Annotated in this window: 48 protein-coding genes and 5 tRNA genes (2 of these 53 cut by a window edge); 17 read left to right on the plus strand and 36 right to left on the minus strand. The window is 43.8% G+C overall.

Annotated features, from left to right (window positions below):
* Window positions 1–489, plus strand: partial view of a GspH/FimT family pseudopilin gene (locus tag Q4561_RS03935; protein WP_303457742.1) — the 3' portion only. It extends 87 nt beyond the left edge of the window; only the last 489 of its 576 coding nucleotides appear in the window; the start codon falls outside the window, past its left edge; it ends in the stop codon at window positions 487–489.
* A gap of 201 nt (window positions 490–690) precedes the next feature.
* On the opposite strand, the gene Q4561_RS03940 is transcribed toward Q4561_RS03935, so the two are convergent.
* Window positions 691–1077, minus strand: a complete 387-nt coding sequence (locus tag Q4561_RS03940; protein WP_303457744.1) for a type IV pilin protein — start codon at window positions 1075–1077, stop codon at window positions 691–693.
* A gap of 79 nt (window positions 1078–1156) precedes the next feature.
* Between Q4561_RS03940 and Q4561_RS03945 the strand changes: the two genes are divergently transcribed.
* Genes Q4561_RS03945 through Q4561_RS03960 form a run of 4 tightly spaced genes read left to right on the plus strand, consistent with a single transcriptional unit; the run spans window position 1157 to window position 3686 of the window.
* Window positions 1157–1672 (plus strand): Tfp pilus assembly protein FimT/FimU, encoded by a 516-nt coding sequence (locus tag Q4561_RS03945; protein ID WP_303457746.1) that lies wholly within the window; start codon window positions 1157–1159, stop codon window positions 1670–1672.
* Window positions 1666–2265 (plus strand): hypothetical protein, encoded by a 600-nt coding sequence (locus tag Q4561_RS03950; protein WP_303457747.1) that lies wholly within the window; start codon window positions 1666–1668, stop codon window positions 2263–2265. Before Q4561_RS03945 ends, Q4561_RS03950 begins: the two co-directional genes overlap by 7 nt.
* The gene (locus Q4561_RS03955; RefSeq protein WP_303457748.1) at window positions 2255–3139 is read left to right on the plus strand and encodes a hypothetical protein; all 885 of its coding nucleotides are present in this window, start codon (window positions 2255–2257) and stop codon (window positions 3137–3139) included. Before Q4561_RS03950 ends, Q4561_RS03955 begins: the two co-directional genes overlap by 11 nt.
* Window positions 3126–3686, plus strand: a complete 561-nt coding sequence (locus Q4561_RS03960) for a type II secretion system protein J (protein WP_303457750.1) — start codon at window positions 3126–3128, stop codon at window positions 3684–3686. The genes Q4561_RS03955 and Q4561_RS03960 overlap by 14 nt, the downstream gene beginning before the upstream one ends.
* A 174-nt stretch (window positions 3687–3860) precedes the next feature.
* Here the strand turns inward: Q4561_RS03960 and Q4561_RS03965 are convergent, their stop codons facing one another.
* From Q4561_RS03965 to murJ, 11 genes are all read right to left on the minus strand, one after another.
* A complete protein-coding gene (locus tag Q4561_RS03965) occupies window positions 3861–4322 on the minus strand; it encodes a type IV pilin protein (protein ID WP_303458118.1) in 462 nt (153 codons plus the stop codon).
* A 2-nt stretch (window positions 4323–4324) separates the two neighbouring features.
* Window positions 4325–8404, minus strand: coding sequence for a PilC/PilY family type IV pilus protein (locus Q4561_RS03970; protein ID WP_303457752.1), 4080 nt, complete (start codon window positions 8402–8404; stop codon window positions 4325–4327).
* Window positions 8405–8421: 17 nt separating this feature from the next.
* A complete protein-coding gene (locus Q4561_RS03975) occupies window positions 8422–8985 on the minus strand; it encodes a PilX N-terminal domain-containing pilus assembly protein (protein ID WP_303457753.1) in 564 nt (187 codons plus the stop codon).
* Window positions 8982–9827, minus strand: a complete 846-nt coding sequence (locus Q4561_RS03980; RefSeq protein WP_303457754.1) for a PilW family protein — start codon at window positions 9825–9827, stop codon at window positions 8982–8984. The genes Q4561_RS03975 and Q4561_RS03980 overlap by 4 nt, the downstream gene beginning before the upstream one ends.
* Window positions 9824–10456, minus strand: a complete 633-nt coding sequence (pilV, locus tag Q4561_RS03985) for a type IV pilus modification protein PilV (protein ID WP_303457756.1) — start codon at window positions 10454–10456, stop codon at window positions 9824–9826. The genes Q4561_RS03980 and pilV overlap by 4 nt, the downstream gene beginning before the upstream one ends.
* A gap of 206 nt (window positions 10457–10662) precedes the next feature.
* A complete protein-coding gene (gene ispH / locus Q4561_RS03990; protein ID WP_303457758.1) occupies window positions 10663–11607 on the minus strand; it encodes a 4-hydroxy-3-methylbut-2-enyl diphosphate reductase in 945 nt (314 codons plus the stop codon).
* Window positions 11608–11609: 2 nt separating this feature from the next.
* Window positions 11610–12083 carry an FKBP-type peptidyl-prolyl cis-trans isomerase gene (gene fkpB, locus Q4561_RS03995; RefSeq protein WP_303457759.1) on the minus strand — a complete coding sequence of 158 codons (474 nt, stop codon included), beginning with the start codon at window positions 12081–12083 and terminating at the stop codon, window positions 11610–11612.
* A gap of 11 nt (window positions 12084–12094) precedes the next feature.
* Entirely contained in the window at window positions 12095–12640 is a 546-nt protein-coding gene (gene lspA / locus Q4561_RS04000) for a signal peptidase II (protein ID WP_303457761.1), read from the minus strand.
* The gene (gene ileS / locus Q4561_RS04005; protein ID WP_303457762.1) at window positions 12633–15452 is read right to left on the minus strand and encodes an isoleucine--tRNA ligase; all 2820 of its coding nucleotides are present in this window, start codon (window positions 15450–15452) and stop codon (window positions 12633–12635) included. The genes lspA and ileS overlap by 8 nt, the downstream gene beginning before the upstream one ends.
* Window positions 15453–15561: 109 nt before the next feature.
* Complete coding sequence (ribF, locus tag Q4561_RS04010) at window positions 15562–16482, minus strand: bifunctional riboflavin kinase/FAD synthetase (protein WP_303457763.1); 921 nt, start codon at window positions 16480–16482, stop codon at window positions 15562–15564.
* Window positions 16483–16558: 76 nt separating this feature from the next.
* The gene (murJ, locus tag Q4561_RS04015; RefSeq protein WP_303458119.1) at window positions 16559–18115 is read right to left on the minus strand and encodes a murein biosynthesis integral membrane protein MurJ; all 1557 of its coding nucleotides are present in this window, start codon (window positions 18113–18115) and stop codon (window positions 16559–16561) included.
* A gap of 362 nt (window positions 18116–18477) precedes the next feature.
* Here murJ and rpsT point away from each other — a divergent pair, with 362 nt between their 5' ends.
* Window positions 18478–18741: a 30S ribosomal protein S20 gene (gene rpsT / locus Q4561_RS04020; protein ID WP_013783316.1), complete on the plus strand. Its 264-nt coding sequence runs from the start codon at window positions 18478–18480 to the stop codon at window positions 18739–18741.
* 131 nt (window positions 18742–18872) lie between these two features.
* On the opposite strand, the gene Q4561_RS04025 is transcribed toward rpsT, so the two are convergent.
* From Q4561_RS04025 to Q4561_RS04040, 4 genes are read right to left on the minus strand one after another with little or no spacing between them, the layout of a single operon-like run.
* Window positions 18873–19625 (minus strand): SDR family oxidoreductase, encoded by a 753-nt coding sequence (locus tag Q4561_RS04025; RefSeq protein ID WP_303457764.1) that lies wholly within the window; start codon window positions 19623–19625, stop codon window positions 18873–18875.
* Complete coding sequence (locus Q4561_RS04030) at window positions 19622–20698, minus strand: phosphotransferase family protein (protein WP_303457765.1); 1077 nt, start codon at window positions 20696–20698, stop codon at window positions 19622–19624. Before Q4561_RS04030 ends, Q4561_RS04025 begins: the two co-directional genes overlap by 4 nt.
* A 3-nt stretch (window positions 20699–20701) precedes the next feature.
* Entirely contained in the window at window positions 20702–21571 is an 870-nt protein-coding gene (locus Q4561_RS04035; protein WP_303457766.1) for an SDR family oxidoreductase, read from the minus strand.
* 29 nt (window positions 21572–21600) lie between these two features.
* Window positions 21601–22518 carry a bile acid:sodium symporter family protein gene (locus Q4561_RS04040; RefSeq protein ID WP_303457767.1) on the minus strand — a complete coding sequence of 306 codons (918 nt, stop codon included), beginning with the start codon at window positions 22516–22518 and terminating at the stop codon, window positions 21601–21603.
* Window positions 22519–22746: 228 nt separating this feature from the next.
* Between Q4561_RS04040 and Q4561_RS04045 the strand changes: the two genes are divergently transcribed.
* The 3 genes from Q4561_RS04045 to Q4561_RS04055 all read left to right on the plus strand — a co-directional run bounded on the left by Q4561_RS04045 (window position 22747) and on the right by Q4561_RS04055 (window position 26430).
* A complete protein-coding gene (locus Q4561_RS04045; protein ID WP_303457769.1) occupies window positions 22747–23649 on the plus strand; it encodes a LysR family transcriptional regulator in 903 nt (300 codons plus the stop codon).
* A gap of 115 nt (window positions 23650–23764) precedes the next feature.
* Window positions 23765–24565 carry a UDP-2,3-diacylglucosamine diphosphatase gene (locus Q4561_RS04050; protein ID WP_211070579.1) on the plus strand — a complete coding sequence of 267 codons (801 nt, stop codon included), beginning with the start codon at window positions 23765–23767 and terminating at the stop codon, window positions 24563–24565.
* A gap of 128 nt (window positions 24566–24693) precedes the next feature.
* A complete protein-coding gene (locus Q4561_RS04055) occupies window positions 24694–26430 on the plus strand; it encodes a lysophospholipid acyltransferase family protein (protein WP_303457771.1) in 1737 nt (578 codons plus the stop codon).
* Window positions 26431–27177: 747 nt separating this feature from the next.
* Here Q4561_RS04055 and Q4561_RS04060 read toward each other — a convergent pair.
* The 11 genes from Q4561_RS04060 to Q4561_RS04110 all read right to left on the minus strand — a co-directional run bounded on the left by Q4561_RS04060 (window position 27178) and on the right by Q4561_RS04110 (window position 36977).
* Window positions 27178–29070, minus strand: coding sequence for a SurA N-terminal domain-containing protein (locus tag Q4561_RS04060; RefSeq protein WP_303457772.1), 1893 nt, complete (start codon window positions 29068–29070; stop codon window positions 27178–27180).
* Window positions 29071–29357: 287 nt separating this feature from the next.
* Complete coding sequence (gene hupB, locus Q4561_RS04065) at window positions 29358–29630, minus strand: nucleoid-associated protein HU-beta (RefSeq protein ID WP_012518978.1); 273 nt, start codon at window positions 29628–29630, stop codon at window positions 29358–29360.
* A 303-nt stretch (window positions 29631–29933) separates the two neighbouring features.
* Window positions 29934–32288: an endopeptidase La gene (gene lon / locus Q4561_RS04070; protein WP_303457773.1), complete on the minus strand. Its 2355-nt coding sequence runs from the start codon at window positions 32286–32288 to the stop codon at window positions 29934–29936.
* Between the two features lie 398 nt (window positions 32289–32686).
* Window positions 32687–33964: an ATP-dependent protease ATP-binding subunit ClpX gene (clpX, locus tag Q4561_RS04075; RefSeq protein ID WP_303457774.1), complete on the minus strand. Its 1278-nt coding sequence runs from the start codon at window positions 33962–33964 to the stop codon at window positions 32687–32689.
* A 78-nt stretch (window positions 33965–34042) separates the two neighbouring features.
* Window positions 34043–34672, minus strand: a complete 630-nt coding sequence (gene clpP, locus Q4561_RS04080) for an ATP-dependent Clp endopeptidase proteolytic subunit ClpP (RefSeq protein WP_013783304.1) — start codon at window positions 34670–34672, stop codon at window positions 34043–34045.
* 98 nt (window positions 34673–34770) lie between these two features.
* Complete coding sequence (tig, locus tag Q4561_RS04085) at window positions 34771–36075, minus strand: trigger factor (RefSeq protein WP_013783303.1); 1305 nt, start codon at window positions 36073–36075, stop codon at window positions 34771–34773.
* Window positions 36076–36386: 311 nt separating this feature from the next.
* Window positions 36387–36463: transfer RNA gene (locus tag Q4561_RS04090), tRNA-Pro, on the minus strand.
* A 69-nt stretch (window positions 36464–36532) separates the two neighbouring features.
* A tRNA-Leu gene (locus Q4561_RS04095) sits at window positions 36533–36617 on the minus strand.
* Between the two features lie 7 nt (window positions 36618–36624).
* Window positions 36625–36700, minus strand: a tRNA-His gene (locus Q4561_RS04100).
* Window positions 36701–36798: 98 nt separating this feature from the next.
* Window positions 36799–36875 (minus strand) — tRNA-Arg (locus Q4561_RS04105).
* A 25-nt stretch (window positions 36876–36900) separates the two neighbouring features.
* Window positions 36901–36977 (minus strand) — tRNA-Pro (locus tag Q4561_RS04110).
* A 431-nt stretch (window positions 36978–37408) separates the two neighbouring features.
* Here Q4561_RS04110 and folD point away from each other — a divergent pair.
* From folD to Q4561_RS04140, 6 genes are all read left to right on the plus strand, one after another.
* Complete coding sequence (gene folD, locus Q4561_RS04115; protein ID WP_303457776.1) at window positions 37409–38263, plus strand: bifunctional methylenetetrahydrofolate dehydrogenase/methenyltetrahydrofolate cyclohydrolase FolD; 855 nt, start codon at window positions 37409–37411, stop codon at window positions 38261–38263.
* Between the two features lie 9 nt (window positions 38264–38272).
* A complete protein-coding gene (locus tag Q4561_RS04120; protein WP_303457777.1) occupies window positions 38273–38821 on the plus strand; it encodes a DUF1415 domain-containing protein in 549 nt (182 codons plus the stop codon).
* A 191-nt stretch (window positions 38822–39012) separates the two neighbouring features.
* On the plus strand, window positions 39013–39735 hold the full coding sequence (gene tsaA / locus Q4561_RS04125) for a tRNA (N6-threonylcarbamoyladenosine(37)-N6)-methyltransferase TrmO (RefSeq protein WP_303457778.1): 723 nt from the start codon (window positions 39013–39015) through the stop codon (window positions 39733–39735).
* Between the two features lie 85 nt (window positions 39736–39820).
* Window positions 39821–41485: a proline--tRNA ligase gene (locus Q4561_RS04130; protein WP_303457779.1), complete on the plus strand. Its 1665-nt coding sequence runs from the start codon at window positions 39821–39823 to the stop codon at window positions 41483–41485.
* A 91-nt stretch (window positions 41486–41576) separates the two neighbouring features.
* Window positions 41577–42422: an MBL fold metallo-hydrolase gene (locus Q4561_RS04135; protein WP_303457781.1), complete on the plus strand. Its 846-nt coding sequence runs from the start codon at window positions 41577–41579 to the stop codon at window positions 42420–42422.
* Window positions 42423–42465: 43 nt separating this feature from the next.
* Window positions 42466–43530, plus strand: a complete 1065-nt coding sequence (locus Q4561_RS04140; protein ID WP_303457783.1) for a phospholipase A — start codon at window positions 42466–42468, stop codon at window positions 43528–43530.
* Window positions 43531–43619: 89 nt separating this feature from the next.
* Here Q4561_RS04140 and Q4561_RS04145 read toward each other — a convergent pair whose 3' ends face one another.
* From Q4561_RS04145 to guaB, 4 genes are all read right to left on the minus strand, one after another.
* Entirely contained in the window at window positions 43620–44516 is an 897-nt protein-coding gene (locus Q4561_RS04145; RefSeq protein ID WP_303457784.1) for a histone deacetylase, read from the minus strand.
* Between the two features lie 111 nt (window positions 44517–44627).
* Window positions 44628–46250, minus strand: a complete 1623-nt coding sequence (locus tag Q4561_RS04150; RefSeq protein WP_303457785.1) for a methyl-accepting chemotaxis protein — start codon at window positions 46248–46250, stop codon at window positions 44628–44630.
* 165 nt (window positions 46251–46415) lie between these two features.
* The gene (gene guaA / locus Q4561_RS04155) at window positions 46416–47993 is read right to left on the minus strand and encodes a glutamine-hydrolyzing GMP synthase (protein ID WP_303457787.1); all 1578 of its coding nucleotides are present in this window, start codon (window positions 47991–47993) and stop codon (window positions 46416–46418) included.
* 95 nt (window positions 47994–48088) lie between these two features.
* Window positions 48089–49558, minus strand: a complete 1470-nt coding sequence (guaB, locus tag Q4561_RS04160; RefSeq protein WP_303457789.1) for an IMP dehydrogenase — start codon at window positions 49556–49558, stop codon at window positions 48089–48091.
* Window positions 49559–49658: 100 nt separating this feature from the next.
* Between guaB and xseA the strand changes: the two genes are divergently transcribed.
* Window positions 49659–51008 carry an exodeoxyribonuclease VII large subunit gene (xseA, locus tag Q4561_RS04165; protein ID WP_303457791.1) on the plus strand — a complete coding sequence of 450 codons (1350 nt, stop codon included), beginning with the start codon at window positions 49659–49661 and terminating at the stop codon, window positions 51006–51008.
* A 16-nt stretch (window positions 51009–51024) separates the two neighbouring features.
* On the plus strand, window positions 51025–52236 hold the full coding sequence (locus Q4561_RS04170) for a hypothetical protein (RefSeq protein ID WP_303457792.1): 1212 nt from the start codon (window positions 51025–51027) through the stop codon (window positions 52234–52236).
* Between the two features lie 119 nt (window positions 52237–52355).
* Here the strand turns inward: Q4561_RS04170 and der are convergent, their stop codons facing one another.
* From der to ispG, 5 genes are all read right to left on the minus strand, one after another.
* A complete protein-coding gene (gene der / locus Q4561_RS04175; protein WP_303457793.1) occupies window positions 52356–53801 on the minus strand; it encodes a ribosome biogenesis GTPase Der in 1446 nt (481 codons plus the stop codon).
* A gap of 185 nt (window positions 53802–53986) precedes the next feature.
* Window positions 53987–55243, minus strand: coding sequence for an outer membrane protein assembly factor BamB (bamB, locus tag Q4561_RS04180; RefSeq protein ID WP_303457794.1), 1257 nt, complete (start codon window positions 55241–55243; stop codon window positions 53987–53989).
* Between the two features lie 31 nt (window positions 55244–55274).
* Window positions 55275–55895: a tetratricopeptide repeat protein gene (locus Q4561_RS04185; RefSeq protein ID WP_303457796.1), complete on the minus strand. Its 621-nt coding sequence runs from the start codon at window positions 55893–55895 to the stop codon at window positions 55275–55277.
* Window positions 55896–55907: 12 nt separating this feature from the next.
* Window positions 55908–57188, minus strand: coding sequence for a histidine--tRNA ligase (hisS, locus tag Q4561_RS04190; protein ID WP_303457797.1), 1281 nt, complete (start codon window positions 57186–57188; stop codon window positions 55908–55910).
* 77 nt (window positions 57189–57265) lie between these two features.
* Window positions 57266–57671, minus strand: the final stretch of a protein-coding gene (gene ispG, locus Q4561_RS04195; protein ID WP_013783286.1) for a flavodoxin-dependent (E)-4-hydroxy-3-methylbut-2-enyl-diphosphate synthase. The gene runs 713 nt beyond the window's last position; the window shows 406 of its 1119 coding nt (coding positions 714–1119); the start codon falls outside the window, past its right edge; its stop codon occupies window positions 57266–57268.

Raw genomic sequence — 57671 nt, forward strand, 5'->3', positions numbered from 1 at the left:
GCGATATTAATTGGTATTGTAGCTCCGTCTATAAATTCTATTTTAGTCAAAAATAGAGTGACGGGAGATATAAACACGTTGAGCGCAATTGCACAGCAAGCGCGTTTTACTGCTGTTGACGAACAATTTAATGTACTGCTGTGCCCTACCACTGATTACGGCAGCTGCGTTAACGATTGGGCAAATGCAAAGATGGTATTTATTGATGAAAACGGTAATGGCAGTAGAGATACCAACGAAGAGCTTATTGCCAGTAGCGACCCGCTAAATTCGGGCAATACCATCAGTGGCATTACTGGCACGGTCACCTTTACCGAGCAAGGCAGTATTAGTACCGCTGCAACCATTACAATTTGCCCGAATAGCGCAGATGTATCTTATGCTTCAGCCCTACTATTTTCTCTTTTCGGCCGAATCTCTGTCGCCATCGATAGCGACGATGATGGTGTTAAAGAAAATTTATCGGGTACAGCACTTACTTGTCCTTAATTTTTTCTTAATAATAAAGGGCATGCTATCGGTGTGCCCTTAGCTTTTTGCTTGGATTTTTGCTTAGTTTTGCTAACATAAATTGCCTGGCTTTCCTTGGCATGGCTTTCCTTGGCATGGCTTTCCTTGGCATGGGTTGTCTGTCATACGTTGCTTTTATACCCAACCACCGTCCCCGAAGAGATTCTATGTAAACTCGAGCTACCTTCCCCAACATTCTTGAGGGGTGTTCTCGGTAGGGGTAATTGTTAGTAAACGACAAGGGTTCGATTTATCTAAAAAGCCTAGTGAGGCGGTAATACTGTAATTGCCATTCTTCAATTTCGAATAGGACAAGATTACTTCGTCGATGTTTGGTGCGGGTAATCCGTTGAGATCCGTATACTCCCCTTTACTCAGCCAATGGCGCTCTTGTTTTATTTGCAACGACAGCAAATAGCTGATGGTTTCGTGCTTTTGGGTAAGTGCAATAGTCGAAGAGTAGCTAGGGATCGCAATCATAGAGACGATACCGATAATTGCTACTGCCACCAACAATTCTATTAACGTAAAGCCCCTCGTTTTCAATATATTTATTTTCCGTTCCATAGTACAGCATCCCTCATTTAGTTGATTAGTTATGCTTTAAACCTAGCAATAAACGCATAACAATTAACCGGACTAAGGCATGGTTTTAAACAAAGTTAAGGGCTTTTCTTTACTCGAAGTTTTGGTGATTCTTTCAATCATCGGCATTTTGGCAACGGTGGCAGCCCCCTCGTTTATTGAGTGGCGGTTGGCAAATGCAATGACCAGCGTATTAAAACACACCGCCGATATAGCCAAGTACGGGCGAGCCTTGTCTATTACTCAACGCACGGCAATTACCTTGGTGTTAGATCCCTCTAGTAACCACTGCATCAGCTTAACCTCGGACGATGATTGCGATTGCAGTGTCGAAAATAGCTGCCGCGTGTTAACGCAAAAGAAACGACTTTTAGTGAATAGCTATGATGCCGATTTCAGCCTACCGAAAAATCAAAAAACGGGGCTTATTTTTGATGGTACCCATGGAATGAGCTTTGGAAGCGCTTTAACCATCACGTTTAGCAACGCCTTGTATACAGGCAAAGTTATTATCAACAACGTAGGCAGAGTTCGTTACTGCGTAACCAGTGAACTAGAGGATATTCCACAATGCTAAAATTCTCTGGCTTCACACTAGTTGAACTTACAATTGCGATGGCGTTAAGCACCACTCTCATTCTTTTTTCTACTATTGGCGCAGCCAATATAGCGAGAGATTTAACCTACTTTCAGCAACAACTAGCCTTGCATAGTGAATTACGCCTACTTAGCCACTCTATTGCCTTACAACTTAAACGTGCAGGTTACGTGGCGCGTACTTTTGAAGAGATTTTAGCGGATAGCACACTACTTCCTCCTACTATCACTATCAGCGAACACCCGTCAGAAGTTAATAGGTCCTGTATTCTATTTTCCTATGACAAGAATGCTAATGGTGAGATTAGTAAGAAAAACCCCGCTGAATTGCTTGGTTTCAGACTCCGCAATGATGCACTGGAATATCGTATAGCAACGAAGAACTGCGATCAAGGAGGATGGCACGACCTCACCGATACTAAAGAAATAAAAGTAACCGCATTTTCTATAACACTTCACGCCAAAGTCAATAACGCCCCTGTGTATAAAGTACACCTTGCACTTCAAAGTAAAGCATCAAGCAACCTTACTGCCGAGCAATACATACTCGTAAGGGTACCTAATGAAATATAAATTACGCTCCCAATTAACATCATTACCAACCAATAAGCGCGCCCGTGGGGCAGTGGTATTGAGCGTGGTGGTGTTACTTTTAAGTCTCATAACCCTTGCTTTGTGGGCAACAAGCTCTCTACTAGCAACTGAATATCAAGCGAACAAAAGCAGTAATAGCTACCGTAAGACCATGAATCAATTGCAAAGCGACTTAACGCTAATTACTGGGAAACTTCGCATCAGCGACAACTGGCAAAAAGCCGCCGCTGAAAATCCGTTGGCAACAGTAGCAGCATCTGAGTATTTGGGCAGTGAAGGACAAAAACTCACCCTGTTTGAGGTTTCATTGTTTCACCCTGCTTCTTCGATAACCGTTAGCCAAACATTCTTGCGCTACCCTGCACTTGTGCGTATTCCAGCAGGCAATATTATTACTGGCGCTAATAATCCAATTCTATCTCACCTCTTTGATCGAGAAGCCAACAGCTTAACGCCTTTGTACTTTCCAGAATCGATAATAGACAAAGATTGTGATGACCTTGCTGTACATCCGATACTTTGGATCCGAGGGCATTGTAATATTCCATCAAGTTCAGTCATCGGGGAACCAGACCGCCCTCTATTACTGGTAGTAGAAGGAGGTAACTTCACCCTGAATGCGCATGCACAGTTTTATGGGCTAGTTGTATTACTGACAAACACTAACGTCGAACCAACTGCGACTATAGGACTTTCTGCTGCGCTTACCGGCGCTATGGTAAGTAACGAGGAGGTATCTACCATCTTATATGGCAACATCGACTTTGATCCTATCGTGTTGCATACCCTTCAACAAATTAATGCATTACAGAAAATGCAGTCTGTACCAGGGAGTTGGCATGACTTTAACTAAAAACACGCAGGGGTTTTCACTTATTGAAGTGGTTATCGCATCGGCGCTATTTGCTCTGGCTTTTACCGCCGGACTTAAGTTGTATCAACAAATTCATGGTCAATGGCAACAACTTGTTGTAATTCAGCAAGCACAACATCAACTTGATTCCGCACAAACCGATATACAAAAAAATCTTGATACCGAGGAATACCTTTACCCCTTGCTCTCACCCACCGCCTTCCCAGTGACATCGAGCAGTAAAACCTTACTGTCGAGCCTTAATACAGTGAATACCACTAATAGTAAAACTTCGATAGAAGTTGCTTACCTTGAAAAGGATAATAAGAAAACCGGAGTAGAAGTAACCCGCTTAGCAAGCGCGTTGAAGGCAATTACATTAACGCAGGACATTGAAGTTATTGCGAAGTTAGGTAAAGAAAATGATAGTGCTAAAACGGGGGACTTTGCTGAGCAATTGACATTTACTACCGCTCCTCCCTATCAATCGCACTGGCAAGATATTCAGCATTTTGGGAACTTAACAACTATTACGCCGATGCCCTAGCCGTTTGTAATGTCTGTTTTACTTAAGTTAAGGTACATATTTACAGTAGCTAGTTAATGACCGCTCTTTATTGGATAACTTGTGTTTGCTTAACTTGTGTCCCCTTTGAATAGCAGCGCTGGTGTCGTAGCACCAGCGACACGCTTTTCTAGGGTGTTTTTTGACACCGCAATGCTAGCAAGACCAGCAGTACTCGCCAGCAGCTAACGAGCCATTGTTATTTACGTCCCAACCTTTGCGCCCATCACTAAAGTAAAATATGGCGCCGTCTGTAGCTTGAGGACTACCACTAACAGGAGTAGCTTTCAGTTGATAGCTGGTTGCATCAGCAGACACTATGGTGAGGTCGTAACGTTTGTTCGCTGCAGATTCAGCAGCAGGCGAGTAACTGGCAAAAATAGTAGGAGCGCCTGTATCTCCGCCGCTTGGGCCTGCCCCTTTATAACTAAACGAGCCACTATGATGACGTTCCATTGCGGCAGCAAATGCCAGCATGTCTGCTTGCGCCGAACCTCGATAACCGTCAGTCATGAAAGATTGGTAAGACGGGTAGGCAATCGCGGCAAGAATGCCAACAATAGCCACCACAATCATTAACTCAATGAGGGAGAACCCATTACTTTTCTTACTATTTATAATCACGGTGATGTGTCCTCTCGCTCCGTTTCAGAATGCCAACTACCTTTTTGTATACGTTCAAACTTACCGTAAATATTCTCAGCTAAACATTCAAACGCTGAACCACAGGCTTCTTCGTTACCATCTTCATCTACGCTGATAACAGTTGAAGCACACTCAGTACCTAGGCAAACCACAGGGCTGGTAATGTCTTCAATAAGAATTTTGGTTTCTGGGGCTATCCCCGTTTGCTGTAACTCAACCGACCTATCAGTACTGTCGAGTTCACCGTTGTTATTCAAATCTGACACGGCATTAGCGTTGAAAAGATTCACCAAATAAGCACGGCTATTCCCTGTCGGAGGTGCACACAGACTGGTACTACTCACCGCTGGTACATAAGTAGTAAAGAAAATTTTGTAATCTATTATCAATGGCGACGCCAATACCTTTTCGCCTTCGGTTGTAAGTTCTATGTACCAGCCCGCTTTATTAGCAAAGCTTGAGGCCGCAACAGACTGCTCGGTCTCATCACTACTGGTGAGTAAATGATTAGTCGCATTGTATAAGTCAGATTCAGAAATGGTACTCATGAAGGTAAATTCATTATTAACATCACGAGTAAACACGCCATCGTCTTTTATCATATAGAAATTGTCTTCTACGGTTACGTCTAGAGGTGATGCTCGCCATCCACTCCCCATCGCAACGGCATAATACAATTCATCACCAAGAGCCACTTCAGATACATCTGGACCATAGTAAAAACGTCGATTAGTTTCGGCTGTATTGCCACCGAAATCTGCCAATCGAGCCCCTTTAACTAGGTCGCTACCAGAGTTGCCGTTATAGATATCCATCCTAAATAACTGGCCGCCCATATCACCCACGTACATATGATCTGCTAAACCATCGTTGTCTCTATCAATAACGGATATGCGACCTGGAATACTGTAGTTCATACTAGCCAAGTTTAAATCTGCATCAGCGTTACTGGCATGCCATAACAAAGCACCAGTGTCTGCATCAAACATGAAAACAGCGTTTCCGACGCTATCAGCATCCCTAACTATTTTGTCGTCTTGGGTTTCATCATAGCCACCACCAACAATCATTACATTCTTTTCTTGGGTGCCTATACGAACTTTAGTGAAGGTAGGCCGCGACCAGGTTTGGCCTAATTTCTCCAGGCCTGTGCTGCCACCTTCAAGAATGAAACGAACTGTGGGAGAGGTTTTCTGAGTAACATCGAAAACATAATAGTTTCTACCACCACGACGCATGCCTAGGTACAAATAGGTTGATGAGCCGACAGTACGCACCACCATTTCGCCATCAAGACCATAGACATGATTGAAGGTCGACGTATTTTCATAAAAAGTCTGTAAGTTTTCCAACAAGGGAAGTGGCATTACCGCAAAATTTTCTTCCCCAGTTTCAGAATCAAAAGAGTGCAACATCCCTTGGTTAGTAGCGATAAATACGGCTGTGTCAGTTCCATAATTTACGACCACAGGTTGTGAATGTATAGGATCGCCCATCTGCAATCTGAAATCCGTTGTGTCGCCATCGCCATCGCTATCTTTAACATCTACGCCTCTGGCCCACTGCAGCAGTACTTCTCTTAATTGAGTAGCGTTAGGTTCGGCATCTATAGCCAAATGTGTCGTAGTTATATCATTGTTATTTTCATGCAATTCGTTGCTTGATTGAATAATTGAGCCTGCACCGTCAAAAACGTACAAGTTGCGATTCACGGACATTTTGCTTGCGGTACCGCCTTCTCCGACATCGCTTCCATCAACCAAAGTAGACCAATAGCTATGAGAGTTTTCTTTGAAATAGCCGGTATCACTGTCTACAGCAATCAGAGAGTTTTGATCGACAATATCTTCTCCCGAAAGCCTATAACGCTTAAGGTTTCCTGGCCAAATAGCCCCTTCACTCGGTTTAAATAACGCGAAGTATAACTCGTCGTTATGAGTCAAACGATTAAGCTCATTAACTGCTATGCCTGGAGAAACAAACGAAGAGTTCACATCTTTAACAGTGAGTAGGATAGTATTAAAAGCATCTAACAAGTCTTCACTATTGTCGGCGGGGTAGAATCCACCGCCACTTTGCACGGCTAACTGATTTAAAAAGTTATTAGCAGTGCTATTCGCTTCAAACCCGATGGTATGGGTTATTACGCGCCTGCCAATAGCCGACGTTTCTGCATTACTCACATTTGTGACTAAGTCTAAGCCACACTCCTCGCCACCGCTGCCCGTACAGCTTTGGCCAATTAACGCCGGAATAAGGGCTTGGCTGTGATTGTAGTTAGCTACACCATCAGATAACAAAACAATGTGGTTATTGGTTTGGCATTGTAAGTCAGTTACTGGTGATATATAGGTAGCCCCTTCCGGTATGTATTCTCCAATACAATCTTGATCAGATAGATTGTCTTCAGAACAACCGTTCGGAAGCACTGAGTCGCTGCCAAGATAAGAACTACGGTGGCTAACTCGGGTATTTCTTCTCACCGTATTCGAAACACCTGTCACCCCCCTCGTCAATCCATAATCAACTTCACGACCACCATAGTAATTAATTGCTTCATAGAGTGTATCGACGATTGGAGTAAATCCACTGGCACTAAGCTCGTCAATCTTGCTAATAAGGTGCTCCCGTACGGTGGACGTTTGCCCAGGCGTGGCAAGACCATTAAATTTAACAACGAGTTTGGGAGCTGATGATTGAGAGCCGCTATATGAGTCCACGGCTCGCTCTCTATAGAAGTTGCTGAATACAAAACCCATGGAATTACCTGCCTCCCACCCGGCTCTATTAACAACTTCTTCTACCAGACTTGTAATATCTGGTGATGAATACTCATTATTATTATAAAAGCTTGGCATGGACCACGTTATTGATGATGTTTTAGCGATATTACTTAGGCGGTTTGATACTCCAGAGGAGAAATTAGCGACATCATCTTCCGCTATTGCACTAACCGACATGCTCGCGTTATTACTCGTCTGAGTGCTTGAAGCCGTAAGTTCAATATAAGCTTCTGTAATTTCAGCACCTTGAGGAATATTCACATTTTGAAAACGTATTCCAACATAGTTATTAGAATTATCGGTTAAGTTAAGTACGTTACCTGTAGAAGCATTACCGCTAGTATTTTCTTCTAAATTATCGTTTTGGCTAGATACTTGGTAAATACTTTCTCCGCTATAGCAACCTGTAGCAGTAGCATCGTCGTAACTTACCACTAATTGTGGAGAGCCCGTCTGACCTGAATCATATGCTCTTGCTTGACGACTACTGGCACTATCAGCACTGTTCGCTTCAATCAAAATATTTAACGCATCGCCACCACACCAGTCGGCAATATCTACAATTTCTTGTATGACAGATGAAAGGTCTGGCGTCACTACGATATCTTCAGCTACAGGAAAATCATTGTCAGCGACCCATTCCACATTTGCTGCCGTATTGGTTCTCGAAGTTAGATCGTTTGTCGCCGAGGTAAATTCAGAACTCGACGCAGATGCTTCCCCACTTATTGAAAATGTTGTCCCTGCGATATTAAACTGCTCTGATGTAAACCTTATTTGTGCACTCAGGATGGTAGCACCTTGGGGGATATTGAGGTCGCTAAATCGTAATCCTGAAGTTACCGTATTCGTTCCAGAACTTAGTACTAGATTATTAGAGGTTAAGTCCACCGAGCCGTTGATTTCTGACGCATCATGATTACTATCACTTGTAGAGGTGATTAATTCAGGTTGAATAGGGTCATCAATACCACTAATAGGATAAAGAATTGGGCCGCCGTGATCGGAAAAACGCATCAGGCCTGCATCTATATTAGTGGCAGAATTCAACGCTAGTTTTAGCGCGTTTTGAACCCTCAACATCCTAGATTGTCCCGTACCATCTTGTCCCGTCATACTTCCCGAGGTATCCATAATAAACAATACATTAGGATTGTAAGTGGCGGAACTATCCGACGTGCCTAGATAAATATCTAAATCATCGCCCATGGCAGAAAAGCCTATGCAAGAAAACATCACTACCGAGGCTAAAAAGCTACTCATGCGTTTCATAATTATTTCTCTTTTTTTTATTGTGATGCAGGGCCAAAAACTGACGCAGCGAGCGAATTTGCGACCACCGTGGCTTTGCTGCCTACTTTACCGCACCCTCTTATAACAAAAACGTGGCAGTTTACGTTACTACCACCAATAACATTACTTGAGCCTCGACAAGCCTGCTCTCTAACAAATGCAGTGCGAGACCAACTCTTAGTATTTGCCATAGTTTGGTAAGTACCATCTGTAGTATGTTCGTTCCCCCATGAAAGACCGCCTTCGGTCATATACCGATCAGTCCATTCATTTTCGTCGAAACAACTCATTACTTCAGTATCGGGATCGTAGGCATCAAGTTGACGGGCCGCTGAAAGAGGATCTACTTTAGTGGTATCTGCTAACAAAGTTTCATCTTCAGACTCAAAAAACACCCCAGCAATAGCGGCTTCCGCAGCGTCGAATGCTAGCCCAGTTTGCTGCATCGACATGGCCATTTTAGATTGTGACAGACTGCTTGTTACCGCACTTACGCCCAATATTGTGAGGGATAGCAACACTAACAATGCAAACACCATTACTAATCCACGCTGTTTCATTGAATGCTCCTAACAAAATTTTTCATATTTCGAAGTGATACGGTTTTAGTAAAAACCTGGTAATAATGGGCTGTGTCCAAAGTGACTTGGCTTTCATTTAGCAATGCAAACGTAGGCGCAGAAGTTTGTTGAACTTGATTTTGATAACTTTGAAGTAAAACTGCCCATCGAAGGGCAACCACTTGCTGATTTTGTGCGCGCAACGCGGCCAGGCTGTCTGCAGTAACATAGGTTATTGCTTGACCATTAGAGCTTTCGGCAACATCGCTCACACCATATTGCAATTGGAAATTACTGACATTATCCAACAATGTAACAGTATTAGGCGAAACAGATTGTGCCTTGAGACCGCGTAATACTCGTCCGTCGTAACCTGTGCATCTAAATTCATTACCGCTAACAAAGTATCGGTTTACTACATGAAATTCATCATCTGCGGCGTAACCATGCTTGCTGCCCGTACAATCGGCAAGGGCGAGCAAACTCACCACTAACTCATCGTTAGCACCACTGGATGCTTGCGTACTTCCAAGCGTGGCGTTAGTGGCAAAGTCCCCGGCCAATGCAATTGGCTTATTCTCAACAAACGCAGCCTCTGCCACCGTATCAACTGAATCATCAATAGAAGCTGCAACAGTGTCGTAGCGACCAATTTCATAAAATTCACCACTGAGCCGGCTTGTTATATAACGTCCCGACTCCTGAACCTGTGCCACCGCTTGATTAAGCTTATTCGTTACACTACTGCTCACTAAAACCTGAATGATAGCGCCAGAAATAACAAGCCCTAATACAAGGGAAATCATTAATTCTACTAAAGAAAAACCCTGTGAACGCCTCATAAGGTTAAGTCCTTAACTACGCACGCATTGCTATCTGACGAATTAGGGTTACATATTGAGTTTAGCGTATAGTTTTGGTTACCTGCCGACGTTACCGGCCAAGATAAGATAACTTGTAAGCGTGAACCTGCACTGCAACTATAAATATCTCCCGCATCGTTGTCTGAGCAGGTTAACGACAAGGTAGTTTGGGGGTTGGTTTGTACGGCCGCGCAAGATAATGCCCAGCCGTCGTATTTGGCCATGTCCAGCTCACCGCAGTTGCCCGTTTCACAATCTGGCACCCCAGCGGGTCGACTTAAACAGTAACACTTATAAGGATGAGTAGAGCCTGAACAACTCAGACCATCAAAGTTATAGTTGCTTGAATCGAAATACTGATTATTCACCACTATTCCATCACCAACCGTGGATACACGTGCCGCTGCACGCAAACGCTCAGCAACCTGTGAGGCAACAAATTCGCTTTGAGTACGACTAATAGCGTCTTTATTGGCAAATGAGCCCGTGAATTGAAGTGCTGCTACACCCAATAAGCCAATTGCAAGAATGACCAAGGTGACGAGCACCTCTATTAGGCCAACGCCTTGCTGTTTGTTTAATCCATTAATCTTTATTATTAGTTTCATATCTTCTGCGTGGCCACTTAGGCATTTGCTATAAAATTTAGACACAACCTCATATCTGGCATTCTATGCTAAAAAAATCCTGCTCAAGGTATAAGCAATCATAAAACGTATAAATTTAAATTACCATTAGACAATAGCGTAAAAAAAAAGCACCGCATATCAATGCGGTGCTTTTAATAATACTTTACCATTTATACCTAAATGGACTAGCTCACTTGTTTGACCCGAAGTTCTTTTGGAACCGCGAATTCCACGTTTTCTTCTCGGCCTGCACGTTCAGAGGCAGATACCGCACCCCATGCTTTCAACTTATCAACTACGCCTTGTACTAGTACTTCTGGTGCTGATGCGCCGGCAGTCACACCAATGTGCTCCACACCGTCAAGCCAACTTTGCTGAATACAATTCGCATCGGCAATTAAGTGCGCTTTTGCACCAATTTTTTCGGCTAGTTCACGTAAACGATTCGAGTTTGAGCTATTTTGCGCACCCACAACTAACAATACTTGGCAGTCTTGAGACAAATCCCGCACTGCATCTTGTCGGTTTTGTGTGGCATAGCAAATATCGTCTTTACGTGGCCCTTGAATATCAGGGAAGCGTTCACGTAATGCATCAATAACGTCCGCTGTATCATCTACCGACAACGTAGTTTGGCTACAATAATAGAGGTTTTTAGCGTCTTTCACTTCAAGAGTAGCTACATCGGCTTCAGATTCGACAAGGTAAATACCGCCTTCGTCATTACTGTATTGCCCCATAGTACCTTCAACTTCTGGGTGCCCTGCATGGCCAATTAAAATACACTCGGTGCCAGTCTTACTTGCTCGGGTCACTTCCATATGCACTTTAGTGACTAACGGACAAGTAGCATCAAATACTTTTAAGCCACGATTTTCAGCTTCTTTTCTTACCGCCTGAGAAACCCCATGGGCAGAAAAAATAACAATGCAGTTATCGGGCACTTCATGCAATTCATCTACAAAAATAGCGCCACGTTCACGTAGCCCATCTACCACAAATTTATTGTGAACAACTTCATGGCGAACATAGATAGGTGGCTCAAATATTTCGAGTGCCCTTTCTACAATAGTGATGGCTCTGTCTACACCGGCACAAAAGCCACGAGGGTTAGCAAGATGAATTTGCATAATTACTGGTCACCTTGCGGTGTAGGTGAAGGCGCAACTTTCACATCAACAATTTCAACATCGAAAATAACCGTTTGCCCAGCTAATGGGTGGTTAAAATCAACCGTGATGGAGTCGCCCGCTACACTTCTAATAATACCGGGTATTTCTGAGCCATCTGGCTGAGAAAACGCAAGAATAGCACCTTCTTGAATTTCTAAATCAGCACCAAAACGGCTTCTATCCATGTAATGGATATTGTTTGGGTTAGGCTCACCAAAGGCATCGTTCGCGGCGAGCGTAAATGATTTCTTTTCCCCTTTTTGAAGCCCAAGCAAGCAAGCTTCAAAGTTAGGGGTAAGACTACCGTCACCCATTACCATTTTCGCAGGCTTATTGTTTACGCGGGTACTGTCAGCGGCTGAGCCATCTTCTAGTTTCAAATCGAAATGAAGGATAACTTCGCTGTCAGAACCAATAATAAGATTGTCGGTCATTGAGGCTCCGGTTACTGCTTTGATGTATTGGTTGAACTAGCGTTTTTTTGCTTTTCGCCATTCTTGACCATATCAAGTATTAAAAGGGCTGCCCCTATGAATATTGCGCTATCAGCAATATTGAAGGCAGGCCAATGCATGTTATTTACATGAAAATCGAGAAAATCGATAACATAGCCATGTACTAGACGATCGTAAACGTTACCTAGCGCACCACCTAATATAAAAGAAAAGGCAACAGGCAATAGGGTTTGGTTTTTAGGCGATTGTTTTAACCACCATAAAATAACCACGCTCACAACCGTCGCAATGGTGGTGAAAAACCATCGCTGCCAGCCACCGGCACTATCTAGAAAGCTAAATGCTGCGCCATAATTGTGTACGTAGGTTAAATTGAAAAACGGTAATACCTCTATCGATTGATAAAGTGACATTCCGCCTAATACCGCGTACTTACTAACTTGGTCGAGCACGAAAGCAATAAGGGTTATCCAGAGAAACCGTAAACCGGTTTCACTGAATAACTTAGGCTTGGTATCCGCCGTAGTATTAAGCATACTGACGCGTTTCCCCTTCGCCATCAATGTTAGTTACACAACGGCCACATAATTCTTCGTGCCCTTCGTGGGTACCAACATCTTCGCGATGGTGCCAACAGCGAACACATTTGTCGCCGCTTGCTTTATTTACGCTTAACCATAGGCCTTCAACATCGGTAGCCGCAGCATTGTCTGGTGCGCTTTCTACTTTTGTCAGGTTCACTGCTGATGTAATCAATACAAAGCGCAATTCATCTTCAAGTGAAGCCAAGGTGTTAAACAAAGACTCTGTAGCATACAAGTCAATCTTGGCTTCTAACGAGCCGCCTAGTTGACCGTCTTTACGAGCTTGCTCCATGGCTTGGTTTGCTGCGTCTTTTACGCTTAACACTTTGTGCCATAGTTCATCGTTAAATACGTCACTTTGGGTAAAGCTGCTAAAACCTTCGTACCAGGTTTCGGTAAATACAAATTCACTACGCTCGCCAGGTAAGGCTTCCCAAATTTCTTGCGCCGTAAAGCTCGTGATAGGCGCCATCCAACGAACTAACGCTTCCATAATATGGTAAAGCGCAGTTTGGCAAGAGCGACGTGCATTGCCGTCTGATTTCGCCGTGTACTGTCTATCTTTAATCACGTCTAGGTAAAAAGAACCCAGTTCGATTGAACAGAAGTGCATTAGCTTTTGCGTTACTACTAACAAGTCGTACTTTTCAAACGCTTCAACAAGTTCTTCTTGTAGCGCTTTAGCTCGCGCTACAATCCAGCGATCCAGTGCCACCATCTCTTCTTCTGGCAAAGCATCTTCTGGCACAAAGCCATTGAGGTTTGACAATAAGAAGCGTGAGGTATTACGTAAACGGCGATACGCATCAGCAGCACGTTTTAGAATTTCATCAGATACCGCAATTTCACCGCGGTAATCGGTAGAAGCAACCCATAGACGAAGAATGTCTGCGCCAAGCTTATTAGTGACTTCTTGCGGCGCAACAACGTTACCAACCGACTTCGACATTTTTCTGCCGTGCGCATCAACGGTAAAGCCGTGGGTTAATACTTCTTTGTACGGCGCATGGCCATGCATAGCAGTAGATGTCATAAGTGATGACATAAACCAACCACGGTGTTGATCTGACCCTTCAAGGTACAAATCGGCGCTAGCTGGAATGTCTTCACGTTGATCAACCACAAAGTAATGCGTTACACCCGAGTCGAACCACACGTCTAGGGTATCGGTTACTTTATCGTAGTTATCTGCTTCGGTGCCTAATAGCGCTGCACCGTCAATATCCCACCAAGCTTGAATGCCTTTGGTTTCAACTTCCGAAGCCACTTTCTCCATTAGCGCAACCGACTCAGGGTGAAGTTCACCGGTAAGTTTATGCACGTATAATGGAATAGGTACGCCCCATGTACGTTGGCGAGAAATACACCAATCTGGACGACCTTCTACCATTTTCTGGATGCGGTTTTCGCCCCACTCAGGGATCCACTTAGTTTGTTTAATTTGTTCGATTGACTCAGCACGCAAGCCTTTTTTGTCCATGCTGATAAACCACTGCGGCGTAGCACGGAAAATAATAGGCGTTTTATGGCGCCAGCAATGGGGGTAGCTGTGCTCGTATTTCACGTTAAGCACTAGGTTACCGTGCTCTTTTACCGTTTCAACAATAGTATCATTGGCTTTAAATACGAACTGGCCGGCAAACAAAGGCGTATTTTCTAAATACACGCCGTTATTACCTACTGGGTTGTACACTTCAATGTCGTATTGTTTACCTACATTGAAATCGTCAACACCGTGAGCTGGCGCAGTATGAACGCAACCTGTACCCGATTCAGTGGTAACGTGCTCACCTAAAATAAGCGGTACTTTTAAATCTAAGAACGGATGATTAACCAATAAGCGCTCTAGGCTCGAACCTACACAGGTCGCCACCTCACGATATTCTTCAATACCGTAACGCGTCATGCAGCTTTCAAGTAAGTCTTGTGCGACTACTAACCATTCGCTGGTCGAGGAAATTTCAACAATTGCATAGGTTAATTCTGGGTGTAGGCTAATTGCGCGGTTTGCAGGTAATGTCCACGGGGTTGTTGTCCAGATAACCACGCCAGTTTTATGCGCGGTTAAGTCTTCACTACTTACACCAAACGCAGCCGCAATAGCGTCTACATCAGCAACAGGGAATTTCACATCAATAGCAGGTGAGATTTTATCTTGGTATTCTACTTCTGCTTCTGCCAACGCAGAACCACAGTCTGTACACCAATGAACTGGCTTAAAGCCTTTTTCTAAATGGCCCGATTCAACCACTTTTCCTAATGCGCGAATAATGTCGGCTTCTGAGCGAAAATCCATAGTTTTATAAGGATTGTCCCAGGTACCGAACACACCAAGACGCTTGAAGTCAGCCATTTGACCATCAATTTGACGTTGTGCGTATTCACGACATTTTTGGCGAAACTCAGCAGCCGTCACTTTTTTGCCAGGCTTACCAACTTTCTTTTCTACCATTAATTCGATAGGCAAGCCGTGACAGTCCCAACCCGGCACATAAGGCGAGTCAAAATCTGACAAGGTTTTAGACTTAACAATAATGTCTTTAAGAATTTTATTTACTGCGTGACCAATATGAATATCGCCGTTTGCGTACGGAGGGCCATCATGAAGAATGAAAGGCTTCTTACCTTTCTTCGCTTCTCTAATCTTTGTGTATACCCCTTTCTCTTGCCAGTCTTTCAGCATTTTAGGCTCACGCTGAGCAAGGTTACCGCGCATTGGAAAGGCGGTTTCAGGTAGGTTTAATGTGGCTTTATAATCACTCATATAATTGTATTATCCGGTTACCTTTAATAATACCCAACGCCTCGTTAGACGCTGTATAGGCTTGCATTGGTCGACGCTATGATAAGCGTGGTGACTTTATCACGTTTCACTATTCTAATAATAGGCGCGCCTTAGCGGCATCGGCCTGAATTTGTGCTTTTAGTATCTCAAACGAGTCAAATTTCTGTTCATCTCGTATTTTTGCAACAGGAAACACGGTCATTGGTTTTCCGTACAGGTCGGCTGACATATCGAAGATATGTACTTCTAACTGGTTTCGCACACCGTTTAGTGTGGGGCGAGTACCAATATTCCCTACGCCGTTGAATTTATTTCCATCTACTTCAACGTGAACTGCAAACACACCGTGAATAGGCGCTCTACAACGTTTCAGCATGACATTCGCGGTGGGAAACCCTATGGTCCGCCCTTTCTTTTCACCGTGGACCACTCGGCCATACACAGCAAAAGGCCTACCTAACATTTCTTCGGCAAGCGTAAAATCAGAATCCGCCAAGGCTTCGCGTACTGCGGTAGAGCTAATGCGATGTGCATGCATCATAAAGCTTTGCGTGCTGACCACTTCAAAGCCGTACTTTTGCCCAGCGGCTTGCAGCATGGCAAAGTCGCCTTTACGACCTTGACCAAAGCGAAAATCATCGCCTACCACAAGAAATTTAACGCCTAATTTATCCACCAGCAAATCATGCACAAAGGTATCGGCACTTTGACTGGCAAAGGCTTTATTAAATCGCACTGCCAATAAACGATCGACGCCCTGCTGTTTCAGCAATTCGTACTTTTCGCGCAATGGACTAATGCGTGCAGGCGCAGTGTCGGGCGTAAAGACTTCCTCGGGTTGAGGTTCGAACACCATCACTGTAGCCGGCAACCCAAGTGCTTTGGCTTTTTGAAGTACATTGCCCAGTACAGCCTGATGACCCAAGTGCACGCCATCGAACTTCCCTATGGTAAGTACACACCCGCTGTGCTGCGGTTTTACGTTATTAAGCCCGCGGATAAATTCCACAATTAGCCACTGCCTTTAGTTACTACTGAAAATTCAAAGCTCGCGATTATAAACGACCCAGCACGGAATACCAATATTACCCGCCTCCACTTTTGAAATGACGACGCCTTGTACCTAATAAAATCATGCATGAAAAGAAGGCGCCTGCAGATAATGCGATAGTTATAGCAACATCCATCACTTGTACTATCCATTCAAGGTCGAAAAAAGCCACGCCCTTATCTCGATAAAAAATAACCGCCCCCATTACCGCACTTGCTATCAGTACGCGAAGAATAAACATTACTGACGTACGACTTAGCACAAAAACACCTTGCTTGTGCAGCGTAATGTAAAGCAGCGCCGCGTTCATTGTAGCTGACATGCTAGTAGCAATAGCGAGCCCAACGTAGCCAAAAGGTATGGCTAATAAATTAAACACCATGTTTGCCACCATGCACCAAATTCCAAATCTTACGGGGGTTTTAGTGTCTTGCCGTGAGTAAAACCCTGGAGCAAGGACTTTTACTAACATGAAACTAAGTAAACCAAATGAATAAGCCGTTAACGAGTAAGACGCCATGGTGGCGGTTTCGGCCGTAAATGCTCCGCGCTGAAATATCACGGTTAAAATTGGCCGCGCCATGGTAGCCAGTCCTACGGCAGCTGGAATCCCCAGTAAGCACACCATGCGAAATGCCCAATCTATATTTGCAGAAAAGGCTTTGGGGTCTTTACTCACATGATTACGCGACAGCGCAGGCAATATTACGGTGGCGATGGCGATACCAAACAGGCCTAACGGAAATTCCAGCAAGCGGTCAGAATAATAGAGCCAGCTAATAGAGCCCGTCATAAGGAAGCTGGCAATGAAGGTATCGAATAATAAGTTGATTTGCCCCACCGACACCCCAAATAAAGCCGGGATCATTAAGGTACGCACTTTTACAACGTTTTCGTCTCGCCAGCCCCATTTGGGCTTAACTAATAAACCCGCCCGAAACAGAAACGGTATTTGAAAAGCAAGTTGTACTATGCCGCCTATAAAGACGCCCCACGCTAATGCAAAGGCAGGCTGTTCCATATCAGGGGCTAAAAATACTGCACAGGCAATAATACATACGTTGAGAAGCACGGGTGTAAACGCCGCTACTGCAAACTTATTCAGGGTATTTAATATCGCCCCAGCCAACCCAGTTAATGATACAAAGGCAAGATACGGAAAGGTAATTTTTAACATGGTAGAGGCGAGTAAAAATTTATCGCCCGCTTCATCGCCCTGCACCCATGCAATGAACCAGCCTGTGCCAAATAATGCGGCTAAAACGGGGGATGCTATTACACCAATAAGAGAAACGATAAATACTATGGCCCCAAGTGTGCCGGATATTTTAGCAACAAACGCTTTAAGTTCTGCTTTCTCGTGATTTTGGTGTACTTCGGTTAATACCGGAATAAATGCTTGCGCGAATGCACCTTCGGCAAATAAGCGGCGCAGGAAGTTAGGAATTTTATTTGCAAAGAAAAACACGTCGGCGGCGGCGCCATCGCCCATTAGCCTTGCGACTACCACATCTCGCACTAGCCCTAACACGCGGGATATCAATGTCATTACACTGACAATAAGGCCTGATTTTAATAACTTCCGTGACACTAAGACTATTCCAATAAACGCATTTCGTTCAGTTAAGCGCTCAATCATAACTAAACCCTGTAAAGGGCGAAACGTATTATTCAAAATATAAGTGCATCTCATGAAATTTTTTTGTTATAATCCGCGCCCGTTGTGGGTATGGTTTCGTGCTGTGCATCGCTTTTTTGTTCTGTACTTTCTGTTAAGCGCTTTATTAGCTCTTTTACTAAGAACAGGGCGAAAAACCAAAACATTCGATCAACGCCTTAATTAAAGTAGAAATTAACTTTCTACTTATTGGGTTAAAACGTTTGACTTTTGGCTGGATGATAGGCAAAATCCGCACCCTCGTTTTTGACATGAATTTATTTGGGAGTTACACCTTGGCTAACATCAAGTCTGCTAAGAAACGTGCAATCCAAGCCGAAAAGCGTCGCCAGCATAACGCTAGCCGTCGCTCCATGACTCGTACAAGCTTGAAGAAAGTAGTAGCTGCTATCGCTAGTGGTGATAAAGAAGGTGCACAAACTGCATTTGCTGCTGCAACTCCGATTCTTGACAGAATGGCTACTAAAGGTTTGATTCACAAGAATAAAGCTGCTCGTCACAAGAGCCGCCTAGCTGCACAAATTAAAGCTTTAGCTTAAATTTCACGGTTAGTAAAAAAGCGCCTATTGGCGCTTTTTTTGTGTCTTTTTTTTGATATCTATTTTGAGCCTCTTCTATTTGTATCTTCTGTTCGACGCTTTTATCAGAGGCTTTTATCAGAACTTTGGCACTAACTCATTTTGCGAATGGTGCTAGAAGGCGCTATACGAAGTACCCAATGCAATAATGCCCACGGCCAACTTGGCACATAAGACACTGCCTTTTCCTTATTAATCGCTTTTACCAACGCTTTACAGCCGGTTTCGGTATCGACAATAAACGGTACTTTCTCTACGGTTTCATTAATTTCGGTACGAATAAACCCTGGATGAACACAGCTCACCTTAATTGGCGTATTCATCACATCCAAGCGAATACCCTCTGTCATAGAGGTCAGCCCTGCTTTAGTGGCCGCATACACTGTCATGGCTCGTCTAAAGCCTCTTACCGCACTAATTGATGAAATTGTCACTAGGTGACCTGCATTTTGCGCCCTGAAGATAGTCATGGCCGCTTCGGCTTGCGCTAGTGCTGCCACAAAATTAGTCTCTGCGGTTTGCTTATTCGCATTAAAAAACCCCGTGCCAATAGAAGCACCTTTACCCATTCCCGCGTTAATGATAACTCTATCGAGTTGCCCCATCTCTTGTTTGAACGCGTCAAACACTTCAAAAACCGCGTTATGGTCGTTCACGTCAAGCGACTTAATTAGTACCTTGATGCTAGGGTTTACTGCTAGTAGCTCACTTCTAAGTTCCTCTAAGCGGTCTAAACGCCTTGCGCACAATGCTAAGTTGCTACCTTGTTTTGCGAACTCCATCGCCATTCCTTTACCAAGGCCTGAGCTTGCGCCCGTGATCAGAATATTTTGTCTTGTTGTCATTTTCTTTTTCCTGATTTACGAATGGCTTTTTTACAACGCCAGATTAAATAATGAATGAATATCCAAAAGTTTTTAAACGCTGGGTTATTGGTTTGTCCATGGTGATAGCGATAGTAGATTTGCTGTGCAATACCCGCTAAACGAAACAAGCCATACACTTCATAGAAAGTGAAATCATCAACGTAAATATCCATTTGCTTGCAGTAATACGCCACCACTTCATCGCGGGTCATCATGCCTTTTAGATGAGTGGGCTGCCTACGTGTAGATTGAGCGAGAAAATCATCGTCTGCATTAACCCAATAGGCCAACGTATTGCCCAAGTCCATCAGGGGATCGCCAAGTGTGGCCAATTCCCAATCGAGCACACCTAAAATTTTGGTGTAGTCGTTTGGATCTAACACCACATTGTCGAATCTAAAATCGTTGTGAGTAATGCAAATACGCTCTTCGCTTGGCATATTCGCCTCAAGCCAGCGCATAACGCTTTTGCCCGAAGGGACATTCCAGGTTTTTGCTTTGGTGTAGCGCTCACTCCAGCCTGTAATTTGGCGCTCTATATAACCGCTACCTTTGCCAATGGTGTCTAAACCTGCCGCCTTATAATCAACTTTGTGCAGCTCTATTAAGCTATCAAGTACATTTTTGCATAGTTGATGTGTCTGTTCTGGAGAGGTCTTTAAATCGCGAGGAAGGTTCTTACGGGGAATAACGCCAGTCAGCTTTTCCATGATATAGAATTCTGTGCCAATCACGGCTTCATCATCGCAATACGCGAGCATGTCAGGCACATAACTATAAACCGGTTTCAGCGCGCCTTGAAGCCGATATTCACGCCCCATATCATGAGCACCTTTCGCTTTAGTGCCCGCGGGTGCACGGCGTAATATTAACGACGTATTGTCGTATTCAAGACAGTAGGTCCAGTTAGATGCACCGCCTGAATATTGTGTCACTTTAGGTGTGCCGATAAGGTTTTGAATATGATTTTTCAGCCACCCATCGACGACATTAACGTCTAGTTCTTCGCCTTCTCTTACTGATACTGCTTTATCTAATACTGTATTCGTCATGGGTTACCGTCTTTCCATTGCACGTTTCATCGCTTTGGTTTGCTTTAGCATGTTATTAATATAGGTTTGGGTGGGTAGTAGTTTTTTCATCAAAAATGCCCGCTTACCTAGTTTGTGGGTAAGGATTAGAAACCGCTTTTGGGTAACCTGATCACAAATACTTTGCGCCACCTCTTCTTTGGTCATATCTGCTTTTTTAAAAAACCGCGCCATCATTTTATGCATGGCGGGGTTATCGCTTCGCATCGACTCTTCAAGGTTAGTTTTAAAAAAACTAGGGCACACCACACTCACATCGATATTATCGGGGGCAAGCTCTAGCTTCATGGTTTCAGACAGTGAGACTACCGCCGCCTTCACTGCGTTATAACTGTTCATGTAGGGAATAGGGGTTAGCCCTGCTTGCGACGCTATATTCACAAAATAGCCCGCCCCCTGCGCTTTAAATAACGGCAATATAGCCTTGCTGACACGCACCATGCCTAGCAGGTTAATATCGAAAATCCATTTCCACTGGGCAATACTTTCATCACTTAAACTACCGCCAGACGCGACACCTGCGTTGTTGAACACGACATCAACACCGCCCCATCGTGCTTCTATAGCGCTAACCAAATTGGCGACATCATCATCTTGGGTAATGTCACAGGGTTGATAGAAAGCCTCTGTACCCTTTTCTGTTAGTAGGGCAAGCGTTTCAAGCCCTCGCTCCTCATGGATGTCAGCGATACAAATTTTCAATTGTTCGCCGCTTTTACTGTGCTCGTTACTTAACGCAAGTGCTATGGCTTGACCTAGTCCCGTGGCGCCACCGGTAATAAGAATGCGTTTTTCTTTATCGTTTGTTTTTTTATGACTTGTTTTAGAACTCATGTGTTTTGCTCTTATTGTTAGCGCTAAGCTTAGGCTTTTTGAGTATCAAGTGGTTTGTCCTTACCTTCATCGTCATCAGCGCTTTTAGTGGCATTTTTCAGGCGCTTCGACCATACCGCTAAAAGCCCAGGGCCCGCATACATGGTTAACCCGTAAACCCCAGCCGCCACGGCAAATTCAGGAGAGTTTAAGAAGGTAATACAAATTAACATGGCCAGCGCTGCGTTTTGCACACCCACTTCAATGGCCATTGTAATGCCATCAATATTCGACAACTTAAAGGCAAAAGCTAAAATAAGGCCCAATACCACTGCTGAAATATTCAGGGCCAAACACACTAGCAAGGCCTCCTCTAAAGACGCCATTAAATTCGCCCGCTCACTAATTAATATGCCGATGATCATGGCAATCATGAACCACAATGAAAACGTTCTAAAAAAGCCCTCTACCTTAATAGAAAAGGTGGGTTTGAAGTGTCGTATTGCCATACCAATGATGACAGGCACGATAGACACACACACCAAGCCGACAACGGTAGTAACAATGGAAAATGAAGGTGCGTTCTCTCCAGCGAAATAGTCCATGGAATAGTGGATTATAAAAGGCGTTGAGAATACGCAAATGAACGTAGATAGTGCTGTTAAGCTCACAGATAACGCAAGGTTTGCTCGCCCAATATGACTTATTAAGTTACTCATCGTGCCACCAGGACACGCTGATAAAATCATAATACCTATGGCCATTGCAGGATGAAGAGAAAATGCCATGCACAAGCCAAACGCTAATAAGGGTAGCAATACGGTTTGCCCCCCCAGCCCCACTACGATGGCTTTAGGCGCTTTAAGCAGACGGGTGAAATCGGCTACCGTTAACGTAAGACCCATACCAAACATCACGAAAGCCAAAGCCAGTGGGAGAAGTATTTCGGTAAAAATCGAGGCCTGCATATATGCCCTTTGTTATTGTTAGTTGAAATGGTCAAACTTATGAACTTCAAATGCGCGAAACGCCGTCCTAGCCGCTATTTCTTATACGCTTGAATTTTTATCGTATCGCTCGATGTAAAGATTAACGTTTAAAACTCACTATTATATCCTTTCATTAACATCCTACCCAGTGTAACCTCATTAAAAATTAATAAAAGTGATAGTTCTTTATGGAGTTTCATAAATACAATGCATGGAAAGATAGACCTTAATTTGTTTTTCGTACTTAAAGCCGTGTATGAAGAAGAGAGTATTACTGCGGCCGCTAAAGCTTTGCATTTAACGCAACCGGCCGTGAGTCATGCAATGTCACGTTTACGAGAAAAATTTGATGACGAACTATTCGTGCGCCATAGCCGGCGGATGGTACCAACCCCGTTATGCCAATCTATCATTCAACCGGTAAAAGAAGCCCTCTCGCACTTAGAGTCTACGCTGTCAGATCCTATCGACTTTGATATCAGCCGCTATAAAAGAGAAATAAGGTTAGGGTTAAGAGACATTCTTGAGTCCACCTTTCTACCCACACTTATTCCCGAGCTTTTGCAAAATGCAGCAAATATTACCGTAACTAGCAGGCGGGTTACCCGCCCTGAACTTGAAACCGCCCTTGCCAATAAAGAACTGGATATTGTTATCGATGCATTGGTGCCTACAGGCCCTGATATTCGTTCAACACTGGTATGCGACGAGCATTTCGTGCTTATCTGTTCGAAAGAACACCCCATTTTAAAAGATAAAACGCTAGCCAATTATGTAGCAGCATCTCACGTTCTGGTTACTTTGAAAGACTCTCGATTAGATACGGTAGATTTGGCGCTGGCAAAACAAAACGCCACGCGACAATTTGCCCTTCAGTGCGAACATTACTTCGCTGCCGCAAGTGTAGTCAGTAAATCAGATTTATTACTTACCGTACCAAGTCGTTATGCACAGCAGGTTACTAGCAACCTGCCAGTTGCCGTTACCACACTGCCTTTTGATGTGCCACTTATGCCTATTCACATGTATTGGCACAAGCAAGCTGATGAGGATTTAGTGAATAAGTGGATGCGAGAGAAGTTACTGGCGTTAGCCGATGAGCTTTTATAAGAGCGAGGGTCTCGTAGAAAAGCTAGCTGTAACACTATCGTCAAACAAGCGTCACTATTTTGTCAATTAACCTGCATATAGTGGCGTTCCAAGGCAATCGCTTTGGGACCTTGCTATGAAAAAAACACATTACCGCACACTTTGGCTTTCTGACATTCATCTTGGCAATCGTGATTGCAAAGCTGAATACCTACTTTCGTTTTTAAACAGCGTCACTGTCGACACCCTATATTTGGTTGGTGACATTGTCGATATGTGGCAAATGACAAAACAGTTTCGTTGGCCACAAGCGCACAATCAAGTTATGCATAAGCTAATGGCCATGAGCCAAGATGGCACTCGCGTTGTTTACCTCCCAGGTAATCACGACGAACCCATTCAGTCATACTCAGGCATGGCTTTTGGTGATATCGAAATTGAACGTCAACTTGTGCATACCACTGCTCAAGGCAAACGTTACCTTGTGTTACATGGCGATCAATTTGATGGCGATGTCACTATGGGTAAATTCCATGCGTGGATTGGTGATAAAGGTTACGACCTACTGCTGTTTTTAAATCGTGAGTTCAATCGTTTTCGTAGTTGGCGTAAACGTGAGTACTGGTCACTTGCAGGTTACATTAAAAAGCACATCAAAGGCGCTAATGAAGCAATTGCTCGCTACCGAGAGGCTTGTTGTTCTCGTGCCGCAGAAATGGGGCTTGATGGCGTAATTTGCGGTCATATTCATCACCCTGAAAGCACAATGGAAAATGGCATCCACTACATTAACGACGGTGATTGGATGGAAAACTGTACTGCGTTGGGTGAAGACGAAAATGGAAACCTATCCCTGATTTATTCCCTTGAGACCATGAACAACGCAGATAACGTTACCCCATTGAAAGTGAAAAATTCACCATCAAAAGCAGCATAAGCATAGCACTTAAACCCGCGTTTAATAATGCACGGAACGCGGGTCTCTCCATTGTCAGATAACTGACATCAAACTGTGTGAAAAACGTCACATTCCCCTGCTATTGTTCGCAAAAACCGAGAAAGACTATGTTTACCGTTGATGAAGTACTAAATAAACACTATCCCCAAGTGGCTAACAACCCCTTATTGTTTAGGTCTTTATCGTTTGTGCTGCGCCACCTTTTGCATGAACGAGAAATAATAGAGTTCGGCGAAACCTACCCCCACTATGAAGATATCGACTTTGTAGAGCAGGTGCTTGAATACTTCAATATTAGCTACTCTACCCGCGACGTAGAGAAAGAGCGTATTCCATCACAAGGGCGCGTGGTGATTATTGCCAATCACCCTATCGGCTCACTAGACGCCCTTGCGTTAATCAAGCTGGTGAGTGAAGTTCGTCACGATTTAAAAGTAGTCGCGAACCAAATGCTCATGGCCATTGAGCCTTTGCACGATATGTTACTGCCAGTCAATAATATGCAAGGCGGTACGCCGAAGCAGCATTTAAATGCTATACAAGACCACTTGCGTTCAGACGGCGCCATTTTAATCTTTCCCGCAGGGGAAGTGTCACGACTACGACCTCAAGGTGTAAGAGATACGCTTTGGCATTCCGGTTTTTTGCGCATCGCCCGACAAGCCAAATCCCCTATTCTTCCGGTTTATATTGATGCCAAAAATAGCCCGCTGTTTTATGGGGTGTCTATGGTATACAAACCCTTAGCCACTGCGCTGCTGGTAAAAGAAATGTTTAAGCAACGCAAGAAACACCTTCCTATGCGAATAGGTGAGCTTATTCCCTTTGAATCTTACCAACAAACCAGCATAGCGCTTAAAGATCAGGTGAAACTATTTAAGCGCCACTTATATCGAATTGGCAGCAACAAGAAAGGTATTTTCGACACCCAAGCCCCTGTGGCCATGCCGGAAGACAGAAAAGAGCTATCCCGTGCAATGAAGCAATGTGAACACTTAGGCCACACCAGTGATGGTCAGTCGATATATTTATACCAACATAAAAATTGCTCGCCGATTATGCGTGAAATTGGTCGCTTGAGAGAAATTGCGTTTCGGGCAGTGGGCGAAGGCACGAATAAACGCCGAGACATAGACCAATACGACACCCACTATTATCATTTGATTTTGTGGGATGAGAGTAATTTAGAAATTGTAGGCGCTTATCGATTTGGTGATGCGGAAATACTGAGTCAACAAGACCACCCTACGGGGTTATATTCAGCCACCTTGTTCGATTATGGTACCGATGACAGTAACGCCGTCATGTTTGGTGCTGGATTGGAGCTGGGTAGAAGTTTTGTGCAACCCTGCTATTGGGGTAAACGCAGCCTAGATTATCTATGGGTGGGCATTGGTGCTTTTTTAAATCGTTACCCGAAGTACCGATATATGTTTGGGGCAGTATCATTAAGCAACGCTTATCCTCAGCCAGCTAAAGATTTGATAGTACAGTTTTACTCCATTTACTTCCCGGCCAAATTTGGCCAAGCTAAGTCGAAACGCTCTTATCAAATGTCACAAGACGCCTTGTATACTTTTACCGGTAAAGACTATAAATCTGAGTTTACCCAGTTAAAGCATTTACTCGCTAATATGGGGGTTAATGTCCCAACTTTATACAAACAATACAGTGAACTATCGAAGACTGGTGGAGTGGCCTTCCTCGATTTTAATGTAGATCCCGATTTTAACGACTGCATAGATGGCTTGGTAGTGGTCGATTTAGAAGCGCTAACGCCAAAGAAAAAGGAGCGTTATTTAGGGGCAACCCAATTAAAGCCTGAACTAAAGAAGTCGGCGTAAATTTAAAGGTTTAATGGAATATCGACGCCATTTACGCCGCCATAGTACTGGCTAGCAATTTAACTAGGCTGTCGCGGTTAAATTGCCATGCGTAGCGCACATTAAACTCAATACGCGCACTCCCTCATACCAAATTGTTAGTAAAAGCGCCGATATCTATGCGCCCCGAGCATTTAAATAACCCACAGGCTAAACTGTATTCCCTTTCTAGACTCTACTCATATATAGTTAGAGTCATAGGTTATTGTTAAACTTATCATCATGCAGTGGGCTCATGCAGTGGAATTAACTTACTACTAAAAGCTACTGCACTACACATAATGTAACATAGTGTAATGCCCCTTTACCGATACAACGCGAGGTCGAGTTTTGCTAAAGATTATTGTACTAATACCACTTATCTTGTCGTTATTGTGGTTTGGCTACTTAAGGCTGAATAGCTATTCCCTAGCGCAGGGTAAGCAAGGTTTTACTTACATACTGGTATTGTCGAGTGTTATTGCGGCTTTTTACGCTCTCATGCTTTTTCTCACGCATTAGTACTTTTACTTATTAAAGACAAACGCCCACAAAAAAAGCCAGTGTTGGCGAGGCGATAACAACATCGCTTGTTCAACACTGGCTTTTTTGCGTATTTTTGGCTTACCGTTAAGAATAAATAAAACGAGCGCTAGGACTAAAACATAATAGTTTTACGTTTCAGCCCGCTTATATTCTCGCCAGCCCTAAACAGTAAGCCCAGTAATACTAAAGGCTTTCAGACACCGTCACATCGGCATCAGCACGTAACGCTTCAATGAACTGTTGGTAAACACGTTGACCTTGCATTTGTGCTAAACGAGGCTTCAGACTTTCTGACATCTCAGCACTTAGCGCAGGCGCACTGTTCACTTTTACTAGCTCAACAATGGCCACGTCGCCATTAACGGTTGCTACCACATCTACGCGCTCTTCAGCTTCGCTAGATAAGGTAAACAATTTATCTACGATACTGCGATTAAGCGTACTACCACTTCTAGCAACTGCATCAGCAGTTTCCCAGCTTAGCGATTTTTCCGCTAATGTTGACTCTACACTTTCGCCTTGTTTCAGTGAATCAACAACACCCGCAGCCCAGCTTTCAGCTGCTTCTTGCGATTTTTGCGCTTTAACAGTCGCTACAATACCTTCACGAACTTCGTCTAACGCTTGCGTACGCTGTGGTAAATGTTCTACAACACGCACAACCACAACGGTTTCATCATCTAATTCGATAATGTCACTGTTTACGCCTTCATCAATAAGTTCTGAAGAAAACGCCACGTCAGTCAGTGCTGGTGAACTTAGATCAACAGGTACCGTATTGCGGCTAAACAAGCCCGTTTCTTGAACTGACAAATCAACCGCGTTGGCCACATCTTCTAATGTATCAGGCACTTCAAATGCAATTTCAGCCATGATGTTTTGCAACTCGAAGAATTCTTCTAATGCTTTGTCAGTTAGCAATGTCTCGCGAATCTCTGGTTCTACGTCTTCAAATGCTTGAACTTGCGCTTCTTTAAGTTCAGTCAGTTTAATGATGTGAAAACCGAACTCGGTTTCAACCACGTCTGTATAGTCGCCTACGTTTGCTAAGCTAAACACTGCTTCATCAAAGGCATCATCCATCATTCCTGGTGTGATAAAGTCTAAATCACCACCATTTTCAGCTGAAAAAGTGTCATCTGAACTACTTTCAGCTAACTCAGCAAAATCAGCACCGTCGTTCAGTTGGTCTAATAGCGCTTGAGTTTTCGCTTTTGCTGCATCAGCGTCATCGCCCGCTTCAATAAGAATATGCGATACTCGACGCTCTTCTTCTTTGCCATAACCGCTAAGGTTATTGTCGTAATAGGCGCGCACAGCGTCGTCATCAACACTTACGCGGCTTTTAACGTCATCTACCGTTAGCGATACATAGGCAAGCTTAATTTGCTCTTCAGTATCGAATGCAGCGATGTTGGCGTTATAGTACTCAGCAATGTCATCCTCTGTTAGTTCTACCGAATCAGCAAAAGAATCAGAATCGATCATGACGTATTTAGCATCACGGGTTTGAAGTTGAAGTGCATTGGCACGCTCAGCTTCACCTGGTAGCGCGAACTCTGAATTCGTTAACGCTGCAGCCAATTGGTTCTGCGTCATTTGAATACGTAGATAGTCACGGAAGTCAGCAACCTGAAAACCGTTTTGACGCAAAATGGTTTGGAAGCGGTCGTTGTCGAACTGACCACCGAACTGGAACTCTGGCATTTGTACGATAGTTTCACGAATTTGCGCATCGCTAACACGCAAGCCCATTTCCTGTGCCTGTTGCTGAATGAGTTTCTCAGCAATCAATCTATCTAACACGTTGCGACGAAAGTCACTTAAATACTGTTCACTTGAAAACAACTGGGCAATGCTATCGCCAAATTGTGATTCCATCTGTGCCCGTTGGTTCTGATAACCGCGTTCTAATTCCTGAGCAGAAATTTCTTCGCCGTTAACTGTTGCTACTGCCGTAGTACCTGAAGACGTCAGGTAACTTCCTACACCAGCAAACACGAAACTCAATACGATAAGGGCAATAATCGCCATTGCCCAAGGGCCTTGAGAACCTTCTCTGATTCTTTCTAGCATGATTGTTCTTCAACTCCGTTGCTTACTACACTTGCCCGCCTAGCGTTGGACAATACCTACACTAATTAACTCGGCAAAAAATAAGCGGTGATTATAACCTAATACCCGTGAAGATAAACGGCTTAACAAAAACTAATCCTTCTATTTTTCAAGTAATCTGTAGCGACGTGCACAATACGCAGTTGCGCTAAGTTCAAGATAGAGAAAATAGTGGGAAATGATAAATTCGGCGTTACAAATAAAAAAGGCGATGGCATAAGCCATCGCCTTTTTCTTGCAAGTTTTGCTTAGTTACAAGCGTCTTTCAGAGCTTTGCCAGCTTTGAAAGATGGAACTTTCGCTGCTGAAATCTGAATAGTCTCACCAGTTTGTGGGTTACGACCACTACGAGCAGAGCGCTCACGTACTGAGAAAGTACCGAAACCGACTAATGCCACTTGGTCACCGTCTTTAAGTGCAGCAGTTACTGAGTCAGTAAATGCATCTAGAGCGCGGCCGGCAGCTGCTTTTGAAATATCTGCGCCAGCAGCAATTTGGTCGATAAGTTGAGACTTGTTCACTATTTTTATCCCCTTCGATTGTTATTATACTGTTTGTCCAAAACGATTTGATTGAACGTTATAGCAAGCTTGATTCTGAACATCAAGCATCTGTCACAATTAATTAACTTTTATTGAATCGCTGCAATCCCTTTTGTGGCAAGGCTTCAAGCGAATACAAATTAAAGGTATCACAACTTCTGCGACAAGAAAGCCCTATTTTGAAAAAAATCGGCGAATTGACGCGGGTATGCATACTTTTTAATCAATTATTACAAAATTAAGGCTGCAAGCCTTTAAAATTAAGACATGCAGCCAGCTTTTTTAGCTTTTAGTTGCAACCTCAAAAGACTCTACTGGCTCTTGAAGTGCAATATCAAGCACATCATCTATCCACTTTACAGGGTGAATTGACAAATCTTTTTTCACATTTTCTGGAATTTCTTCCAAATCACGTTCATTTTCTGCTGGAATAACCACCGTTTTAATTCCACCACGGTGTGCAGCGAGTAGTTTTTCTTTCAAGCCACCAATGGCCAACACTTCACCGCGCAAGGTTATTTCGCCAGTCATTGCCACATCACATTTCACAGGGTTACCTGTTAATGATGACACTAACGCAGTACACATCGCGATACCCGCACTTGGGCCATCTTTAGGTGTAGCACCTTCAGGCACGTGTACATGAATATCACGTTTTTCGTAGAAATCTTCGTTAATGCGCAGCTTCTCAGCGCGGCTACGTACTACGGTCATGGCAGCTTTAATTGATTCCTGCATAACATCACCAAGGGAGCCTGTTGATGTCATTTTGCCTTTACCAGGTACCGACGTGGTTTCGATAGTCAGTAAATCACCGCCTACCTGTGTCCATGCTAATCCAGTAACTTGGCCAATTTGGTTATCTTTATCTGCTTTACCGTAGTCAAAACGCTGCACACCTAAGTAATCTTTAAGGTTATCTTGGGTAACAGACACTTTGTCTTTGCTCTTATTGAGCAAAATATCTTTAACCGCTTTACGGCATACCTTAGAAATTTCACGCTCTAAACTTCGCACACCGGCTTCACGGGTGTAGTAGCGAATCATGCCAATAATGGCCGACTCGGTGATCTCAAGTTCTTTAGACTTAAGACCGTTGCGTTCCATTTGTTTACTCAGCAAGTGGCGTGTCGCGATGTTTAGCTTTTCGTCTTCGGTATAACCAGAAAGACGAATAACTTCCATACGATCCAGTAATGGGCCTGGAATATTCATGCTATTCGAGGTAGCCACAAACATGACGTCAGATAGGTCGTAATCCACCTCTAAGTAGTGATCGCTGAAACTATTGTTCTGCTCAGGATCAAGAACTTCAAGCAATGCAGATGCTGGGTCACCGCGCATATCAGACGACATTTTATCAATTTCATCTAATAGGAAAAGTGGGTTCTTAACGCCAACTTTCGCCATCTTTTGCACTAGCTTACCGGGCAACGAACCAATATAGGTACGTCTATGTCCACGAATCTCAGCTTCATCACGTACGCCGCCTAACGCCATACGTACATACTTACGCCCTGTCGCTTTAGCAACAGATTGGCCTAAAGAAGTTTTACCTACACCAGGAGGCCCAACAAGACACAAGATAGGCCCTTTAAGCTTCTTAACTCGCTGTTGAACAGCAAGATATTCTAAGATACGTTCTTTAACTTTCTCTAAGCCGTAATGGTCTTCATTTAAAACCACTTCAGCGCGCGATAGATCTTTTTTCACCGGTGAACGCTTGTTCCACGGCACATTGGTTAGCCACTCAATGTAGCTACGCAATACCGTTGCTTCTGCCGACATGGGCGACATCATCTTAAGCTTTTGAAGTTCAGACTTAGCTTTGTCTAAAGCTTCTTGCGGCATTTTCGCGTCTTCAATCTTTTTCGCTAACGCTTCAAATTCATCGGGTGCATCATCTAGTTCGCCAAGTTCTTTTTGAATGGCTTTCATTTGCTCATTCAAATAATACTCACGCTGGCTTTTTTCCATTTGTTTTTTAACACGGGTACGAATTTTCTTCTCGACCTGTAACAAATCGATTTCACCTTCCATCAAGGCCATTAAATACTCAAGGCGTTCGTTCACCCCTTTCATTTCTAGCACTTTCTGTTTTTCGGTGAGTTTAAGCGGCATGTGGGCAGCCATGGTATCTGCTAAACGTGCAGCATCTTCAATACCATTAAGCGATGTAAGCACTTCAGGCGGTATTTTCTTATTTAGCTTAACGTAACCTTCAAACTGAGATACGGCTGAACGAATAAGCACTTCCTGCTCACTCTCATCAATGGCACCATCTTCAATTTTGTTGACGTTAGCAACAAAGAACGGCTCTGATTGCTCGTACTTTTCTACTTCACCGCGCACACTGCCTTCAACGAGTACTTTAACCGTGCCGTCAGGCAGTTTTAAAAGTTGCAGGATAGTGGCAATAGTACCAACGGAATAAATATCGTCAGCATCGGGTTCATCTACACTGGCGTCTTTCTGGGCAACTAAGAAAATCTGTTTCTCGTTTTCCATTGCCGCTTCAAGGCAACGAATTGATTTTTCTCGCCCTACGAATAAGGGTATGACCATATGCGGATAAACAACCACGTCCCTTAAGGCAAGCACAGGAATTTCAATGCGATTTTCTCGCTCAACTGTCATACGTGTTCTCTATTAGTTAGCATTGTCGATTGATATGGGGATGCTAGCGCAAAGTTCAAATAAAACATTCTTAATCTACGTAGAATTCGCTGCTTTCCCTGCTTTTCTTTACCATTATCGATTTTAGACCGTATGGCAACAGTTAGTTGGCGAATCTATCAGAAAGGATAGGTTAAACCGGTTCATTTGCTCAAATAACATGCAAACTGACTGCTTTATATGAAAAGATCATAGTAAAAAGGAAGCGCTATTAGCACCGTCTAAGAATTCAATTTTTCGAGTGTGTATTGGAAACTGATGACAATTTGGCGGTTAACTTGGAATATATCAGAAAGTAATTTTCTGTTGCTAGAAAACAAAAAAGGCCCCGAAGGACCTTTTTTTGAAAGTAAAACCGCTTACTCAGAAGCCGCTTTCTTATCTGTATTGTCGTAAATTAAAATAGGTTTTGATTCGCCGCGAATGACAGTTTCATCAATAACTACTTTACTTACGTCTACCGCAGACGGTAATTCGTACATGGTATCAAGCAAAACAGCTTCAACAATTGAACGAAGACCACGGGCACCGGTTTTACGATCCATCGCCTTTTTGGCGATAGCATGCAGTGCGTCGTCGCGGAACTCAAGTTCCACATCTTCCATATCAAATAATGCTGAGTACTGCTTCGTAATCGCATTCTTAGGCTCTTTAAGAATTTGAATCAAGGCTTCTTCATTCAACTCTTCAAGGCTAGTTACCACAGGTAAACGACCGATAAACTCAGGAATTAACCCGTATTTAACCAAGTCTTGTGGTTCTACCTGCTTGAACAACTCGCTTATTTGCGCAGTATTTTCAGATTTAGACTTTACAGACGCACCAAATCCAATACCCGTGCCTTTTTGCGCACGTTGCTCAATAACCTTATCTAAACCTGCAAATGCACCACCACAGATAAACAGAATTTTAGAGGTATCTACCTGCAAAAACTCTTGCTGTGGATGCTTGCGACCACCTTGTGGAGGCACTGAAGCAACAGTACCTTCAATAAGCTTAAGCAATGCTTGCTGTACACCTTCACCCGATACATCACGAGTAATAGATGGGTTATCTGACTTACGCGAAATTTTATCAATTTCATCAATGTAAACAATGCCACGCTGGGCTTTTTCAACGTCGTAATCACATTTTTGCAGAAGCTTTTGAATGATATTTTCAACATCTTCACCTACATAACCGGCTTCGGTTAATGTCGTTGCATCTGCCATTGTGAAAGGAACGTCAAGCAAACGGGCAAGCGTCTCGGCTAACAGTGTTTTACCACTACCAGTAGGTCCAATAAGTAAGATATTACTCTTACCAAGCTCTACACCGTCATGAACATCACCGTTACGCAAGCGTTTGTAGTGGTTATATACCGCTACAGACAACACTTTTTTAGCATGCTCTTGACCAATAACGTAGTCATCTAAGTGTGCATGGATTTCATTTGGCTTTGGTAAAGCATCCTGCTTTTGCTTAGGCGCGATTTCCTTGATTTCTTCGCGAATGATATCGTTACATAACTCAACACACTCGTCGCAAATAAATACCGACGGGCCTGCTATTAACTTTCTTACTTCGTGTTGGCTTTTGCCACAAAACGAGCAGTACAGTAACTTGTTATCACCGTCACCGCTTTGTTTATCACTCATTACTATTGCCTCTGCCTTGCCTGAACCGAAAACCAAATCGTGCCAAGCACTAGTTCAGGTCTACTATATATAACTATACTACTTAGTTGCAGCCGCGTCAGATCGATTTGTCATAACTTGGTCGATAAGGCCATATTCTTTGGCTTCGGTTGCACTAAGAAAGTTGTCACGATCGGTATCGTGGGCAACTTTTTCGTAATCTTGTCCAGTGTGTTGTGCCATTAAACGGTTCAACTTCTCTTTAATAGACAGGATTTCTTTCGCATGAATTTCAAAATCTGATGCTTGACCTTGGAAACCACCTAAAGGTTGGTGAATCATCACGCGAGAGTTCGGTAAACAGTAACGCTTACCTTTAGCACCACCTGATAGCAAAAACGCACCCATGCTAGCCGCTTGACCCACACATACCGTGCTTACGTCTGGCTTGATGAAATTCATGGTGTCGTAAATTGCCATACCCGCAGTTACAGAACCGCCAGGTGAATTGATATAAAGGAAAATGTCTTTTTCTGGATTTTCAGCTTCCAAAAATAGCATTTGAGCCACAATCAGGTTGGCCATGTGGTCTTCTACCTGCCCTACTAAGAAAATAACATTTTCTTTTAGTAGACGAGAATAGATGTCGTACGAACGTTCACCTTTGGAAGTTTGTTCAACTACCATAGGAACAAGTGCATTCATTGGATCAAATGGGGTATTAGTCATAGCTACCTTGATTATCTAGCGTTAAAAACAAAAATGCTCGGAAGGCTCCGAGCATTTAAGCAGTTGCTGACAGGTGAAGTCAATCAGACAGTAAAAAATTACGCCTGTTTGTTCATAACCTCGTCAAAAGCTTTAGTTACTTCGGTAACTTTAGCTTGCTCAAGTACCCATTCAACCGCCTGCTCTTCTAGTGCAACATTTTGCATTTGCTGCATAAGCTCTTGGTTGTTGTTGTAGTATTCTACAACTTCTTGAGGGTCTTCATACGCAGAAGCAGCAGTTTCGATCATCTCGTTTACTTTTGCTTCGTCTGCTTTAAGTTCGTTTTGCTTAATTACTTCACCTAATAATAGGCCAATTGAAACACGACGCTTGGCATTATCGGTAAATAATTCAGCCGGCAACTCTGGAAGGTTTTGACCACCGCCCTGTTGGCTGAAACGTTGTTTAGCTTGCTCACGTAAAGCGTTAACTTCTTGGTCGATAAGTGCTTGAGGAATATCAAGCTCGTTAGCGTCAACCAATTTAGCAATAACGTCTTCTTTAACCTGAGTTTTAAGTGTTTGATCTAGCTCACGTTGCATGTTCTTACGAACTTCAGCTTTAAGCGCATCAACACCACCTTCCTGAACACCGAATAATGTAGCGAACTCTTCGTCAACTTTAGGAAGTGACTGGCCTTCTACTTTTTTCACTGTTACTTGGAATACCGCATCTTTACCTTTAAGGTTTTCTGCGTGGTAATCTTCAGGGAAAGCAACTTCAACTGTTACTTCTTCACCCGCTTTCGCGCCAACAAGTGGCTTTTCGAAACCTGGGATCATGCGATCTTGACCTAATTCTAGTTCGAAATCTTCAGCTTTGCCGCCTTCAAATTCTTCACCGTCGATAGAGCCAACGAAATCGATAACAACTTTATCGTCTTTCTTCGCTTTACGTTTAACTTCTTTCCAAGAAGCATGTTGCTTCTGCAAAGTCACCATCATGTTATCAAGATCTTCGTCAGTAATTTCTACTACTGGCTTTTCGATTTCAATATCGTTGATGCCTTTAACTTCTACTTCTGGATACACTTCAAAAGAAGCGACAAATTCCAAGTCCTGACCATCTTCATCTTTAGTCAGTTCAAAGTTAGGCATACCAGCTGGTTGAATTTTTTCTTGAACGATAGCCTGGTAGAAGTTTTGCTGCATCACATCACCAGCAATTTCTTGACGCACTGCTTGGCCGAAACGCTTTTTGATTACGCTTACTGGTACCTTGCCTGGGCGGAAACCGTTGATTCGTTGCGTTTTCGCCAATTGCTGTAGGCGAGATTTAACAGCTGAATCAATAGCGTCAGCTGGAACGGTGATAGTAAGACGGCGTTCTAAACCCTGGGTCGTCTCGACTGAAACTTGCATTATATTACCTCAACTTTACGCTTATCTAAGCGCTTTGTTCTCAATCCCCTCTCCCGTCATGCCTATATGACATATCACACCGGGGTAGAGGTCGTTTCCGACGTTTGCACTAACAAAACACCACACAATACTGTGTTAATCGCGTATTTGTTACAAACATACGAGTTAAAAAAAGACGCCGTAGTATACAGTCGCAGAGAACGAGAGTCGAGAGGGAAACACAAGTTTGTAACACGCTTTTGAATGATAAGTGTGCAAACGGATGGAAATAAGGAATTTATTTAAAGAAATATACTAAGGAAGAGAGTAAATGGTCGGTGAGATAGGATTTGAACCTACGACCCCTTGTACCCAAAACAAGTGCGCTACCAAGCTGCGCCACTCACCGACAATATTACTTACAATCGCGCTAAAGAAAGCACTTACAACAGCTTTTGTAAAAAAAAAGCTTAAAATATGGTGCGGAAGGAGAGACTTGAACTCTCACGCCGTGAAGCACTGGAACCTAAATCCAGCGTGTCTACCAATTCCACCACTCCCGCGAAAAAGTGGGGTGGACGATGGGGCTCGAACCCACGACAACCGGAATCACAATCCGGGGCTCTACCAACTGAGCTACGCCCACCACTGAGGTGCTTGCAATAAAATAAACATGTTGAATTGATAGTACATGTTTACCTTTGAAAATTCGACTAATCCGAATCAGGTCCTACCTGACTCGCATGGCGCGTCCGGCAGGATTCGAACCTGCGACCCACGGCTTAGAAGGCCGTTGCTCTATCCAGCTGAGCTACGGACGCTCGGCGAATCTTCGCTTGCAAAAAATGGTCGGTGAGATAGGATTTGAACCTACGACCCCTTGTACCCAAAACAAGTGCGCTACCAAGCTGCGCCACTCACCGACTGCGTAACGATACGTTTGAAGCAATTTGCGTCTGTGCCGTTACGGGGTGCGAATATTACTGACAAGACCCCACCTCGTCAAACACTTTTTTAAATAAAATATTCAACCGCTCATAAAGCGCCCATAAATGTGCTTTTTTGAGCACTTTGGGCATTTTTCAAACGAAAAAACGTGGGTAAACTGAAAAACTAGAGGTAGTTTAAAGATGACTCTTAAGATGACACACAGTTAAAAACAATCACGTACGACCTTAACTATTTTCATTATTTGTCAGAATTCACCTTATACAGAGGATAATAAGGGGTAATAACAGAAAAATTTCTTTAAACTTTTCATGTTTTACAGTAATTACATGTTTCTACTGGTCGCCACATGCTGTTTTATGAAACAATAATTAGCACTTAATGACCACACATTATAATCACTTCTATGACAGCTCATTTAATTGACGGCAAATTAATTGCCAAACAAGTTCGCCAGCATGTTGCTTCCTATGTTGATTCACTTATTGATGCAAAGAAACGTCAACCTGGGTTAGCCGTTGTGCTAGTCGGTAGCGATGCAGCCTCTCAAGTTTATGTTTCGAATAAACGTAAAGCCTGTGATGAGGTAGGTTTTGTGTCTCGTTCATTCGATTTACCCGCAGATACAACAGAGAGTGAGTTGTTAGCGCTTGTTGATAAACTAAATGAAGACAACGAAATAGATGGCATATTAGTACAACTGCCTTTACCTGCGGGTTTAAATGCAGAGAAAGTATTAGAGCGTATTCATCCCCACAAAGATGTAGATGGTTTTCACCCGTATAATATAGGGAGGTTGGCGCAACGTATTCCCGCGCTTCGCCCATGTACACCCAAAGGTATCATGACCATGATTGAGGCCACTAAGCGCCCCGTTAAAGGTTTAGATGCAGTTATTGTGGGAGCTTCTAATATTGTGGGTCGTCCTATGAGCTTAGAACTACTGTTGGCAGGTTGCACCGTCACGACCTGTCATAAATTCACGCAAGATTTAAAAGCCCATGTAAGCCGTGCGGACCTTCTTGTGGTTGCGGTGGGTAAGCCCAACTTTATTCCTGGTGACTGGATTAAATCTGGCGCTATTGTAATTGATGTGGGCATCAACCGAGTAAGCGATGGCTCATTAGTGGGTGATGTGGATTTTGCGCGCGCCAAAGAACGTGCTGGTTGGATAACGCCTGTTCCTGGCGGCGTAGGCCCCATGACAGTCGCAAGCTTGATTGAAAACACCCTAGAAGCTTACGTTAAATACCACTCTTAAGTTGAAATCGTGAACGATACACATCTTATTGAAGCCACTATGCGTTGGGTTGATGACATTGTCATCAACCACAATTTTTGCCCCTTTGCTGGTTTTGTTCGCCAACCTGGCCAAATTCACTGTGTCGTGGTTAATGGGGATGCAGGCGATGTTATTGCCTCACTTTTCGATGAATGCAAACGTTTAGACGAACAAGACGATATAGCCACTACTCTTATCATAGCGCCATCAAGCGCTATGGTTTCATTTGATGATTACTTAGATGTATTGGCTATTTGTGATCGCATGCTATCTGATTGGGGGTATACGGGCGTGTATCAACTCGCCAGCTTTCATCCAAAGTACCAATTCGATGGTGAAGCGAAAGATAGCGTAGCTAATTATACGAACCGTTCCCCTTATCCTCTACTTCACCTAATTCGTGAGCGCGATATTGCCCGCTATATGAAAAATGAAGATGATGCAGAGAAGATTTATACTCATAACATTGCCAAAGCCAATGAGTTGGGCTGTCCCTACTTCGAAAAAGCATTGGGTGAAATGCGAGACCTTAAATAGGCACTAGCTTGCTAAAAACAAAAATGGCCTGTAAGCATACAGGCCAAAGGGTTTGATTGGGTCCAGGGATGCCAAATACGGCCGCCCCAGATGTCCGTAATTGGCTCAAGGTTTTAAACTTGAACCCGTACTCTACGTAAACTATGTGAGAATTTTATGACAGTGCGCTATGCAAATGGGATTTTGCGGTAATGACCCTTGATCAGTTCCCCCTTTGTGCCATCGGCCATATACAAACACCGTTTAAACAAAAGTTTGCCATTCCCCGACAACCTAATTTAGCCAAGGCGAAGGGACAAATCGTGTTAGCGCCGGACTTTGATGACCCTCGTGTCTTTAAAGGTTTAGAAGTATTTAGTCATGTATGGCTACTTTTTCTATTCCATGAAAATTTAGACAAAGGCTGGAAACCTTCAGTTAAAGCCCCTCGTTTAGGCGGCAATGCAACGCTTGGGGTGTTTGCCTCAAGAAGTACACATCGCCCGAACGGTATAGGCATGTCGGCCGTGAAAAATTTAGGTTCTGAAACGGTGGATGGAAAGCTTACCTTGAATGTTGAAGGGGTAGATTTGTTGGATGGCACGCCCATTATCGATATTAAGCCTTATTTGCCCTATGCCGATGCGCTTCCACATGCATCAGATAGTATGGCAGAACTGACACATGCGGCCCCTATCCCCAACTTAGATGTGACAATTAACCCGCTCGTGCAAGACTTGTTGCAAGAAGCCGCGGCACAGCATCCCGACCTGCCCACATTACTAACCGCGGTGCTGGCTCAAGACCCCCGCCCCGCTTATCGTCATAAACTATTAAGTGATGAAAAAACTTACCATACTACACTGTATAACTATGATTTTGCCTTCACGGTAAAAAATGGTGTAGTCGACGTTGTTGGGATTAACGCGCTTTAGACGCACGTGGTTGTAGCACTATTGCTCACAGTTAATTAGAATACGCCCAATTGTATTTTTCATAGTTATAGGAAGACCGCTTCGAATGCGCACTAGTCAATATTTACTTGCCACGCAGAAAGAAACTCCGGCCGACGCTGAGGTTATCAGCCACCAGTTAATGTTACGTGCTGGTATGATAAGAAAACTGGCTTCAGGCCTTTACACATGGTTGCCTACCGGGCTTCGCGTGCTGAATAAAGTGGCAAACATCGTTCGTGAAGAAATGAACAAAGCAGGCGGTGTAGAAGTGTTAATGCCCGTGGTTCAACCTGCTGATTTGTGGGAAGAGTCTGGTCGTTGGGAAGAATACGGCCCAGAATTACTGCGCATTAAAGACCGCCACCAGCGAGACTTTGTGCTAGGTCCTACACATGAAGAAGTGATCACATCGTTAGTCAGAAACGAAATCAGTAGTTACAAACAACTGCCTATCAATCTTTATCAAATTCAAACTAAATTCCGTGATGAAGTACGCCCTCGTTTTGGCATTATGCGTGGTCGTGAATTCACCATGAAAGATGCTTACAGCTTCCACTTAGACGATACGTGTTTAGATAAAACGTACCAAACAATGTATGAAGCCTATGGCAATATCTTTAACCGCATGGGCTTAGACTACCGTGCTGTTATTGCCGACTCGGGTTCAATTGGTGGAAACCATTCCCATGAGTTCCACGTACTTGCCGAGTCTGGTGAAGATGCAATTGCCTTTGCGAGTGACAGCGACTACGCCGCAAACGTTGAAATGGCTGCAACGGCAATGCCAGAAAAACAACAAGCTTCAGGCGCAGCAGCTGAAGTACTAAGTGGCAAAGATTCTGATAGCGCGCTTAGCATTTATGTTGTTAAAGGCGAAACAGAGGAAGAAAGTACAACCGAACAATGGGTAGTATTAGTATTGCGCGCAGAACACGCGCTTAACGATGTTAAAGCAGAAAAAGTAGCTGGCGTAGCCAGTCCGCTTGTTATAGCAAGTGAAGAAAAAGCCACTGAAATTTTAGGCGCTCACCCTGCTTTCGTTAACCCTAATGATATTACATTGCCAATGCATGTCGATTTTAGTGCCGCTGCACTTGCCGATTTCATATGTGGTGCCGGCGAAAATGGCCAAATCACGAAAAATGCAAACTGGACTGTCGATTTACAAACAGCTGATTTACGTAACATTGTGGCTGGTGACGCTTCACCAGACGGCAATGGCACTATTGAAATAAAGCGCGGTATTGAAGTGGGCCACATTTTCCAATTGGGTAGCAAATACTCAGAAGCGATGAATTGTGGTGTATTGAGCGAAACTGGCAAGCATCAAACCCTAACCATGGGATGTTATGGAATTGGCGTTTCACGTATTGTTGCGGCAGCTATTGAACAAAACCATGATAAATACGGCATTATGTGGCCTGATCCTATTGCGCCATTTAAAATTGCACTGATTCCGATGAATATGCACAAATCTCACCGTATTAAAGAGGCCGCTGAGGCGCTATACGAAGAACTCATTGCTATGGGTATCGACGTGTTGTTTGACGATCGTAAAGAGCGTCCAGGTGTAATGTTTAATGACATGGAATTGATTGGCATACCTCACAGCATTGTTATCGGGGAAAGAAACCTTGATAATCAGCAAATTGAGTATAAAAATCGCCGTACAGGTGACAAGCAGCTACTAGATTTAAATTCTGCTAAAGACTTTGTTGCTAGTTTATAACTTTGTCTATTATTGAAAGATAAATATTAGTAATTTTTGCATTGCATGTTGTATTGGTAGTTAGCTAGAAAAATAAAAAAACGGTGAACATATGCGGTTAACATTTTACGGCGTGAGGGGCTCTATTCCCACTCCAGGGGAAGCCTTTGCACGTTATGGTGGTAATACCGCATGTGTTCATATCGAATTAGCCGATGGTACTGATATCGTACTTGATTCGGGAACGGGCATTAGGATGTTGGGAAACAAACTTCGCGCTAAAGATAGCCCCGTTCACTTGTTACTCAGTCATAACCACTGGGATCATATACAAGGTTTTCCGTTCTTTAGTCCTATATTTCAAAAAGGTAGAGATATCTATATCTACCCAGGCCAAACGACCTTGCCTGAGTACGATAAAATTTTGAAACAAATGGAAGGTTCTACTTTTCCAGTACCCATTAGTGCATTGCAATCTAATATTCATTTAACCGTGATCCCCCCTGAACAAGACATTTGGGAAATTGGTAACGCTATTATACGTAGAATAGCCATCAACCACCCAGGGAAAGGCAGTGCATACAGTATTGAAGAACACGGCGTTAAAGTCGCGTACATTACTGATAATGAGCTCTATCCGCCTTATAAGAAAGAAACAGATTTTTTGACTTTTGTAGATTTTGCCCGTAATGCAGATATGATCATTCATGATGCACAATATATGTTGTCAGATATGCCTGCCAAAACAGGATGGGGACATTCTATTGCTGAAGAGGCGGTTAAACTTGCAATGGCAAGCAACGCAAAACATTTAGCGTTATATAGTCATGATCCAGATCGCACTGATCAGGATATTGATAAGGTGGTCGAACATTGCATGGAATATATCACTATTGCAGAATCGAACCTGACTATATTTGCATCGGCTGAAGGCCAGTCACTGGATTTCACTAAGTAAATAAATCATATATAACAAGATTCCTACTCAACGGAGAACACCAGTGTCAGTGTTTAAACCATTTCTATTATTGGTTGCAGTCAGCCTGTGCAGCGTAAATACTTATGCCCAAGAGCCTGTACAGAGCAAATCTGTGCAGAACGAAGATCTGCAAAAAGAGACGGTACAAGAAGAGCTTGCACCTACAGAACAAGAAAGTGAAGAGCAAGCTTCTGAAGATCTAGCGCCTGAAAATCAAGCTCCTGAAAATCAAGAAAGTGATATCGAAATTATCGATATCATCAAGCGAGATACAACTACTGAAAGCGCCCTCGATAACCGTCTTGAAGGCGATAAAGAAGCTATCGATAATGTCTTTGCTATCACCCAGCACAGGCAAAATTACTTGCTTCCAATGACTTATATTACCAACCCTAACTCGAATGGTAATGATGAGCTCACGGAAGAAAACGTAGACAAAAAAGAAGCTAAGTTTCAAGTAAGCGTGAAACTGCCACTGTATTTAGAAGATACTGGGTTTGACGGTATTTATCTTGGCTTCACACTGACATCATTTTGGCAATTATATAATAGCGAAGTATCTAAACCCTTTAGAGAAACTAATTACGAGCCTGAGATATTTTGGCAAGAAACCGCTGACTACTCTGTTTTAGGGTATAAATTTAATACCTTCCAACTGGGGTTCAACCATATGTCTAACGGGCAAAGTGGATTGAGTTCTAGAAGTTGGAATCGTATCTTTGCTTCAGTGGTCTTTAGCGATCAAGACGACATTTATTATCTTAAAACTTGGTATCGTATACCTGAAGACGAGAAAGACGATCCACTTGATGCCACCGGTGACGATAACCCAGATATCGAAAATTATTACGGCCGCATGGAGTTTGGTTACGGAAGAAAGCTTGGTAATTTTAAAGTAATGGCACTTTTGCGTAACAACCTTAACTTAGGCAATAACCGAGGTAGTATTCAAGTTGATTTAACCTACCCACTTACCGACCGTTACGAGCTACTTTTTCAATACTTTAACGGCTACGGTGACTCTTTGATTGACTATAACCGTTCGCAAGAGCGAGTTGGTCTAGGCTTTCAGCTATTGTTCTTATAGCATTTGACTAAGCTATTTTTTGTTAATAAAAGGCCTCATTCAGTAGGCCTTTTTTAGTCAAACGCACTGCCAATCAAAAATCTATACTTTTAAATAACGCCAGCCGCTTTGTACAGTTGTAGATGAACATCTACCAAGGCATCTATATCCCGCTGATACCCACCACCGATAACGGCCGCAATGGGCACGCCCATACGTTCAGCTAATGCGAACACCATCTCATCTCGAGCGCTAACGCCTTCGGTAGAGATGTTTAATAAGCCCAAGTCGTCATTAATGTGTATATCTACGCCAGCGTCATAAATAATCGCATCAGCTTGAAATTGCATCGACACCATGGCTAACGTTTCTTGCACGGTATCTAAATATTCGTCGTCTTCGCAGCCCTTAATCATGCCTATATCGATATTTGAATGCTGCTTCCGATGAGGAAAGTTTTTTTCACCATGAATTGAGACAGTAAAAATACTGACATCATTCTGAGCGAGTTTTGCCGTGCCATCACCTTGATGAACATCAAGGTCGATAATTAAAATATTATCTATACCTTTCTTTTTTTGCATAGCTTTTGCGGCTAAATACAAATCATTAAATAAACAAAAGCCAGAGCCAAAATCCGCAAATGCATGATGGTAACCTCCGGTTAAATTTAACGCCTTCCCATATTCCAGTGCTAGTTCCGCCGTTAGACAGGTGCCAGCCACTGCGGTAAGCGTGCGTTCGATAAGTTGATCAGACCAAGGAAAGCCAATACGCCTCATGGCTTTTTTATCTAATGTACCGCTAGTTAACTGCTGAACATAGTTTTTGTCAAAGTGAGACTCCAATTCCGTTATCGCTAGCGGCACAGGCTTAAAAAATACATCATCTGGTACACCGCCCAATGAAAGTGCGTTTCGAATGCCTTGATACTTATCGATAGGGAAGCGATGACGTTCAGGTAATTTCAGTTGGCTATAAATAGGGTGAAAAACCAGTGGGATCATAACGTCTCAATCACTACCTTGTTTTATTTGCGGATTAAACCATAGCGGATTTATAAAAAAACGGAGCATGCACTTATACTAGCTCACTTTCATTATACCCAATATCATGTATTAGCGGGTTAAACTGTTCACCACTTTTTCCACATTGACCGACATACTTTTCATCGACTCTGCCATGTCATCACGTTGCGCCAATTTATGATAGCGGTCGGACGATGCCACCACATTCGCAATAATACTTTCCACCTGCGACAACACTGTCTCTTGCTCGTCTGCGGCGTGATTAAGTGCTACCACCACACTGGCCGTTTCCTTAATATCCTCAACCACATTATTCAGGGTTTGTAATGCAATAGCAGCTTCAGCCGCATTGGTGTCTGAGAGCTGCTTACCTTCTTCCATGGCCAACACGGCTCCACGGGCTTCGGCTTCAAAACTACTAAGAATATCATTTATTTCTTTCGTCGATTGCTGTGTCTTCGCTGCCAACGCCCGCACTTCGTCTGCTACCACGGCAAAGCCTCTGCCATGCTCGCCTGCCCTCGCGGCTTCAATGGCAGCATTCAGTGCTAATAAGTTGGTTTGATCGGCAATTTCGTTAATCACATTAACCACTTTGAGAATATTTTTACTGCGGCTTTGTAGGTCGCTGACAATATCACTCGACTCAGTTACTGTTTTTGCTAGTTGCTTAAACCCAGTATTTGCACGCTCAAAAGTTGAATAGCAACTCGCTACGTTCTCTTCTGAATTTTTGGTAGCCACAGCCACTTGGTCCGTAATGGCGACCAAGTTCTGTACTATCCCTTTTAATTTATCAGTAGTGGCGTCTAACGATAGTGAAGCATCGCGCTGCTCTACCGCACCATCCATAATTGACTGCCCTACGTCGCCAAGGGCAACAAAAGCACGCTCCATTTCTAATTCGGTTTGATGCAACTGGGTAACCGAGGCTTTTAACTTGCTTTGTAATGCTCTAGCAGAGTCAGCCAAAATGCCAAGCTCGTGCCCACTTGCATACGTCAGCGAGTAATCGTACTGACTGGTAGCTAGATTAGAAATGCATGCAGCCACTTCACGGGTAGGGTTAATTACCTGCGTACGAAGACGACTAATTACATAAGTAACAGATAGCAGTGACAGCGCGATTGCGGCAAGCAGAATCAGCCATAACATTCTTCGCGTACCGTTTTTCAAATCAGTAATGGCTAGCTCAGATTGATGTGCTATTTCATCGGCAATGCTTTCAAGTAGTTTCGCAGGTTCACGGTCAATACCACGAACGTAGCTATCCCCTACTTTCGGGTCTAAACCCGATGCTATAAAAGCCGCATAGCCTTCTCGATACTTTTCAGCCATGTAGGCGTGCGCTGTTTGGAATTTTCGAATATCCGATTTGGCTTTGTCACTCACTACAGGGTTCGCCAACATTTGACTAAATTGCAGCTTTATCTCAGCTTCCCGCTTTTGAAAGCGAGACCAGTACTTTTCGCGATCGTCGTCGTTGTGCCCTCGCAGCAGTGTATTTTTCCACTCCTGAACTTGGGTTTTAAAGGTATTTAAAGTTGCGTTAACGTCACGCTCTGCCTGAACAAGTGTATGCTCTAGTGATTCGAAACTGCTTAACAGCGAGAAAGATTTATAGATGGATGCGGCGTTTAGAAAAACCAATAAACATAAGCTCGCAAGCACAGGGGTAATTACTAATCGACTGATACTGGTGTAATTGAACACAGCGGCTAACCTTTAGTCTAATGAAAATTCAAATATCGTGAAACGCCGCCATTAAATGTTATTTGTATGACAGAAACGTTACAAACAAGGTATCACCCTGAATACCTTTACCTATTCGTTAATACGTTAGAATTATAGACAAAAAAAAGGCCTTTCGGCCTTTTCTTATTCCCATTCAATCGTGGCTGGCGGTTTACCCGATATATCGTAAACAACACGGGAAATACCATCGATTTCGTTGATAATACGATTCGATACTTTACCTAAGAAGTCATAAGGTAAGTGCGCCCAGTGTGCGGTCATGAAGTCGATTGTTTCTACCGCACGTAGCGATACAACCCAATCGTATTTACGGGCATCACCCATTACGCCGACAGAGCGTACAGGCAAAAATACGGTAAAGGCTTGGCTTACTTTCTGATATAAATCGGCGTTGTACAATTCTTCAATGAAAATAGCGTCTGCGCGACGTAGTAAGTCGCAATACTCTTTTTTCACTTCACCAAGAACGCGTACACCTAAACCAGGGCCTGGGAATGGGTGGCGATAAAGCATGTCATACGGTAAACCTAGTTCAAGACCTATTTTACGTACTTCATCTTTGAACAACTCACGAAGTGGCTCTACAAGACCTAATTCCATATCATCAGGGAGCCCACCCACATTGTGGTGAGACTTAATCACATGGGCCTTACCTGTTGCAGAACCTGCAGATTCAATAACATCTGGGTAGATAGTGCCTTGGGCTAACCATTTCGCATTGGCAAGCTTTCCAGCTTCTTCATCGAACACACGGACAAATTCATTACCAATCGCTTTGCGCTTAAGCTCTGGATCTTCGATATCTTTTAATCGGCCTAAGAAACGCTCTTCCGCGTCAATACGAATGATATTGAGACCGAAATGGTCACCAAACATTTCCATTACTTGATCTGCTTCGTTCAAACGAAGCAAGCCGTTATCTACAAACACACAGGTGAGGTTTGCACCAATAGCACGGTGAAGCAGCATGGCAGTAACCGATGAATCGACGCCTCCCGATAAACCTAAAATGACGCGGTCGTCGCCAACTTTTTGTTGAATACGCGCAATCGCATCTTCAATGATGGCATCAGCAGTCCATAACTTTTCGCATTTACACACATCCATAACAAAGTGGCTAAGCAAACGCATACCTTGTTTAGTGTGGGTAACTTCAGGGTGAAATTGTACGCCGTAAAACTGTTTCTCTTCGTTGTACATAGCAGCATGTGGGCAAGATGCTGTTTGGGCAATGGTTTCAAACCCTTCAGGCACAGCGGCTACTTTATCGCCGTGGCTCATCCACACGTCAAGTAATGCATTACCATTCGCGCCGATGCTATCTTCAATATGACTAAGTAAAGACGTAGGCTTGATAACTTCCACCTGCGCGTAACCAAATTCTCGCTTGTCAGAGCCTAAAACACCGCCACCCAATTGGGCCGCCATGGTTTGCATACCGTAACAAATACCAAAAACAGGCACGCCAGCTTCGAACACGTATTCTGGAGCGCGTGGTGAGTTTTCTTCGGTCACCGATTCAGGGCCGCCCGACAAAATAATACCTTGTGGATTAAATTCTCGAATTTGCTCTTCGGTCACATCCCAAGCCCAAAGCTCACAATAAACGCCTATTTCACGTACACGGCGTGCTATCAGCTGCGTGTACTGTGAACCAAAATCTAAAATAAGAATGCGTTGGTCATGGATATTTGTGGTCATGTTTTTACCCGTTTTAAAATAGAACGAAGGCGGCAATGAGGCGGAAAGGTACCCGCCTCACGATGCGCTGTATATAGTTATATCTTGTCGCAAATCTAGCCTAGACGGTAGTTCGGCGCTTCTTTAGTAATGCTTACATCATGAACGTGAGATTCGCCCATACCTGCAGAGGTAACACGAACAAACTGCGCTTTTGTGCGAAGTTCATCAATACTGCCACAGCCGGTAAGCCCCATCGCTGAGCGTAGCCCGCCCATTTGCTGATGGATGATATTCGCAATAGGCCCTTTATAGGCTACTCGACCTTCAATGCCTTCAGGCACAAGCTTTTCGGCATTGTTTGATTCTTGGAAATAACGGTCAGATGAACCATGGTTTTGGTTCATAGCCCCAAGTGAGCCCATACCGCGGTACGATTTAAAGTAACGACCTTGATAAAGTTCAACTTCACCTGGCGCCTCTTCCGTTCCCGCTAGCATGCTACCTACCATTACGCAGCTTGCGCCAGCAGCTAGAGCTTTCGCAATATCACCAGAGAAACGAATACCGCCATCGGCAATAACCGGAATGTCAGTACCTGCAAGTGCATCTACCGCATCAGATACCGCAGTAATTTGTGGTACACCACAACCGGTAACAATACGGGTAGTACAAATTGAACCTGGACCTATACCTACTTTAACTGCATCTACGCCTGCATCAGCCAGTGCTTTTGCACCATCCCCTGTTGCCACGTTACCCGCAATAATTTGTACATCAGGATAATCAGTACGTACTTTCTTAACGCGATCAATAACGCCTTGTGAATGACCATGAGAGGTATCGATAAGTAAAACATCTACGCCGGCTTCAACTAAAAGCTTAATACGCTCATCAGTACCAGGCCCAACACTAACCGCAGCACCTACGCGTAATCGACCCAATGAATCTTTACAGGCATTCGGTTTGTTTTCGGCTTTTTGGAAATCTTTAACTGTAATAAGACCGGTAAGCTTGAACGCATCATCTACCACAAGAATTTTTTCAATGCGGTGTTCATGCATAAGATCGAGTACTTGATCTGAACTCGCACCTTCTTTAACAGTAACAAGGTCGTCTTTACCTGTCATAACATTGCTAATAGGCAGCTCAAGACGTTTTTCAAAACGTAAATCACGGCCAGTAACGATACCAATGAGGTTATTTTGATGGTCGGTTACCGGGAAACCAGAGTAACCAAGGCGCTTAGAAAGATTAATAACTTCGCCGATAGTGGCATCTTTAGCAACCGTAACGGGGTCTGATACCACGCCACTTTCGTACTTTTTCACTTCACGAACATGTTTTGCCTGTTGCGCAGGTTCCATGTTTTTGTGAATAAAGCCGATACCGCCCTCTTGAGCAAGTGCAATCGCTAGGCGCGCTTCAGAGACGGTGTCCATCGCCGCAGATACCATAGGGATATTTAACGTGACACCACGAGTTAGACGAGTTTGAAGTTTGGCAGTATGTGGAAGAACTGTCGAGTGGCCGGGAACCAGCAACACATCGTCGAACGTCAGGGCTTCTTGGATGATTCGTAGCATGCAACAACACCTATTCAGTTGAGGGTTAATTGCGGCGCAATTGTAGTGTTTTTTAGATTTCAGGTAAACTCTATTTTATTAAACCAGACGATTTTTTCTTATGTTTACATCTTCACCCTCTACATCGCGACAAATTTTAACAGTTACTAAGCTAAATCGGCTTGCTCGAACCGTGCTTGAAAGCGAAGTGGGACTTATATGGTTATCCGCTGAAATATCCAATTTTGTCAGTGCCGCTTCCGGTCATTGGTATTTCACGCTAAAAGATAATAAGGCACAAGTGCGTGCCGCCATGTTTAAAAACACTAATCGCACTGTAAAACAGCGCCCAAAAGAAGGCGATAAGGTACTAGTGCGTGCATCCGTGGGAATTTACGAAGCACGAGGCGACTACCAGCTTGTCATAGAGCATATGGAAAGCGACGGCGAAGGGGCATTACAGCAAGCCTATGAAGCTTTAAAAGCAAAGCTAAACGCTGAAGGCTTATTCAGTATCGAACGTAAACGCCCTATGCCAGAGGTTATCAATCGTATTGGTGTTATTACTTCATCAACGGGCGCAGCGCTGCATGATGTACTTAGTGTGTTAAAACGCCGTAGCCCGCAAACGGAAGTTATTGTTTACCCTTCTATGGTGCAAGGTGAAACCGCGCCAGCTCAGCTTATTAACGCCCTACGCACTGCGAATCAACGAAATGAAGTAGATGCTCTTTTGCTAACTCGTGGTGGTGGTTCTTTAGAAGATTTATGGTGTTTTAACAATGAAAACCTTGCTAGAGAAATCGCCGAGTCACAATTACCGTTAATTAGCGCCGTTGGTCATGAGGTTGATTTTACTATTGCTGATTTTGTTGCCGATTTACGCGCCCCTACTCCATCAGCGGCCGCTGAAATATTAAGTCAAGATACTAACGCGCTCAGTGAAAGCTTAGTACAGTACAAACAGCGATTAACTCGCGCCATGCTACAAAAACTCAGTCATTTAGCGCAACAGCATAAACTACAGCACCAACGTTTGCAGTCAGTGCATCCGCAAAGCAAAATACAAAATCAGTGGCAAGCCCTCGATAGGCTTCAATTACGTTTAAGCCATACTATCAATAACAAACTCGCAATCGAAAATAAACGGTTTGAATATGTTAATAATCGCTTGGCTCAGCAAAATCCCACTGAACGTGTAAATCAAGCTAAAGAGCGCATGGTCCAGACGCACAAAACGCTATGTAGCAACATGAAGCAACTAATGAATAGCAAGCAACAAGCATTTGCCGCAAAAGTCGGTTTATTACAGTCGATAAGTCCACTTTCTACACTTTCGCGAGGTTACAGTATTACTTTGTCTGATGGGGAAGCCCTAACCTCTGTCGAAAATGTAAAAGAAAACGATATCATTAAGTCTCGAGTGACTGATGGGGAAATAACCAGTAAAGTGGTGGGCATAAATCGTTAACAGTAAAGGCTGTTTTTTGTCTCTCTTTGTTTCCCGTTCAGTCTGGCTGTTAATAGCGCTGACTTTAGTAAGCGTAAAGGCAGCGTCTGATGAATCTGCGAGCACGTTTACGCAATCTCTTGATTTGTCGAATTCAACGGGCTTGTCTGAACCAACATCTGGGCCTGAGTCCACAGACGCGCCAGTTACGGCCATTCCTATTGCGGTATTTTCCACTTACCCTAGTGCAGCAATGTTGGGTTCCTGCGAATCTGAAGGGCCCCATTCAGAGTGTATTGAGGATTCCATCTCGCCAGACGCCTTTGTTTCTATTCTCACCAGTCAATCGTGGTTTACCGACGTAAAACCTTACGATAATGGCGTGGACTATGAACTACTGATTGCAAATGTGGCTAATCAAAATGAAGAAAAACTCACTAACACGGAAAATCACTTTACCGAGTTAACGTTGCAGTGGCGGGGTATTGAAATTGATTCTCGGGTTATTCAAACCCATGTGAATAGGAGTGCTGAAGCGCGGCAAAAAGCGCTTGAACCGTTAATATTATGGTATAAGCAAGCGACGGATCAGGCCATATTTTCCCCAACATTTTTATATAAAGCAGTTAACGCTAGCGACTACGATAACTACCTGAGCGTACCTGAGTCTTTAGGTGACTTTACTAGGTTAGATACTCAACTATATCCCGACCCTTTTAAAGGCTCTATCACGCGATATACCCACCCTGCTTATGAAGATGCCTTGGTTGATGTAACTGTGTACCCTATTTTAGCCAAGCTTGACGGCAATACGGCTAACAATGGGTTGCCTCGCAAAGCAGTCTCAAGCAAAAAAGCATTTAACGAGCAGGCATCCGCCGACGTATACAGCCTCGAAAACTCTGAAACTACCGATGCTATTCTTCACCAGCAATTAGATGAGGACTGGATTAAAGCAGATAAAGTCGCGCATTCCCGCAACCTTACACTTACTCAGCCGCAACCTGTATCGCCATTTGTAGTACAAGGCTTTGCAAATGGCTGGCGGCTATCGCTTAAAGCCGACTCTCCAGTTGACGATGCTATTTTTGCCACAACCTATGTGTTTAAGTACAACGACAAGATAGTGAAAGTAGCCACCACCTTCCCAAGCGACTTTTCAGATCCGTTAGCCAATGAACTTGTTGCGCATATCTCAGTGCCAGACGAATCTGTTCTAATGCAACAAGTTCGAGCCATGCTTAAATAAACAAAAAAGGTCGGCACTGGTTACAGTGCCGACCTTTCTCATATAAATATTGTCATTCACATGCTTTTACTTACCAGCAGCGCATCACAATTTAACGTAAAGTAATTCTAGTATTGCGACTACTTTTTCTTAGTGTGATAAGACAGTAAACGCTTTCGTTTACGCTCTTGAGTAAGGGTAAGCTTATTCTTTTTACCCTCAAACGGGTTGGCCCCTTCTCTGAACTCGATTCTGATCGGCGTACCCATAACTTGCAGCGCTTTACGGAAGTAATTCATTAAGAAGCGTTTGTACGAAGTAGGTAAATCATCAACTTGGTTACCATGAATAACAATTACTGGCGGATTGTAACCACCCGCATGGGCGTACTTCATTTTAACCCGACGACCGCGCACTAGCGGCGGCTGATGGTCATCCTGCGCCATTTCCATAATTTGAGTAAGCATAGAGGTATTAATACGCTTAGTAGCGCTTAAGTAAGCTTCTTGAACTGAAGCAAACAAGTTGCCTACACCGGTACCATGGGTTGCAGATATAAAATGCAAACGAGCAAAATCAATAAAACCTAAACGGCGATCGAGTTCGCGTTTTATATCGTTTTTAACATCTGTGCTAAGTCCGTCCCACTTATTCACTGCAATCACCAGTGAGCGGCCGGAATTTAACACGAACCCAAGCAGACTTAAGTCTTGATCGGTAATGCCCTCTCGAGCATCTATAACCATCAGCACAACGTTTGCTTCGTCAATGGCCTGCAAGGTTTTTACGATAGAGAACTTTTCAACCGCTTCGTTAACCTTTCTGCGTTTGCGCACACCCGCAGTATCGATGAGAATATATTCACGTTCGTCACGCTCCATTGGAATGAAAACGCTGTCGCGAGTAGTACCCGGAAGATCGTAAACTACAACACGCTCTTCACCTAAGATACGGTTTGTTAGCGTCGACTTACCCACATTAGGCTTACCAACAATAGCTAATTTAATCGGCTGTTCTTGCAGACGCTTGAGCTGCTCTTCGGCATCAATTTCTTCTTCTTGTACTTCTTCAACAATACGCATGTCGGGAAAAGTTGCTTCAAGTGGCACTAGAGCATCTTGAAGCAGTTGACTTACACCACGCCCGTGGGCTGCCGCAATCTGCTTAACCGTACCTAAGCCAAGAGCGTAGAAGTCGGCACTTTCGCTATCGCCATCAATGCCGTCAACCTTATTTGCGACCACTAACACTTTTTTGTTGAGCCGACGAATATGGTCAGCGATACCTTGGTCTGCAGGTAATAGTCCTGCTCTGGCATCAACAAGTAACAAGACGACATCGGCTTCTTCAATGGCTAAAAGCGACTGCTGCGCCATTTCAGCATCAATACCTTCTTCGTCACCCGTAATACCGCCGGTATCCACCACGATGAATTGACGCTGCTCAAACTTAGCCTGACCATACTTACGGTCACGGGTAAGCCCCGGATAATCAGCGACCAGCGCATCACGTGTATTAGTTAAACGATTAAACAAGGTGGACTTACCCACATTAGGGCGGCCTACCAAAGCAACAACGGGTAACATGTATCAGATCCTAAAGGAAAAAAAGCTAAAAAACACAAACCGCAAGTAAGCATAGCCTACTTGCGGTCAGAGTGTGATTGGGCATTATACCTGTTTAGGTATGATGCGTCAGCCTAACCAAAGATATTAGGCCAACAATCTAACAAATTGTAGTGTTTGTTGGGCAAGTTGTAATGCTCAACAACTTATAGTGTAGAAATAGCTGCCACTACGCCATTGCGGGTCATGGTTATCACTACGCCATCAACGTTCAACGGTGCATCGAAAATAGCGTCGTCTTCATCATCGCCACCTACATCTACACGGGCAACAATTTCGCCAGTCTCTTGTTCAATCCAATGAACAAAACCCCAGTTATCACCCACAACAATGTAGTCGCCTACAGGTGTGGCAGCAGTTACTGAACGAGACTTCAAGCTACCTTGTGACCATAGCTCTACACCGTTACGTCTGTCTAAGGCATAAATATTAGAGTTGTTATCAACAACAAAAATACTATTACCTTCAATACTTAGGTTGCGATACGAGCCGTACTCACGCTTCCAAATAACGCGACCACTGCGAAGCTCTACCGCCGCTAACGTGCCATTGTACGAAACCGTATAAATAGTGCCGCCAAATAAAACTGGTGTGGTGTCGATATCAACAATACGCTCTAATTCTGTCGCGCCGGTAGGTGTGCCAATAACGGTTTCCCAAGCCAACACGCCGGTATCAATTAGGTTAACTTGCAACTTACCGGTAGGCGTTCCAATTAGTGCACCACCATTTGACGCTACTGGACCAGAAATACCGCGAAGGGTTAATGGAGGTGTATCACCTTCATGTCTCCACAGTTGCTCACCAGTACGGGTATTGAAGCCAAACAAGGTTCCAGCGCCTGTATTAACCACTAAAATACCACCATCAGCAGAAGGTGCAGCTAACACTTCACCAGGAATAGACGCTTCCCACTGAGTCTCACCCGATTCGATATCAAGGGCCATCACAATGCCATTTTCGGTGCCAACAAACACCAATCTGTCAGCAACTGAAATACCACCTATGCGAGCACTCGCACCGCTGCGCCAAAGACGTGCGATAGAATCCCACCAACCATCACCTTCAAATACGGCGAAGTTACGTTCCCACAACAGCTCGCCATTTTCAGGGTTCATAGCAACTACGCTACCATGGCGATCAGCGGCATAAAGATTGTCGTAAGCGTACACAGGACGAAGACGAGAAAAATAGTGATCAACACCATCACCGATGTCTCTATCCCATTTAACGGAAGGCGTAAATTTCGCTTCAATTGGTTTTAATCGACGAATCTCAAGCTCTTCTTCATCTGCAAACCAATCAGATACGGTAGAACAACCAGAAAGCGTTACAGAAATGGCCAATGCCATTCCTATCACTCGGGCAAATCGGCCCTTACGGCCACACGTATTGTGAAACAAATTGCTTACCTCTTTATTTTTATGTACCAGCTTATTGGCCCGCGGCAACGGCTAAGTTGTCTAACTTCATTTGCAACAGCGGGTTGTTGGCATTTTTTTCAAGCGCGCCTGAGTAGGCTAAACGAGCATCATCAAATTTACTTTGTTGCTGATATACATCGCCTTTCAGTTCAGACACTTCAGCAGCAAATGCTTCGTTTGTAATATTGCCTAGCGTAGACAACGCTGCGTCTAGCTGGTTCATTTCAATTTGCACTCGTGTTAAACGAATGGCTGCAAGAGCTTTTAATTCTTCGTTTTCAGCAAAAGTAACCACACGGTTTAAGTGCGAAGCTGCAGCATCTAAATCACCCGCATCTACCGCTTGCTTAGCTGCTAGCAAACTTGCCACACTGGCGTAACCTGTGTCTTCATTAGCGCTAATAAACGCGGCTATTTTTTCGGCACTACCTTCTTCACCATAAGTCTCTACTGCATTTTGATAATCTACTGATGCGGCTTCTTTAGTTGCCATTTGGCTATCAGAATAATATTGCCAGCCAAATAGACCGCCTAACCCCAATGCAGCACCTACAATAATGGCGGTACCGTGTTCTTTCCAAAAGCGTTTAATCGCTTCGACTTGTTGATCTTCTGTTGCGAATTGTTCCATGATTTCCTCTTATTATGCGTTCAGCAGGTCGGCAATTGTGCTCGACAACGCACCAAAAGCGATTGTCTGTTGCTCTTGACCATCACGCAACGGCTTTACTGCCACTTCACGTGATTGCATTTCTTGTGACCCCAACAACAAGGCAAAACTCGCCCCTGTTTTGTCAGCGCGTTTTAATTGTTTTCTAAAGTTTCCGCCGCCACAATGCATCATTACTCGTACATTTGGCAATGCATCACGAAGATGTTCTGATACTTCAAGCGCATAGGCCTGAGTGTCGTCGCCCATTGCGGTAACGTACACATCGGCACTGCTGGTATCTAGTGCGTCTTCATTCAGCGTAGTAAGTAAGAGTACTAAGCGTTCCATACCCATGGCAAAACCCACGGCTGGTGCTGCTTTTCCGCCTAGTTGCTCCACCAAGCCATCATAACGACCGCCAGCACATACTGTGCCTTGTGAACCCAAACTTTCTGTCACCCACTCAAAAACCGTGCGATTATAATAATCTAGCCCGCGCACTAAGCGAGGGTTAATTTCAAAGGCAATACCTGCCTGTGTTAAGCGTTCGCATAAATTATCAAAATGGGTTTTAGATTCTTCATCTAAATGATCTAGCAAAGATGGCGCATCCGCAATGGCCGCTTGCACATTGGGGCTCTTGCTATCAAGAACGCGAAGTGGGTTTGACTCTAACCGGCGAAGCGATTCTTCGTCTAGCTTATCGGCACGTTCTTTCAAATAGCCAATTAAGGTTTCACGATAGGCCTGACGGGCTTCGTTCGAACCTAAAGAGTTAATTTGCAACGTAACGTGCTTTTCAATACCAAACGCTTTCCATAGTCGAGCGCTTAATAAAATAACTTCTAAATCGATATCTGGGCCATCAAGGCCGTAGGTTTCAACACCGAACTGGTGAAACTGGCGATAACGCCCTTTCTGAGGACGTTCGTGGCGGAACATTGGCCCCATGTACCACAAGCGCTGCTGTTGGTTGTACAACAAACCATGTTCATTACCTGCACGTACCGTGCTGGCGGTGCCTTCAGGGCGAAGGGTTAAGCTGTCACCGTTTCTGTCTTCAAAGGTATACATTTCCTTTTCGACAATGTCGGTCACTTCGCCAATAGAGCGCTTGAACAAGTCAGTGCTCTCTACAATAGGCGTACGAATTTCTTGATAGCCATAACTGGCTACCACTTGACGGAGTACAGATTCTACTTTCTGCCATGTACCGGATACTTCCGGCAGGCAATCATTCATTCCGCGAATTGCCTGAATAGTCTTAGCCACGTGAAATTCTCATACTGCTAAATAGTGAAAAGCCCCGCATTATAGGGGCTTTGAAGATAAACAACAATCGTACAGGCTTAGTCTTTCACCGATACCTGTATTTTGTTGGCTTCGCTCATACGGGTTGCTTTGGCACGAATTCTTGCTTCAAGCTTATCGATAAGGTCATCGTTGGCTAATCGCTCTTTCACGCGCTTACCATCTTCGTATAACCCGCTCATGTTTCTGGCGCCCGTTAAGCCTAAATCTGATACCTCAGCTTCACCTGGTCCATTAACAACACAGCCGATAATAGACACATCCATTGGCGTAAGAATATCTTCTAGACGTTGCTCTAACGCGTTCACGGTGCCAATAACATCGAACTCTTGTCTTGAACAACTTGGGCACGCGATAAAGTTAATACCACGAGAACGAATGCGAAGAGATTTTAAAATATCAAAACCCACTTTAATTTCTTCAACCGGGTCGGCAGCCAGGGAA

Source organism: Alteromonas sp. 1_MG-2023, assembly GCF_030547075.1.
GTDB lineage: Bacteria > Pseudomonadota > Gammaproteobacteria > Enterobacterales > Alteromonadaceae > Alteromonas.

Excerpts from the sequence above, each read along its gene's own strand:
- Q4561_RS03940 (WP_303457744.1), bottom strand. The coding sequence starts at position 1,077 with ATGGAACGGAAAATAAATATATTGAAAACGAGGGGCTTTACGTTAATA.
- Q4561_RS03945 (WP_303457746.1), top strand. The coding sequence starts at position 1,157 with ATGGTTTTAAACAAAGTTAAGGGCTTTTCTTTACTCGAAGTTTTGGTG.
- Q4561_RS03950 (WP_303457747.1), top strand. The coding sequence starts at position 1,666 with ATGCTAAAATTCTCTGGCTTCACACTAGTTGAACTTACAATTGCGATG.
- Q4561_RS03955 (WP_303457748.1), top strand. The coding sequence starts at position 2,255 with ATGAAATATAAATTACGCTCCCAATTAACATCATTACCAACCAATAAG.
- Q4561_RS03960 (WP_303457750.1), top strand. The coding sequence starts at position 3,126 with ATGACTTTAACTAAAAACACGCAGGGGTTTTCACTTATTGAAGTGGTT.
- Q4561_RS03970 (WP_303457752.1), bottom strand. The coding sequence starts at position 8,404 with ATGAAACGCATGAGTAGCTTTTTAGCCTCGGTAGTGATGTTTTCTTGC.
- Q4561_RS03975 (WP_303457753.1), bottom strand. The coding sequence starts at position 8,985 with ATGAAACAGCGTGGATTAGTAATGGTGTTTGCATTGTTAGTGTTGCTA.
- Q4561_RS03980 (WP_303457754.1), bottom strand. The coding sequence starts at position 9,827 with ATGAGGCGTTCACAGGGTTTTTCTTTAGTAGAATTAATGATTTCCCTT.
- pilV (WP_303457756.1), bottom strand. The coding sequence starts at position 10,456 with ATGAAACTAATAATAAAGATTAATGGATTAAACAAACAGCAAGGCGTT.
- ispH (WP_303457758.1), bottom strand. The coding sequence starts at position 11,607 with ATGCAAATTCATCTTGCTAACCCTCGTGGCTTTTGTGCCGGTGTAGAC.
- fkpB (WP_303457759.1), bottom strand. The coding sequence starts at position 12,083 with ATGACCGACAATCTTATTATTGGTTCTGACAGCGAAGTTATCCTTCAT.
- lspA (WP_303457761.1), bottom strand. The coding sequence starts at position 12,640 with ATGCTTAATACTACGGCGGATACCAAGCCTAAGTTATTCAGTGAAACC.
- ileS (WP_303457762.1), bottom strand. The coding sequence starts at position 15,452 with ATGAGTGATTATAAAGCCACATTAAACCTACCTGAAACCGCCTTTCCA.
- Q4561_RS04025 (WP_303457764.1), bottom strand. The coding sequence starts at position 19,625 with ATGACAACAAGACAAAATATTCTGATCACGGGCGCAAGCTCAGGCCTT.
- Q4561_RS04030 (WP_303457765.1), bottom strand. The coding sequence starts at position 20,698 with ATGACGAATACAGTATTAGATAAAGCAGTATCAGTAAGAGAAGGCGAA.
- Q4561_RS04035 (WP_303457766.1), bottom strand. The coding sequence starts at position 21,571 with ATGAGTTCTAAAACAAGTCATAAAAAAACAAACGATAAAGAAAAACGC.
- Q4561_RS04040 (WP_303457767.1), bottom strand. The coding sequence starts at position 22,518 with ATGCAGGCCTCGATTTTTACCGAAATACTTCTCCCACTGGCTTTGGCT.
- Q4561_RS04045 (WP_303457769.1), top strand. The coding sequence starts at position 22,747 with ATGCATGGAAAGATAGACCTTAATTTGTTTTTCGTACTTAAAGCCGTG.
- Q4561_RS04050 (WP_211070579.1), top strand. The coding sequence starts at position 23,765 with ATGAAAAAAACACATTACCGCACACTTTGGCTTTCTGACATTCATCTT.
- Q4561_RS04055 (WP_303457771.1), top strand. The coding sequence starts at position 24,694 with ATGTTTACCGTTGATGAAGTACTAAATAAACACTATCCCCAAGTGGCT.
- Q4561_RS04060 (WP_303457772.1), bottom strand. The coding sequence starts at position 29,070 with ATGCTAGAAAGAATCAGAGAAGGTTCTCAAGGCCCTTGGGCAATGGCG.
- lon (WP_303457773.1), bottom strand. The coding sequence starts at position 32,288 with ATGACAGTTGAGCGAGAAAATCGCATTGAAATTCCTGTGCTTGCCTTA.
- clpX (WP_303457774.1), bottom strand. The coding sequence starts at position 33,964 with ATGAGTGATAAACAAAGCGGTGACGGTGATAACAAGTTACTGTACTGC.
- clpP (WP_013783304.1), bottom strand. The coding sequence starts at position 34,672 with ATGACTAATACCCCATTTGATCCAATGAATGCACTTGTTCCTATGGTA.
- tig (WP_013783303.1), bottom strand. The coding sequence starts at position 36,075 with ATGCAAGTTTCAGTCGAGACGACCCAGGGTTTAGAACGCCGTCTTACT.
- folD (WP_303457776.1), top strand. The coding sequence starts at position 37,409 with ATGACAGCTCATTTAATTGACGGCAAATTAATTGCCAAACAAGTTCGC.
- tsaA (WP_303457778.1), top strand. The coding sequence starts at position 39,013 with ATGACCCTTGATCAGTTCCCCCTTTGTGCCATCGGCCATATACAAACA.
- Q4561_RS04130 (WP_303457779.1), top strand. The coding sequence starts at position 39,821 with ATGCGCACTAGTCAATATTTACTTGCCACGCAGAAAGAAACTCCGGCC.
- Q4561_RS04135 (WP_303457781.1), top strand. The coding sequence starts at position 41,577 with ATGCGGTTAACATTTTACGGCGTGAGGGGCTCTATTCCCACTCCAGGG.
- Q4561_RS04145 (WP_303457784.1), bottom strand. The coding sequence starts at position 44,516 with ATGATCCCACTGGTTTTTCACCCTATTTATAGCCAACTGAAATTACCT.
- guaA (WP_303457787.1), bottom strand. The coding sequence starts at position 47,993 with ATGACCACAAATATCCATGACCAACGCATTCTTATTTTAGATTTTGGT.
- guaB (WP_303457789.1), bottom strand. The coding sequence starts at position 49,558 with ATGCTACGAATCATCCAAGAAGCCCTGACGTTCGACGATGTGTTGCTG.
- xseA (WP_303457791.1), top strand. The coding sequence starts at position 49,659 with ATGTTTACATCTTCACCCTCTACATCGCGACAAATTTTAACAGTTACT.
- der (WP_303457793.1), bottom strand. The coding sequence starts at position 53,801 with ATGTTACCCGTTGTTGCTTTGGTAGGCCGCCCTAATGTGGGTAAGTCC.
- Q4561_RS04185 (WP_303457796.1), bottom strand. The coding sequence starts at position 55,895 with ATGGAACAATTCGCAACAGAAGATCAACAAGTCGAAGCGATTAAACGC.